We start from the raw sequence: 51516 nt of genomic DNA, 5'->3' as shown, positions 1-51516 counted from the left end.
CATTCTTCCAATCATGAGCTGCGCTGCCCCAGTTCGCAGTGATATTGCGTAAGCCCAGCCAGATCAACTTTGTCGCTGCTTCGTCCGTCGGGAAGTGGCCTCGGGTCTTAATGATCTTTCGCAATTGAGCATTGATACTCTCGATGGCGTTCGTTGTGTAGATCACTTTTCGTATCGCCGGGGGAAACACGAAGAACGGAATGACGCGATCCCAAGCGCGCTTCCAAGCAGCTACCACCGTCGGATATTGCCTGCCCCAAGGCCCTGTTTCGAAGGCCAGAAGCGCTTGTTCGGCCGTGTCCGCGTTAAGCGCTTGATAGATCGGCTTCAGTGCTTTTGCCAGTTCGCGACGCTTATCCCACGGTGCGTACTCAAGGCTGTTACGGATCAGATGAACGATGCAGGTCTGCAATGTCGCGTCAGGAAACACTGCAGCCAGGGCTTCGGGCATGCCTTTCAGACCGTCAGTTACCGCAATCAAGACGTCCTCGACACCCCGGATCTTCAGGTCATTGAAGACTTTCATCCAGAACTTAGCGCCTTCGGTTGTCTCAATCCAAATGCCCAGAATATCTCGCGTGCCGTCTGGTAAAACACCCAGCGCCAAGTAGATAGCCTTGTTACGTACCAAACCTTCATCGCGAATTTTGACGCGTAAGGCATCGAAGAAAATCACTGGGTACATCGGCTCAAGCGGCCGTTGTTGCCAAGCGGTGACTTCCTCCAAAACGGCGTCGGTCACCGAGCTGATGAAGTTGTGCGAGACGTCTGTTCCGTACTGTTCCGACAGAAACGCACGGATCTCACGCACCGTCATGCCTCGGGCGTACATCGCAATGATTTTGTCGTCAAAGCCGGTAAAACGGCGTTCATGCTTGGGGATCAAGATCGGCGCAAAGCTTCCATCGCGATCTCGGGGAATATCCAGGCGAAGTGGGCCGTCATCGGTCAACACTGTCTTACCGCTTTTTCCGTTGCGCTGATTGCTCGACTCCTCAGGGCGCTCCGCGCCCTGAGGATAGCCAAGGTGATGACCCAGTTCGGCACCGAGGGCTCGTTCGATGAGCGCCTTTTTGAACGCCATCGAGGCGTCCTGAATGGCTTCGGCACTCATCGGGCCACTGACGAACTGGTCGATCAGCTCTTTTGGAATCGATGGAAGGTCGCGCTGGGCCTCACGGGCCGGTTTCTTTTTGGTCGGCATACATGCACCTCTTCAACATGTTATGCCCGAACACAAAATTTATGACAGTCCCCCCTAAAATCAAACACCGCGCTCCGTCTGACAGAACGCGGTGTTTTTATTGGGGCTGCTTCGCAACCCAACGCGGGGCAAGCCCGCTCGCCACACCAAGTCCGCTCGCCAGAGGAAGCCCGCTCACTACAGATTTATTCGGTATACGCCCACGTCATGCGAAACGACGCCCCGCCCCACTCCGAGTCCAGTACCTCCACCTGCCCGCCATGCCACTGGCTGACCCGCTGCACCAACGCAAGGCCCAGGCCGAAACCACCGGTGCGGCGGTCACGGCTGGCATCAAGACGCATAAACGGCTCGAAGATCTTTGCCCGACCCTCCAACGGTACGCCCGGGCCATCGTCATTGACCCGCACTTCGTAGCCGCTGCCGAACTTGACCAACGACACCTCCACACGACGCTCGGCATAGCGAATCGCATTGCGCAACAGATTGATCACCGCCCGCGCCATAAAACGCGGCTCGATCTGGATGAAATCCACCTCACAGGTGCGTAACGACAGTTGCACACCGGCCGCCTCGGCTTCCAGGGCCACACTGCCGATCACGCTATCAAGCCAACTGTGGGCCTCGATATTTTCCCGGGTAACCTGGGTCGCACCACGCTCCAGGCTGGCGTAGGTGAGTAGTTCGGAAACCATTTCTTCCAGCTCGCCGAGGTCGGCGTACATATCGGCGATCAGTTCGCGGCTCTGGCGCGGGTCGGCCTGTTGCTTGAGTTGGTCAAGTTCGAACGACAACCGTGCAATCGGTGTGCGCAGCTCGTGGGAGACGGCGTTGGTCAGTTCGCGCTGGTTGGCAATCAGGCTTTCGATACGCTCGGCCATCTGGTTGAAGTGCCCGGCCAGCTCACGCACCGTGGAGCGACGTGGCAGCAGGATGCGCGAAGCGAGGTCGTTGTCACCGAAACGTTGCGCGGCCAGGCGAATATGCTCCAGATCACGCCAGTGCGGGCGCACCCAAAAATACAACACGATCGCCAGGCTCACACCCAGGAAACCATACGCCCACAGGTACAACCATTTGGGCTCTTCCGGCAGTTTGATTTCCAGCAGTTGCGGGCCACCATCGATACTGGTGATGAACTCCATAAAGTCCCCGCGCACCACCAACTGGCCATTGGCGAGCAGCTTTTGTTCGCGCTCCTCCAGTGCCAGGGTATCGCGCTGCACCAGCTTCAGGCGCAAGCCGTAATGGGGTTGCAACTCGGCCAAACGAGCCTGGCGAGCCTCCCCTTGCAGCGATCGCAGTTGCTCCACCAAGCCATAGGCAGGGCCACGCAGGGCTTCGCGGTTATAGATTTCGTTGGCTTCGGGGAGTAACTCGTCAAAGGTGTAGTTGACCAGCCAGATCGCCCCCGCCAAACCAAGCGCCAAAATCACGTACAGGCGCAGAAACAGCCGCAGCATCTAAACCTCCCACGCAAACGGATTAAACAGATAGCCCTTGCCCCAGATAGTCTTGATGCACACCGGTTCCCGTGGGTTGTCGTTGAGCTTGCTGCGCAGCTTGCTGATGTAGACATCTACGCTGCGGTTAAGGCCGTCGAAAGCGATACCGCGCATGCGATTGAGGATGTCATCGCGGGAGAGGATTTTTCCTGAATTGCTGGCCAACAACCACAGCAACTCGAACTCCATGGTAGTGAGGTCGATTTTCTCACCGCCCAGGTTGACCACCCGGCAACTGCGATCAATCGACAACCTGCCGAACTCCACGGAGCCGCGCACCGTGGGCTCAGGCACTTGGCGGCGTTGCAAGGCACGCAAACGTGCCAGCAGCACCGGTGGCTTGATAGGTTTGATTACATAGTCGTCGGCACCGGACTCGAGGCCGAGGATGTGGTCAAGGTCGTCTTCCTTGGCGGTGAGGATCACAATGGGCGTGTCGGACACATTACGAATCTCGCGGCACACATGCAGGCCACTTTGGCCCGGCAACATCAGATCAAGCACGACGATCTTCGGCTTGAAGTCGAGAAACGCGGCCAAGGCTTCATCGCCCCGGTGCACTACCCGCACCTCGAAACCGTGTTGCGCCAGAAAATGCGCGATCAGCCCTGCCAGTTTTTCATCGTCCTCAACGAGCAGGACTTTGCCCAAACCCAGGTTTTCCATAAGTTCTCAGTGTGCATGCACGAATTGAAGTGTGAATATTATAGGTGGCAAGCTAGCCAACAGATGCAACTGGCCATTACGGCCCGACGAAGCTTCATGCTTTTAAGAGTTTTTAACAAATAGCCCGCAATCTTTAACGCCACTCACAGGGAGTTGTATGCGCAAGGATTACCTGGCGTTCTTTGTTTCGCTGTTCCTGTCGCGCCTGGCAGACCAGATTCTGTTGTTTATCGTGCCGTTGATCGTGTTCCAGACCACCCAGAGTGTCTCGTGGGCGGGGCTGGCGTTCTTTGTCGAATCACTGCCGCGCTACCTGGCCTTCCCGGTATGCGGTGCAGTGTGCGACAAGTTCTCGCCGGTGCGCATCCTGCATATCAGCCAGGTTTACCGGGCGCTGGCCTGTGTGGTGGCCGTGGCGCTGTACAGGGTGTTCGACGGTATCTATTGGATCGTCCTGCTTTCAGCGCTGTGCGGGGTGTTGACCACTCAGGGCATCATGGCCCGTGAAGTGCTGTTGCCGCATATTTTCAAGCAGTATACCTACGCCAAGACGCTCTCCTATTCACAGATCGCCGATCAGAGTGGCCTGGTACTCGGCCCACTGTTGGCGGCGTTGATGCTGGAAATCTGGGCCTGGCATTGGGTGCTGCTGGGGATTGCCGGGTTATTTGTGCTGGCGGACCTGGCGATGCGGTTTTGGCAGCGCACGAGTACCGTGAAGCTGGAAATCTTTGAGCAGCATCGGGATATCTGGTTACAACCGTTGCGCATCGCGTTCAGGCATATCCGCAACCTGGCGGAATTGAAGCGCATCATCACGTTGGCGGTGGGTGTGAACCTGATCATCGGCGTCACATTGGCCACGTCTGCCGCCATGGTCACGGGCCACTATGCGGCCGGCAAAGATGCTTATGCCTTACTGCAAGCGGCTGGCGCATTGGTGACCATTGGAATTCTGTTTTACCTGGCGCGCGCCGAATTATCGTTGAAAGTGCTGGGCGGGCTGTCGTATTCGGTGATTGCCGTGGGCGCATTGATCATGGCCATCAGTCCTGACCTGTGGGCTTACACCGTAGGTTTTTTACTGGTCACAGGTTTCGACAAGATGTTCAACGTGTACCTGCGCAGCACCCGCCAGCGGGTAATTCCGGCGCAGGACTTCGGCAAGACAGTCGGCGTGATCACCTTGCTCAACAACCTGTCCCAACCGTTGGCGGGCCTGCTGATCGCCGTGTTGGCTGCACCGCTGGGTACGCAAACAGTGATCCTGCTGTTGGCCGGGATCACTGCACTGCTCGGCGTGGCCGTCGCCTCAGGCTGGCACGCCACTGTGAAAGCGGAACTCGACGTCGGGTGATTCGATCAGTTCCTGCTCGGCCGCCCTCACCCGCTCGATCACCTGGGCGATGTCCTTGGCGTCACCATACTGGTATGCCAACTTCAGATACCCCTGGTAGTGCCGTGCTTCGCTTTTCAGCAAGCCGAAATAAAACTTGCCGAGTTCTTCGTCCAAATGCGGCACCAGCGCTTCGAAACGCTCGCAACTGCGTGCTTCGATAAACGCCCCGACCACCAGCGTGTCTACCAACTTGACCGGCTCATGGCTGCGCACCACTTTGCGCAAAGCCGAGGCATAACGGCCGGCATGCAGTTGGCGCAGCTCGACCTTGCGTTTTTTCATCAGGCGCATGACTTGCTCGTGATGCACCAGCTCTTCGCGGGCCAAGCGCGACATCATATTAATCAGGTCAACATGACCGTGGTACTTGGCGATCAGGCTCAGGGCGGTGCTGGCGGCTTTGAATTCGCAGTTCCTGTGGTCGATCAGCAGGGTTTCCTGATCGGCCAATGCGGCCTGGACCCAGGCGTCGGGGGTACGGCAGCCGAGGAATTCGTTGATTTCGGGCAGGTTCATCAGGCTCACGGGCAAAAGGATCACAAAAGGGTGCCGATTATACCGACCGCACCGCAGACCACCAGCCACCGGCCTTGATGTGCATCAACATGACGTCTGGCGGGCAGCAACTATAGTTGTTCCAAGCCCCCCTTCTTTGCGTTTCTGGAGATCCGTCCATGCAAGCCATCCGCAGCATCCTGGTGGTCATCGAGCCCGAGCATTCTGAAAGCCTGGCCCTCAAGCGCGCCAAGCTGATCGCCGGCGTCACCGGCGCCCATCTGCACTTGCTGGTCTGCGACAAGAAACACGAGCACTCGGCACTGCTGAGCTTGCTTAAGTCGGGCTTGCAAGAGGACGGTTATAGCGTGACCACCGAGCAGGCGTGGAATGACAACCTGCATGAAACCATCATCGACGTGCAGCAGGCCGAAGGGTGTGGGTTGGTGATCAAACAGCACTTTCCCGACAGCCCGCTGAAAAAGGCCCTGCTGACGCCTGCGGACTGGAAGCTGCTGCGCTATTGCCCTACGCCGGTATTGCTGGTCAAGACTGCCACCCCTTGGGCCGGCGGGGTGATCCTGGCGGCCATCGACGTGGGTAACAGCGACGGCGAACACCGCTCCCTGCACAACGCCATCATCGACCATGGCTTCGACATTGCCAGCCTGGCCAAGGCGCAGCTACATGTGATCAGCGCGCATCCGTCGCCGATGTTGTCGGCGGCAGACCCGACCTTCCAGCTCAAAGAAACCATCGAGGCGCGTTATCGCGAGCAATGCCAGGCGTTCCAGGCCGAGTTTGATGTCGATGACTCACACCTGCACATCATGGAAGGCCCAGCGGATGTGTTGATCCCCCATACCGTGCACAAGTTACAGGCGGCGGTGACCATCATCGGCACTGTGGCGCGCACAGGGATTTCCGGGGCGTTGATCGGGAATACCGCCGAAGTGGTACTGGATGCGGTGGAAAGCGATGTGCTGGTGCTCAAGCCACAGGAACTCATGGATCACTTGGAAGAATTGGCCACCAAGCCCTGACCCGGTCCAGGCGCCAATAAAAAAGATCAAATGTGGGACCTGGCAGGCCCGCGGGGTCCATATCCGTTGTTTAGGTAACGGATATGGACCCAGCCCCAACAATCGCCCTACGCAAAACCAACGCCAACTCCGCCGCCTGCTCAGCCGTAGCCACATTAGTAAACCCCATCAACACCCCCTGCTCGCCTCCCGGCTCGAGCGTCCACCCCGACAACGCCTGAACTGCCAAACCTGCCCCGTCAGCAGCCTCTGCCACCACGGCATCAGGCACCTCAACCAACAACCGAGCGAGCAAATTAATCCCCCCCGCTTGCTCATCAACCCGTAAAAACTCCCCGCAATGCACCCGTAAAGCCTCAACCAACAACCCACGTCGCAGCCCATACAACTGCCGCATTTTCTTCAAATGCCGCGTGAAATGCCCCTGCTCCAGAAAATCCGCCGCCGTGAGCTGCAACAACTGCGCACTGCGCTGCTGCAACGCCTGGGCACCCCGTTCAAACGCGCCGGATAACTGCGCTGGCACCACCAGATACCCCAACCGCAACCCCGGAAACAGCATCTTGCTGAAGCTCCCGGCATAAATCACCCGGTCATCCACATCCTGGCTCTTGAGCGCCGCCAACGGCTGGCCCTGATAGCGAAACTCACTGTCGTAATCATCCTCTACCACCCAACTGCCCTGCGCGCGCGCCCAGGCGAGCAACATTTGCCGCCGCGCCGGGCTCAGCGCCACACCCAATGGGCTCTGATGCGCTGGCGTCACGATGGCCAATCGCGCATTCACATCACGCTGCATGCCCTGCGCGACATCCAGCCCATCACGATCCACCGGCACCGGCACCACTTCAACACCTTGATGCATCAACAACTGCCGCGCATGCAGATACCCCGGGTCTTCAAACCAGCAGCGCTGCCCCGCCATCTCCAGCGCATCGCACAACAGCGTCAGGCACCCTGCATACCCCGAACACACAAATACCTGCTGCGGCGTACATTCCACACCCCGGTACAGTGCAAGGTAGTTGGCAATCGCCACGCGCAAAGCCTGGGCACCGCGTACGTCGCCCATCGCCAGGCTGTCGGCATCGGTCCGGCGCACCTGCTGGGTGACCAGCCGCGCCCACAACTTTCGCGGGAACGCATCCAGCGCCGGCAAGCCCATTTGCAATGGACGAGGCCCCGGCACAACCGGCGCGACGACCGGCAGCGGCTTGACTGAAACCTGCGGCGCAGAACCGGCAATCACCGTCCCCGCCTGCCCACGCGCCTCAAAAAAACCTTCGCTGACCAGCAACTGATACGCCGCCTCTACCGTCCCGCGTGCCACCTTGAGTTCCAACGCCAGGCTGCGCACGGACGGCACCCGGTCACCCGGTCACCCGGTCACCCGGGCCAAGCTGGCCCTGGTCAATGGCCAGGCGAAAGCGCCGGTAGATTTCCTGGTATTTGGGCAGAGATGGCATCGCAGGTGGGCTCGGCGGGAAGACAGTGCGAAGTCTGATCATGTCCCAACCCACTTGTCCAATCATGCCCCTGTTGACCAGCCTTCATGCCGCCGAAAATGGCGCATCTGCTCACACACAAGGATCGCCCATGCAACACCGTCTCGATTACGCCCAGGCCTCGCCTGCGGGTTACAAGGCCCTGGGCTCGGTGCACAGCTATATCCACGGCTGCGGCCTGGAAAAAGAGCTGATTGACCTGATATACCTGCGCGTCTCCCAGCTCAACGGCTGCGCCTATTGCCTGGACTCCCACTCCCGCGACCTGCTCAAGCAAGGTGTTAGCCTGGAAAAAATCATGCTGCTGGCCGCCTGGCGCGAGGGGTTGCCTCTGTATACGCCACGAGAACAAGCGGCTTTGGCCTGGGCTGAAGTGGTCACCGATGTGGCGAATACCGAAGTACCGGACGAAGATTACGCCGCCGTCGCAGCGATGTTCAGCGAGAAAGAAGTCGCCGACCTGACCCTGGCTATTTCGCTGATGAACGCCTTGAACCGTGTCGCCATCAGCTTTCGCAAGGTACCTGCGGCGATCAAGGCCCATCTGGAGAACCTCAACTATGAATGAACACGTCGAATTCGTGCCCATGGAAACCGAGGCCGATTGCGTCGCCAGCTTCGCGGTGATGCAGCAACTGCGCCCGCACCTGACCGACGCTGCCACCTTCGCCGAGCAGATCCAGCGCCAACGGGAAAACGGCTACCACCTGCTGGCTGCACGTGAACACGGCAAGGTGCTCGGCCTGGCCGGTTACCGGTTGACGGAGAACACCCTCTACGGCCGCTTCGTCTACGTCGATGACCTGGTGGTAGATGCATCCTTGCAACGTCGACGCCTGGGTGAGCAGTTGCTTGACCGAGTGCGCCAGGAAACCCGCGCGCGCGGCTATCGCTATCTGGTACTGGACACCGGCATGCACATGGCCTTGGCCCAGCGCTTCTATTTCCGCCAAGGCCTGCTGCCGCTGGGCATGCACTTTTCCCAGGATTTGAGCCAATGACCCGCGCCCTGTTGCTCAGTTTCAGTCCCCACGGCAAGGCCGCGCAGACTTTCAAGCTGGCCCGCGCGCTGCTCCGGGACCTGGTGCCGAACGCCCAGATCACCGAGCGCGACTACGGCGGCCAGGCGCTACCGCCGCTGACCCGCGAATACGCCAATGCACTGACCACCCCTGGCGGGTTGAGTGGCAGCGCCACGGCACTCTCCGAAGCATTGATTGGCGAACTGGAGGCCTGCGACCTGCTGATCCTCTGCACCCCGGTGCACAACTTCACCGTACCAGCTGCGCTTAAAGGCTGGATCGACCATGTAGTGCGCATTCAACGCAGCTTCACGGTCAATGCGCAATTTGAAAAAGTCGGCCTGCTCAATGACCGGCGCACCTTTGTGTTGGTCAGCTGCGGCAATGCGCGCAAAGGCCACGAGCCGGACTTTCTCACGCCCTATCTGACCGCCATCCTGTCTACGGTGGGCATCCACACGGTGGATTTCATCTACTTGGGCGCGATGGTGCGCGGTGAAGAAGCCGTCAATCGCGCAGTGGAACAGGCATACCGACAGCTGTCTGAGGCAATCAGCTCTGGCCTATAAAATTAATGGCGCTAGAATCGGCGCCATTCTTTGCCTGCCTTCCAGACACGAGCCCCCCATGAGCTTTGATTTCGACACGATCCACCCCCGCCTCGGCACCGGCAGCACCAAGTGGAACCGCTACCCGCAAGACGTTTTGCCGATGTGGATCGCCGACATGGATATCGCCGCGCCACCCGCCGTGCTGCAAGCCCTGCACGATCGACTCGGTCAGCAAGTCCTCGGCTACAGCGTGGCGGGCCCGGACGTGCGCGAAGCGATCGTCGCCGACCTGTGGGCCAAGTACGCCTGGCGCGTACAGCCTGAAGACTTGTTGTTCCTGCCCGGCGTCGAGCCCGGCTTCAATATGGCGCTGCACGCGTTTGTGCAGCCAGGCCAGCCGGTGGTATTGCAAACCCCCAACTACCGCCCGATTCGCCTGGCACCGGGTCACTGGAACCTGCCGCGCATCGAAGTGCCCTTCGAGTTGATCAACGGTGAATACCTCACACCGCTGCCAGCCATGCACCAGGCGCTGACCGGCGCCGGCGCGCTGCTGCTGAGCAACCCGCACAACCCCGTGGGCAAAGTCTTCCCCCGCGAAGAGCTGCTGGCTGTGGCCAACGCCTGCCTGGAACACGGCACGCTGATCATCAGCGATGAAATCCACGCCGAGCTGTGCTTCGACGGCCGCCGTCATATCCCTACCGCCAGCCTGAGCCCCGAGATCGCCCAGCGCACCATCACGCTGATGTCGGCGAGCAAGGCCTACAACGTGGCCGGTTTGAAGACCTGTTTTGCCGTGGTGCAAAACGCCGACATACGCGAGCGCTTCAATAACGCCCGCTGCGGCATGGTCGACAGCGTCAGCCCGCTGGGCCTGGAAGCCACCCGCGCCGCCTACAGCCAGTGCGGCGAATGGTTGGACGCGCTGGTGCAGTACCTGCAAGCCAACCGTGACTACCTGCTCAATGCCGTGCAAACCCGGTTACCCGGCGTGGTAATGCATGCACCTCAAGGCACCTACCTGGCATGGCTGGATTGCAGTGCGCTGGGCCTGGACGACCCGCAGCAATTTTTCCTGGAACAGGCCAAGGTCGGTTTGAGCGCGGGGATCGAGTTCGGTGATGACAGCCAGCAGTTCGTGCGCCTGAATTTCGGCTGCCCACGGGCGATGCTGGAAGAAGGGTTGCAACGCATGGAGCGCGCACTGCGCCAGCGTTAAATGAACAGGGTTGAGAGGCGCCAGCCGAAAGATGGCGGCGCGAAGATCAACTGAGGTGTCGAATGCCCCCGCCCGTGTGCGGGGGCACTCATTTACAGCTTGGCGATGGAGACTTCGGTCGACTTCACAAAGGCAATCACTTCGCTGCCTACCTTCAATTCCAAGTCACGCACCGAGCGGGTGGTGATGACCGAAGTCACGATGCCGGACGCGGTTTGCACGTCAATTTCGGACACCACTTCCCCCAGCAGAATTTCCTTGATCACGCCCTTGAACTGGTTGCGCACGTTGATCGCTTTGATGGTCATGTCGGCTTTCCTTTAGGCTGTTGGGTCAATCCGCACGAATGCGCAGGCCCTCAAAATGCGCTATCCGAGAGACCATTAAAAGGAATATATAACTCTTTATTTATTCCATAAAAACATATACAGCTGTTCACCTACCAACAGATGATCAACAGATTGCACAATTTCTCCACCCCCCCGTAGCAGCTGTCGAGCCCCAGCGAGGCTGCGTCGACGGTCTGTCAGGCACACCGCATACGCAACCTCGCCGAGGCTCGACAGCGGCTACGGCGAACATGACAGACCACAACCCGGCAGATGGCACAGAGACTGCATATTCCTATAAAGCATGATGGAACATGCCAACTCAATTTTCCGAATATAAGAAAAGCCTTCTCTCAACGCCTTGTCCGGAGCTGTTCCATGAAACCCTTCACCCAATGCTTACTGGGCGCCTGCGCCCTTGCCTTGTGCCTGCAACCGCTGGCCCATGCCGCCGAAACCGATCCCGCGCAAGTCAATCTGGATTACGCCTATTACTCACCCGTCAGCCTGGTGCTCAAGCATTTCGGCTGGCTGGAACAGGCCCTGCCGCAAACCAAAGTCGGTTGGGTACTGAGCCAAGGCAGCAACCGCTCCCTGGAATACCTCAACAGCGGTGGTGTCGACTTCGCCTCGTCCGCCAGCCTGTCGGCCGTGCTGAGCCGAGCCAATGGCAGCCCGATCAAATCGGTCTACGTCTACAGCCGTGCCGAGTGGACCGCACTGATCGTTCGCAAAGACTCGCCGTTCAAGAGCGTCACGGACCTGAAAGGCAAGAAAATCGCCGCCACCAAAGGCACAGACCCGTACCTGTTCACCCTGCGCAGCCTGCAAAAAGCCGGGCTGAAAAAAGACGACGTTGAACTGGTGCACTTGCAACACCCGGACGGCCGCACCGCCCTGGAAAAAGGTGATGTGGACGCCTGGGCCGGTCTCGACCCGCACATGGCCGCCAGTCAAATCCAGGCCGGTTCGCGCCTGCTGTACCGCAACAAGGATTTCAACAGCTACGGCGTGGTCAGCGTCACCGAGAAGTACGCCAAGGAGCATCCACAAACCATCACCAAGGTGCTCGGCGCCTATGAAAAAGCCCGTGACTGGGCCGTGAAACACCCGGATGAATTCGCCAAGTTGCTGGCCGATGAATCCGGCTTGCCGCTGGAAGTGGCCAAGCTGCAACTGTCGCGTACCGACTTGAGCAGCCCGCTGCTGACCGCCAAGGACGTGGAGTCGTCCAAGGCCGCCGCGCCGATTCTGGTGTCCGAGGAACTGGTACGCCGAGGGGTGAATGTGGACCAAGTGATCGACCAATTGATCGATACCTCGTTTGGCCAGTCACTGCCCAAGCAGTAAGGGGCGCGTGATGACCAGTAAAAGCCAAGCCTTGCCCGTCGAACTGCCGACGCCAACGGTCATCCATCGCAGTGCCTGGCCGCGGCGACTCAAGGGCTTGGTATTGCCGGTGCTGATCCTGTTGGTGCTGGAGGTGGTCGTGCGGATCGGCTGGCTGCCGTCCTACCAGATGCCGGCGCCCAGTGAGATCGCCGTCACCCTCACTGACCTCGCCGAAGGGGCCTTGTGGAAACACATCAGCGCCAGCCTGTTGCGGGTGCTGCTGGGTTTTGCGATTGGCGCCGGCCTGGCCTTGGTGTTCGCCGCCTGGGTTGGCCTTAGTCGCGAAGCCGAGGCCTACCTGGAACCGACCTTCGCCGGGCTGCGTTCGATCCCGAGCCTGGCCTGGGTGCCGCTGTTGCTGCTGTGGCTGGGCATCGATGAAACCTCCAAGATCGTGCTGATCGCGATTGGCGCGTTCTTCCCGGTGTACCTCAATGGCGTCGCAGCGATTCGCGACATCGACCGCAAGCTGGTGGAAGTCGGGCAAATGTACGGCTTCAGCCGTAGGCGCCTGGTGCGGCGAGTTCTATTGCCCGCCGCCCTGCCCGGCCTGTTTACCGGCTTGCGCAGTGGCTTGAGCCTGGCATGGATGTTCCTGGTAGCGGCCGAACTGATCGCGGCCACAAAGGGGCTGGGATACCTACTCAGTGATGGGCGGGAAACCTCGCGGCCGGACATCGTGTTGGCGGCGATTATCGTATTGGCACTGCTGGGCAAAATCAGTGATGGTTTGCTCGCAGCGCTGGAGAAGCGCTGCCTGGCGTGGCGTGACACGTTCAATGGCCAAGGCGCGGAGCAATAAACATGAGCCAATCTTTACTGGAAATTCGTGTGGCGCATAAAAGCTTCGCCAGCACCACGGTACTTAAAGATGTTCACCTGGCCCTGCAACCGAGGGAAGCCGTCAGCCTGCTAGGCCCCAGTGGCTGCGGTAAAAGCACATTGCTGCGGATTGTCGCGGGGCTGGAAAAGGACTTCCAGGGTGAGTTAAGCAGCCCGGAGGGCGAAGTCGCCTTTGTGTTCCAGGAGCCACGGCTGATGCCCTGGCTCACGGTGGAACAGAACATCGGTTTCAGCGATGACGACCACTACGACAAAGCCTGGGTCACACAGTTGATCGAGGAAGTCGGCCTCAAGGGTTTTGCCCAGGCGCTGCCCAAGGCGTTGTCCGGTGGAATGGCGCAACGCGTGGCCATCGCTCGCGGTCTGTATTCGCGGCCACAGGTGTTACTGTTGGATGAGCCGTTCAGCGCAGTGGATGCCTTTACCCGCATGAAGCTGCAGGACTTGCTGCTGCAACTGGCCGAGCACCATGCCATTGCGTTGTTGTTGGTGACTCATGATGTGGACGAGGCGCTGTACCTCAGCGACCGGGTGTTGGTGATGGACAACCGGCCGAGCAGTATTCGCCAGGAATTAGCGGTGGACCTGCCGCACCCAAGGGATCGACGTGACCCGTTGCTGGCGCAACTCAAGGTGCTGTCCTTGACCGAACTGCAGCGAGCGCATGTGATCTAGGCTAGCGCGCCCCTATACCTCAGCATCAAACACCTGCCCCCGCCCAACCACACTCCCAGTCACCAACACCGCCCCCGGCGCCAACACCGCATTCGCCCCGATCCGACACTGATCCCCAAGCAACGCGCCAAACTTATCGCAGCCCGTACGCAACAAGACCCCATCCACCCGCACCAACACCTCCTTGTCATCCCGCTCATTGCGGTAGTTGGCGACGATGCTCCCCGCCTCCAGGTTGATCCCGTGACCCAACACCGAATCCCCGACAAAGTTGAAGTGCGCCAGCTTACTGCCGCCGAACACAAACGAGGTTTTCAACTCGGCGCCAGGGCCAATGATGCAGTGCTCATCCAGCCAGCACCCACCCCGCAACAACGAACCACTGGCGATAAAACACTGCGCGCCAATAATCAACGGCCCCTTGAGCAACGCGCCTGGCTCGACGATAGCGGTGCGGTGGATGGCGACTTCATCCTGAATGACGTAATCGTCAACCGACAGATCTGCCAGCAAGCGGCGGACAACCGCTGGTGCCTGGGCAGCCAATGCCCAGGGCGTCAGGTCAGCCCAAGGAGCCAAAGGGGACTGGGAAAAGTGGGCGATATAGTCGGTGAGTCGAATCAACGTCGAACCTTCCAGATGTCAGAGAAGCTCGAAACGCTAACATGTCAGAGGGGATAAACGGAGCTTTACTATTTGTCTTAATATAGATATTTTATCCAGACAAATACACGAGGTCCGCCCCATGCAACCCTCCACCTACCAAGACGTCATCGCCGCCGCCCAACGCCTGGAAGGCTTCGCCCATCGCACGCCGGTGTTCACCTCCCGCACCCTGGATGCCGAGACCGGCGCCCAAGTCTTTATCAAGTGCGACAACCTGCAACGCACCGGCTCGTTCAAGTTTCGCGGCGCGTTCAATGCCCTGTCACGCTTTGACGAGCAACAGCGCAAAGCCGGAGTGGTGGCGTTTTCCTCTGGCAATCATGCCCAGGGGATTGCCTTGGCGGCGCGCCTGCTGAAGATACCCGCGACCATCGTCATGCCCACCGACGCACCGGCGGCCAAGGTTGCAGCGACCCGTGAATACGGCGCCAGTGTGGTGTTTTACGACCGTGTCACTGAAGACCGTGAGCTGATCGGCCGTACCTTGGCAGACGAACACGGTATGACCCTGATCCCGTCTTACGACCACCCCGACGTACTCGCCGGGCAAGGCACTGCCGCCAAGGAGCTATTTGAATTCACGGGGCCGCTGGATGCATTGTTCGTCGGCCTGGGTGGCGGCGGCATGCTCTCGGGCACCGCATTGTCGACGCGTGCGCTGTCGCCGGATTGCCAGTTGTTCGGCGTCGAGCCCGAGGCAGGTAATGACGGCCAGCGCTCGTTCCAGAGCGGCAGCATCGTACACATCGACACCCCGGCGACCATTGCCGACGGCGCGCAAACCCAGCACTTGGGCAACTACACCTTCCCGATTATCCGTGACCACGTGAACGACATTCTCACCGTCTGCGACGCGCAACTGGTGGACGGCATGCGCTTCTTCATGCAGCGCATGAAGATGGTCGTGGAGCCTACCGGCTGCCTGGGCCTCGCCGCGCTGCGCAACGCCAACGGCCAATTCAAGGGCCAGCGCGTTGGGATTATCGTCACCGGCGGCAACGTCGATATCCAGAAGTACGCGAGCCTGCTACAGGGCTGATCCGCGCCCGCACACACCTGAACCGCTGTCGCAAAGCGCTCGCCAGAAGCGCTGACGGCCTCGCTTTGCCTGCTCAAAACTGCCGCCGATAAAAAACGCCCGGGCCTGACCCGGGCATCAACAACAAGAGGTGCTTATGAAAAATCGTTACCTGGCCCGGGCCATCGTGATTGCGATCCTCCTGGGTGTACTCGTGGGGGCCGTGCTGCACGCCCACCTTGACGCCGCCACCGCCAAGGCGATCGCCGGTTACTTCAACCTGGTGACCGACGTGTTCCTGCGCTTGATCAAGATGGTGATCGCGCCGCTGGTGCTGGCCACACTGATCAGCGGTGTCGCCAGCATGGCTGACAGCGGTGCGATTGGCCGCGTAGGGCTCAAGGCGATGAGCTGGTTTTTGCTGGCATCGGTGGTGTCGCTGCTGATCGGGCTGGTGCTGGCCAATCTGTTCCAGCCCGGTGTGGGGCTTAATCTGAATACCGCTGCCGGTGGCGCGAGTGGTTTGAATACCGCCGGCTTCAACCTGTCGGGCTTTCTATCCCATGTGTTCCCGCGCAGCATCGTCGAGGCGATGGGCAATAACGAAGTGCTGCAGATTGTGGTGTTCTCGTTGTTCTTTGGTGCGGGCCTGGCGTTTGTCAAAGGCCGCGGTAAATCGACCATCCTGGACATGTTGGAAGAACTGACCCAGGTGATGTTCCGCATTACCGAATACGTAATGCTGGTCGCGCCGCTCGCTGTGTTTGCAGCGATTGCCGCCACCATCAGCCTCTACGGACTGGGCATGCTGGTGAGCTTCGGCAAGTTGATCGTGCAGTTCTACCTCGGCCTGGCGCTGCTTTGGCTGGTGATCGGCGGTGTGGGTTATCTAGCCCTCGGCGCACGCTTCAAGCGCCTGCTGCAACTGCTGCGCAGCCCAGTGCTGCTGGCGTTCTCCACGGCCAGCAGCGAGGCGGCCTACCCCAAGACCATTGCCGCCCTCGACAGCTTTGGCTCGCCCAAACGCGTGACCAGTTTTGTGTTGCCCCTGGGTTACTCGTTCAACCTGGACGGCTCGATGATGTACCAAGCGTTTATCGTGATGTTTATCGCCCAGGCCTATGGCATCGACATGAGCTTCGGCCACCAAGTGATGGTTCTGCTGACGCTGCTGGTGATCAGCAAAGGCACCGCCGGCGTGGCCCGTGGTTCGCTGGTGGTGCTCGCCGCCGGCTTGCCGATGGTGGGCTTGCCGGAGGCCGGTTTGCTGCTGATCCTGGCGGTGGACCCGATTCTCGATATGGGCCGCACCGCTACCAATGTGTTCGGCTGTGGCGTGGCCACGGCGGTGATTGGCAACACCACGCCGGACGAACAGCCCCAACCGGCTCCCCTTCCCGCCCTTGCTTGAGAACGTTATGAATATCCATCACACCCCAAATGCCTCGCCACCGGCCGGCCATTACTCCCAAGCCATCAGTCACAACGGCACGCTGTATATCTCTGGGCAATTACCGGTCAGCCCGGACGGGCGCCATAACCTGTCGGCGTCGTTTGCCGAGCAGGCCCAGGTGGCACTGAATAATCTGCTGGCGATTTTGAAGGCGGCGGGCGGCTCGCCCGAAGACCTGGTGAAGGTCACGGTCTACGTTGCAGGGGTCCAGCACTGGCCGGCGTTCGACCGCGTGTATGCCGCTGCGCTGGGCGAACATCGACCGGCACGGGCGGTGGTGCCGGTGCCGGAGTTGCATCACGGGTACCTGATCGAGATCGAAGCGGTTGCGCGTTACTTGGCGTAGGTGTAGACCGCCGCGCGCGATACGCCCAGATGCGATGCCACGGTTTCCATGGCCCGGCGAATATCCATGCAACCCGAGTCTTTAAGCTCCTGCATGAGCACCCGCCGGTCCGCCGCCTTGAGCGCGCGCGGCGTGGTGGCCAGGCGTGCGGCGAACTGGTCGATGCGTGCACGAATGGCGTCGGCACCGGTCGGGTCGAGAGACTCGTTGGGCTTGTCGCCACTGATCGAACCGAACTGCTCCAGCATGCCCTGCAAGCCGCGGAACAATGAAAGATCGACGTTCATGCACAAGGCCGCAACGTACTTGCCGCTGGAGTCCTTGATGCCGATCGAGGTGCTCTTGACCTGGCGCCCATCGCTGAACTGGTTCTGGTAGTTGGCGATGACTTGCGGGTACTCGGGGTCGGCAATCCGCGCCAGGCCAAGCTCAGTGGCCGGGTCGCCGGGTGCACGGCCCGAGAGGTTGTTATGGATGGCCAGGATCGCGTGCTGCGGGTCACGCAAATCATGCAGCACCACTTCGCAGAACGGGCTGAAGGTTTTGCTCAAGCCTTCGGCAATCTGCTCTAGCTGGGCGATCAGGGTGGTTTCTTCAAGAGAGGTCGTTTTCATGCAAGACAACATATCCAGTCCTGGACAGGGCGTCAATTTCAGCACTGTCCCTCATTGTGGAGCTTCAACCATGGACACCCCTGCCGCATTGATTGACACCACGAAGATGCAACGCAATTACAACGCACTGCTGGAAAATGGAGACACGCAGGTGTGGGAGCGGTTGCGGGGCTGGTAGCTGCATACCCACACAGTATCAAACCATACTTGCTTGATATTAGACGAAAGCAAAACCAAGGAAGGAAACTAGCGACAATTATAAAAATACCTAAAGAGTATCAAGATGCAGACCCACTCCTCCTGGATCGTCCTGTCCATCACCGGCCTGTACATGCTCAGCCTTGCGCTGATCAGCTACGGGGTACGTCGGCACTCGCGCAGTGCCACCAACTACACCACCGGCGGTGGGCATTTCCCGGCGTTCCTGATTGGCTTTCTGATGCTCTCGGAATTCATCGGCACGGCAGTGAGCATCGGCACTGCCCAGACCGGGTTCAAGGTCGGCCTCTCCGCCGCCTGGAATCTGTTCGCCCTGGCCCTTGGATTTGTGTTGTTCGCCTGGCTACTGGCGCGTAAATACAAGGAGCTGGGCGACAACACCATCTCCGGCGTGCTCTCGCGCAACTACGGCCAGCGCACGCGCTTTGCCACGTCCATCATCACCATCTTTGCCCTGGAGATCGTCGCCGTGTCGATCTACGCCAGCGGTGGTGCGGTATTGGCCAGCGTGATGCAGGTGGACCGCACTCTGGCCATCGTGATCGTCGGCGTAGTCTCGGTGGTGTACGTGAGCATCGGCGGCATGCGTTCAGTGATCTACACCAACTTCGTGCATGCGGCACTCAAATACCTGGGGGTTGGCCTGGCGCTGTGGTTCGGCCTCAAGCAGGTCGGCGGCATTGGCCAGTTGCAGGCGCAACTGCCCGCCAGCATGTTCAACTGGACCACCGTCGGCTGGGGCCAGATCATCGCGTGGATGATTGCCGGCATCGGTTCGATCTTTTCTACCCAATACGTGATCCAGGCGGTGAACACCGTCAGTCACGCCGGCAAGGCCCAGCGTGCGTGCTTCTATGTGGCGGTGCTGATGGTGCCGTTTGGCATCGCAGCAGCGTTGATCGGCATGTGCAGCGCCGTGTTATTTCCCCAGGTGGATTCGCTGCAAGCCTTCCCCAGCTTGATCGCCAGCATGGATCAATTGACCGCCGGGCTGGTCGTCGCCGGCTTGGCGGGCTCACTGTTCGGCACTATCTCGGCGGTGAGCATGGGCTGCGCGACGTTGCTGCTGCGGGATTTTTACGAGCCGTGGTTCAACCCGGAAAAAAGCGACGCCAAGAACCTGCGCTTTGTGCGCCTGGCGACCATTGCCGTTGGCCTGCTGCCTATCGCTTTAGCGCTGACGTCGGACAAAGTGCTGATGATCGCCTTCCTCGGCAAGGCCCTGCGTGCGTCGTTGGCGGTGCTGGTGCTGCTGGTGTTTTATGCGCCGCGGTTCGGCACTGCGACCGGGGCATTCTTGAGCATCATTGCGTCGTTGGTGGCGACGGTGGGTTGGTTCCTGGCGGGTAATCCGTGGGGGGTTGATAATGCGTATGTGGCGTTGTTTACGCCGTTGGTGATTATGGGGATCAGCCATGTCACTCGGCGCGAGACACCACGGCTGCAGCCGATTTCTCAGGTGCAGTAGATTCAGTGGGGGGTGGTTTTTGGGGCCGCTGAGTACATATCCGTTGTTTGGGTCACGGCTGAAATCGGTTCCGCCCTTACGGCGGGTCACTTTGCAAAAGCGGCAAAGTAACCAAAACGCTCTTGCCCCACCACTCGGCACCTCGCCTAGGCTCGGTGTGCCCGAACGAAGGCACGGCTGCGCGGGTCGCCGCGATGGGCCATCCCTGGCCCAGCGCGGCTAAACCGGCATCCTTGCCGGTTTACCCGCTCCACCGTGCCTACTTGCGGCCAGCGTGGTTTAACGGGGCGCCTAAGATCAAGATCAAAAGCAGAGCACGGCGGCCTGAAAGCCGACCTGAGTGGTGTAGATCAAAAGCGGTCGAATGTGGGAGGGTGCAAGTCGAATCATCGCCCCCCTCCCACATTTGGATCTCCATACATCAGGGAAACTGCAATCTGCCCTGCTTCCGATCTGGCTTTTGCTCCACACCACTCAGGTCGGCTTTCAGGCCGCCGTGCTCTGCTTTTGATCTGCTTGTGATCTTGATCTCAGGCGCCCCATTAACCACGCTGGCCGCACGCAGGCTTGAATCCGTGGGTAACCCGGCAGGACGCCGGGTTAGCCGCGCTGGGCCAAGGATGGCCCATCGCGGCGGCCCACGGATTCAAGCCTGCGTGCGGGCACACCGAGCCTAGGCGAGGTGCCGAGTGGTGGGGCAAGAGCCCTTTGCTTACTTTGGGCTGGGCCGGCATTCCGGCTTTTCCAAAGTGAGTCGCTGTAAAAGCGAAACCAATAGCAGCCGTTACCGCAGCAACGGATATGTACCCAACCTACCTTCAGCCATGTTCTCAGCCATCAGCCAAAATCAAATCCGCGCCCTTCTCCGCCACCATCAACACCGCCGCATGGGTATTCCCCGACGTCACATTAGGAAAGATCGACGCATCGACAATGCGCAACCCGTCCAACCCATGCACCTTCAAGCGCTTGTCCACCACCGACACCTGCGGGTCCGACCCCATGGCGCAGGAGCCGCACAGGTGGTAAATCGAGCCGCTGTTTTCGCGGAAGTATTGCAGCATCTGCTCATCAGTTTGCACCGCCGCACCAGGTAAAACCTCGGCCACCGTGATGCCCTTAAGCGCCGGTGCCTGCATGATCTTGCGCATCAACCGACTGCCCTGAATCACCTCGTCAATGTCCTTCTGGGTGCTCAGGTAATTGGGGTCGATCAAGGCCGCGTCCCGTGGGTTTTTCGAGGCAATGCGGATGGTGCCGCGACTGGTCGGCCGGCACGGGTTGAAGCACAACAAGAAGCCGGAATACGGCTCAGGCTTGAGGCTGGCCTTGTTGTTCTTCGGGATCTGATACGACAGCGGGTTGAAGTACAACTGCAGGTTCGGGTCCTTCTGCTCGTCGTTGCCACGAAAGAAACCACCCGCCTGGTTAACGCTCATGGCCAGCGCACCCTTGCGAGTCAGCAGGTACTTGAGGCCGAGTTTGAATTGACCGAACAGCGAGCTGAGTTCGTCGTTCAGGGTCGGGATATTAGCCTTGTAGTAATAGCTGGCGCACAGATGGTCTTGCAGGTTTTCACCCACCGCCGGCAGGTGCTTGACCAGCGGGATATTGTGCTCGGCCAACAACTGCTGATCAGCCACACCGGACAGCTGCAGGATCTTCGGCGTGTCCACCGCACCGGCGCACAGGATCACTTCCTTGCGCGCAGTGAAGGTACGCGCCACACCGTGTTGGGTCACCGCAATCCCGGTTGCACGCTGTTGATCGTCGAACAGCACACGGTCGACCAAAGCATGCAGTTCGACGCTCAGGTTCGTACGGCTCAGCGCCGGATGCAGGTGCGCAAAGCTGCTGGAGCTGCGTTCGCCATTGCGGGTGTTGACGTCATACAGCCCGGCGCCCTCAAAGTTGGGGCCATTGAAGTCGTCACTATGGGCATAACCCAGCTGTTCGCAGCCCTTGAGGAACACATCGCAGATCGGGTGAGTCTGGCCCTTCATCGGCGTGATGCTGATAGGGCCGCTGCCGCCGTGGTACTCAGTGTCGCCCAGCGGGTGGTTTTCCAGTTTGCGAAAGTACGGCAGTACATCCTTGAAGCCCCAGCCGTCGTTGCCGTTAGCGGCCCAGTCATTGAAGTCATGGGCCTGGCCGCGTACGTAGATCATCGCGTTGATCGAGCCCGAGCCACCCTGCACCTTGCCGCGTGGGGCATAGATAGCACGGTCGGCGAGCTGCTTTTGCGGCTGGCTGTAGTACATCCAGTTGAAGGTCGGGTTGTAATACATCTTGGCGAAACCGACCGGGATCTTGAACCACCAGGAACTGTCCTTGCCACCGGCTTCCAGCAGCAACACGGAGTGTTCGCCCGAGGCGGACAAGCGGTTGGCGAGGACGCAGCCGGCGGCGCCGGCACCGGCGATGATGTAGTCATATGTCATGCAGATTTACCGCGTTATTCGTAGTGAAGTGCCTGGCTCAGCCCTTGGCGGGCGAGGTGTCTTTGACGTCGGCAGGTGTGGGTGCCATTTGCAGGTGCAGGCGCTCGCCGGTGTACGGCGTGTGTTTGCGCACCACGTCCATGTTCAGCTCCACCCCCAGGCCCGGCTCGGTGGACGGGATGATGTAGCCGTCCTCCCATTGCAGCGGTTTGGTCAGTACTTGGGCATGGAAGCCGCCCCAGGTCATGATGCTTTCCTGGATCAGGAAGTTCGGTGTACAGGTCGCCAGCTGGAAGCTCGCCGCCGCACCAATCGGCCCGTTGTACAGGTGGGGCGCGATCTGTGCGTAGTAGGCTTCGGCCATGCTCGCGATTTTCTTTGCCTCCAGCAGCCCGCCGCAACGCGCCACGTTCATCTGCAGGATCGACGCGCCACCGGCTTGCAGCAGCTTGAAAAACTCATACTTGGTGGTCAGCCGCTCGCCAGTGGCAATCGGGATCGTGGTCTTGGCTGCGACCTGTGCCATAGCGTCTTCCTGCCCCGGTGGCACCGGTTCTTCGAACCACAGCGGGTCGTATTTTTCCAGACGCTTGGCCAGGCGAATCGCCGACGACGGCACCATCTGCCCGTGGGTCCCGAACAGCAGGTCGCACTTGTCGCCCACCGCTTCGCGGATCTTTCGGCAGAAGGTCTCGCAGCGCTCCAGCACTTCCAGGGAGATCTGGTGACCGGAATACGCGGTGTACGGGCCTGCCGGGTCGAACTTCACCGCAGTGAAGCCTTTGTTCATGTTCTCGATGGCGCACTCGGCTGCCAGGTCCGGGTCGTCGTAGTCGTACTCGCCTTTGCTGTTGACCGGGTACAGGTAGGTGTAGGAACGCAGGCGTTCGTTGACCTTGCCACCGAGCAACTCATAGACCGGCTTGTTGGCGGCCTTGCCGATAATGTCCCAGCAAGCCATTTCCAAACCGCTGACCACGCCCATCATGGTCAGGTCCGGGCGCTGGGTGAAGCCGCTCGAATAGGCCTGGCGGAAGAAACGCTCGATATGGTGCGGGTCGTGGTTAAGCAGGTAGCGCTCGAACACGTCTTCGATGATCGGCAGCATGGCCTTGGGGCCGAAGGTGGCGGCGTAGATCTCGCCGACGCCTTCGATGCCGCAATCGGTCTTGAGTTTGACAAACAGCCAGTACATGCCACCGATATGCGGCGGTGGGACGGCAACGATATGGGTTTCAAGGGCGACGATTTTCATCTCAGGCACCGGTCTGGTTGAATTTTTTACGGTTGATTCGAGCGCGCAAAGTCAGGGCCGCGAGGGTCCCGAGCACACCGACAAAGGCGATGTAGCCGAAGTACAGGTTGTAACCGACCTTGCCTGGGTAGGTGTCGGTCAGGTAGCCGTTGATCAGCGGGATAAACGTGTCGGGCAAGTAACCCACCACCGAGACGATGCCGATCGCCAAACCGGTGATGCGCAGCGGAATGTCGCAGCTGTCGAGGATCGCCCAATACAGGCCGCGAATCGCGTAGGTCATCAGGCCGATAAAAATCACCGTGCCGATCAGCAAGCCCAGGCTATTGAAGCCGGGAAATACAATCAGCCCGAGCATGCCCAGCGTCACCAGAATCAGCGCGACGATCAGCACCGAGATGTTCGAGAACTTGTCCCCCAGCCAGCCGCCACCGATACCGCCGATGGGGCGCATCCACAACTTGATGGTGGTGATGGTGCCCGCCATCACGGCGGTCATGCCGCTGCCTTGCAGGTAGTCAGAGAAGCTGTAGGTGGCCCAGAACATGTGATAACCGCAGAACACGATGGCGGTCACCAGCCACAGTTCAGGGATTTTCATCAGCGTGGTCAGGTCGGCGAGCAGGTTGAACTTACCCTTCTCCACCGCTGCCGTTTCGGCCATGGATTTCGGGTCCTTGAGCAGCACCAGCACGCAGCCGATGGCGATACACACGAACGAATACAGGTAGACCACGTGTTTGAAACCCTCGGCTGCCGACTGGCTGCGGGTTTCGGTGGCATAGGCGAACAGGCCCAGGGCCACGGTCGCCAACAACGCCTCAACCAGCCCGCGACCACCGTCGAGAATGCCGAAGAAACGACCTTGCTCGCTGTGGTGAGCGATCATCTTCACGCGCTTGAGCACCGAGGCCCAGAACGTCAGGCCGGTGGTCAAACCCCAGCAGCCGAAGATGATCATCAAGCCGGTCATCGACGGCACCGTCGAATACCACAGGCCCAGCGCGCCGGTGGCGACCAGCGAGAAGAAAATCAGGAAGCGTGGCGGCAGGCGATCGGCCAACCAGCCACTGGGCAAGTAGCTGAGCAAAAAGATCGTGCCGAGCATCGAGTAGAGGTAGCCCAATTCGCTGTGGTTAATGTGAAAAACCTCCAGCATGGTGGTCTGGTAGACCTGGCGCAGGTAGAGGATCGGGTAGATCGCCCCGGCGGCCAGCACCAGCAACATCAATTGGAAATAGCGACTGGCTTTGTCGCTGTTTGCCGCGGGCACGGCGATTGAAACCTGGGCAATGGGTGCAGGCTTGGACATCATGTGGACCTCAGGCACCCGATGCGCGGGTGCCCTGATAATTGTTTTTATTAAAGGTGCAGCAGGTGTTCGTGGATCAGTACTTCATGACCACCAAGCGGGTCTGGGTGAACTCAAGCATCCCGTGCTTACCGTCATCGCCGCCCAGCCCTGAGCGTTTCCAACCGGCATGGAAACCCTGATACGGGTCCGCCGGGGTTCGATTGACGTACAGCTCACCGGCTTCAATGGCATTCGCCACTTTCATCGCCGTGCGGTAGTTCTCGGTGTAGAGCACCGACGACAGGCCGAACTGATGGTCGTTGGCCATGGCCAGGGCTTCGTCGATATCGCGGTACTTGAGCACCGGCAACACCGGGCCGAAGATTTCTTCCTGGATGATTTCCATGTCCTGGCGGCAACCACTGAGCAGGGTCGGCGGGTAGAAATGACCAGGGCCGACCGGCAGCACGCCGCCTGTTTCCAGTACAGCACCGTCGGCGACGGCGCGCTCGACCATGGCGTGGATATTCTTTTGCGAGCTGGCGTTGACCAACGGGCCCATCAGGCTTGCGTCATTGGCGCGGTCGCCGAACTTCACAGCGCTGATTTTGGTTTTCAGCAACGCGAGGAATTGATCGTAGACGCGCTCATGCACATAGACACGCTCCACCGCCGTACACAGTTGCCCGCAGTGCGTGGTCTTGGACGCGACAATGGCGCTCGCGGCCTGCTCCAGGTCGGCATCGGCCTCGATGATTGCCGGGGTCTTGCCGCCGAGCTCCAGGGACGGTTTGGCGATATTGGCCTTGCAGTAATCCAGCACAATGCGCCCGGCATTGACGCTGCCGGTGAGCGTGATCAAACCGACGGCCTTGTGGGTGCAGACACTGGCGGCGGTGGCGTGGTCCATGGTCAGGATGTTGATCACACCGGCCGGAATCCCAGCGGTGACCACGGCCTTGGCGATTTCAAACGCTGACAGCGGCGTGTTGTTGCTTGGGCGTACCACCACGGTATTGCCGGCAATCAACGCCGGGGCGATTTTGCGCAGCAAGGTGTAGACCGGGTAATTGAACGGGATCAGGCAAGCCACGACGCCAATCGGCTCGCGTTGCAGGAACAGGTTTTCGTCTGGGGTATCGCTGGGGATGATTTCGCCTTCGATGCGGCGTGCCCATTCGGCGTGGTAGCGGGTGATCTGTGCGGCGTAACGGGCTTCGTTGCTGGCGTCGCTGACGCTCTTGCCGGACTCGCTGGCCAGGGCTGTGCCGATGGCTTCGGCGTGGGTGTCCAGGGCGTCGGCAAAGGTGCGAAGGTGTTCGGCGCGTTCGATGCTGGTGAGTTTGCCCCAGGTTTTCTGGGCTGCTGCTGCAGAGTCGACGGCGGCGATGGCTTCGTCTGCCGTGGCGGCGCTGACGTGGCCGACCAGGGTTTCAGTGGCAGGGTTGTAGACGGCGATCAAGGCGTCGCTGGCAGGTTCGGCGAATTGGCCGTTGTAGAAATTGCGCTCGGGTTGCATGTGGTTTGCCCAACGTTGTTGTTTTGCGAGTGACATGCAGTTTTGTATTTGCTTGGGGGGTGTGCAAACGACTTATTGGGTGGGGTAACTTGCTTAAAATGAAGGTTAGTGGGGTTTTGGTTGGGTACATATCCGTTTCTTGGGTAACGGCCGCTATTGGTTCCGCTCTTACGGCGACTTACTTTGGGGCTTTTCCAAAGTGAGTCGCCGTAAGGGCGAAACCATAAGCCGCCGTTACCGCAAAAACGGATATGCCCCCCAAAAACCTATCTGCGCCCCACCTGTTTCAACGCTCACAATTACCTGCAATCGCCTCCCCAGCGAATGCGCGGCGGACAAAGCTAGTCGAGTCACCCAGCGAGCCGTTAACAGCCCCTGAGTGATCCAGCTCAGGGTAAAAATGCCATTCAACCCGATCACCCGCCTTGCAAGCGTCCCTTACCAAGGCTTTCTGCCCAGGCACAAACACGTCGCGGTCCTTGCCACCCGTGCCGAGAAAGATCGGAATAGCGGTGTTCAACGTGGGATAAGCCGACTCACGATTGACCAAGTCCAAGGCCGCCTTGGGCGAACGTTTGAAGCTGTTGTTGAAACTCAGACCATCAGCGACCACACGCTGCTCGATCGCATGCAGGCACTCATCCTGACTGGCCTTGAACGCCGGCATAGCCTGCTCAGTCAAGTAATCCGCGGGGACAAATGCAGGGTCCAGCAAGGTAACGGTGCTCAACCGCAACAGGTTATAGGCAAAGGTCGGCACCACCGAACGACGGGCATCTTCCAGCTCAGCACTTTTGCCTTGCCCATGGGCAGAGGCATAAGGCGTACCCGTGCCAACCACACCGACAATATCGACCTCAGGCGCATAAGCCTTGGCATACACCGCCGTGGCAAACGCCGCCCGGCCGCCCTGGGATTGACCAAACACCACGACCTTTTTCGACAACTTGAAGTCAGCGCCACTGACGGCACGGATACTGTCCAACACGCCATAGGCCAGCGGACGCGTAAGCCCGTAAGGGTGCAAACCCGGCGTGCCCAGCCCCTGATAGTCGGTGGCAACAATCGCGTAACCCTGATCGAGCCAATAATTGAGGTAGCGCGTATCCCGTGGGCTGCGCTCAGTCAACGACGGCGCGCAACGGTCAGCGCTGCCGACCGTACCATGTGCCCAGGCCATCAGCGGCCAGCCACCGGTCGGCGGCTCGCCTTTAGGCACAAACAGCGCACCCGACACCGTGATGGGCGTGCGGTTGTCGAGCCCATCGGTGGAGCTATAGAGAATCCGCAGGTTCTGCGCAGCGTCAGCCAGGCTCTGCTGGGACGTCAGTGCTTCGCTGCGCAATAACTGACCCGGACGGGTTGGTACGGGGCCCGACCAGGTATAGAACACCTCGGCAGCGCTGCTACTGCCCGCAATCAGTACACACAGCAATCCACACCAACGCATCACCGGTCACCACCCTTCTTTCAGCATGCGCAATTCCAGATGCTGCAACAGCATGATGGTCTTGCCGTCAGCAATTTCACCGCTTTGCACCATCGCCAGCGCCTGTTCAAAGCCCAGTTCCAGCACCTCGATGTCTTCTCCCTCCTCTTCCAGCCCTCCGCCCAGGCCGACCCGATCCGCCGGTTGGTACTCGCCGATAAAAAAGTGAATACGTTCGGTCACCGAGCCCGGGCTCATGAAGGCCGCATAGATCTTTTCTACATGACCGACGCGGTAGCCAGTCTCTTCTTCGGCTTCCAGGCGAATGCGCGCTTCGGGGCTGGCGTTGTCCAGCAGGCCGGCAGCGGTCTCGATCAGGTAGCCGTGGTAATCGTTGACGAAGGTGGGCATGCGGAACTGGCGGATCAGCAGCACCGTGCGCTGCTCACGGTTGTACAACAGAATGGTCGCGCCATTGCCCCGGTCGTATACCTCACGAGTCTGGGATTGCCAGCGGCCATCCTGGCGGCGCAAGTCGAAGCTGTATTTTTTCAGGAGGTACCAGCTGTCCGAGAGGGTTTCTTCGGCGGTGATACGAACGGGGCTGTTATCCATGACCGGGCCTTTGCTCAAAGGAGCAGGAGCATGTCGCGGTGGCAATGTCAGCGTCAAGCGGATCACTTACCGCTACAATCGCGCTCCACAAAGGACTCCTCTCCAGGTTCAAGGAAATGATGCTGCACATCCCGACGCTTCTGATAGTCGCCGTGTTCGTGTTTTGCCTGATGGGCCTGCTGACGGTCCACGCCTGGAGCCGTGGCCGCGAGCCGACCCTGGGCTATCTCGGCATCATGTTGCTGCTCGCCTCGTTGGGCACCGGGCTGATCGTGGTGCGCGGCATGGGCATGGACTATGTCGCGTTGATCATCGGCAATGTGGTGCTGTTACTCAGCGCCTCGATGAACTGGACCGCCATGCGCGCCTTCGTGCAGTGCAAGCCCAACGTGCCAGGCATCTTTGCAGGCGCAGGCCTGTGGCTGTTGATGTGCCTGGTACCGCAGTTCTACGGTTCGGTGTCGGCGCGGGTCACGCTGTATTCGCTGTTGGCCGCAGGCTATGGCGTGCTGTCGGCCCTGGAGTTATGGCGCAAGCGCGACACCCTGGAGGTGGCCTATGTACCTGCCCTGGCACTGACCCTGTGGCACACCGGTTTCTATGGCATCCGCGCCTTTACCGACCCCGGCCTGCCGATCAAAAACGCCCAGGCCTCCGGCGGTGAAGGCGTGCCCTTTTTCTCGTTCATGCTGTTTGAGTCGATGCTGTATGCCATCGGCATCGCCTACGTCACCCTGGCGATGGTCAAGGAACGCGCCGAACTGCGCTTCAAAGCCGCCGCATTCAGCGACGCGCTGACCGGCATCGGCAACCGTCGCGCCTTTATGCTCAAGGGTGAAAAACTGATGGCGGACAGCGCCCGGCGCCAGCAAAACGTGGCTCTGTTGCTGTGCGACCTGGACCACTTCAAGCGCCTGAACGACAGCTTCGGCCACCCCATGGGCGACCAGGCGTTGATCGCCTTCAGCCAGGTGACCCAGGGCACCTTGCGCAAAGGTGATGTATTTGCACGAATTGGCGGCGAAGAGTTTGCTTGCCTGCTGGCCGACAGTGATGACGCCTGTGCCTTTCAAGTCGCCGAGCGAATTCGTCAAGCGTTTTCCCGGCTGGAGTTATTGGCGCCTGGTTTCCTCAGCGTGAGCATCGGCATCACCACGACCGATAAAGCAGGCTACGACCTGTCGCACCTGCTCTCTCAAGCTGACCAAGCGCTGTACCTGGCCAAAGCGCGAGGGCGCAATCGGGTTCAGGTAGAGGCTGCCGCAGACCCCATTCCTGCGCTGTAATACTTTGCAAGTAATCCCCATCGACGGCTGTCGAATTAATTCCTGCCCTCGTAAGCCATCTGGTAAAACCCGTGCTTCGCTTTTGATCTGGAACCTTCATGTCTTCTCGTTTTCTGTCTCGCCTGGGCCTGCGCCGGTTTTCCCTGCTGTTCATGGCCGTTCTGATCGTCGGCCTGCCGGTGGGTTGCGCCGTGCTGCAACACAAGGAGCGCGAGCTGGTGTTTCGCATCGAACCGGGGACTGCCAGCTGGTACAGCGGCTTGCCCAAGACGGTGCAAGAGTTCGAACTCAAGCCCGCCAGTTTCAAATCGGGGCAGAACATTCATGGCTGGTGGTACCCGGCAGACAAGAAGGACGCGCCGGCGATCCTCTACCTGCACGGCGTGCGCTGGAACCTCACCGGGCAGCTGTTTCGCATTGAGCAATTGCACGCGTTGGGCTACTCGGTGCTGGCCATCGATTATCGCGGTTTCGGCCAGAGCCACGGTGATTTGCCATCGGAAACCACGGTATATGAAGACGCGCGCATCGCCTGGGAACGCTTCCAGACCTTGCAGCCAGACCCCAACAAACGCCTGATCTACGGTCACTCCCTGGGCGGCGCGGTGGCTATCGACCTGGCAGCGCAGTTGAGCAAACAAACGCCTGTGCCCGTGCGCGGGCTGGTGATCGAATCCACGTTCACCTCCCTGGCCGATGTCGCCACCGCCGTGGCCAATACCTCGTTGCCGGTGCGCTGGTTGCTGTCGCAGAAATTCGATTCCATCGACAAGATTGCCGACGTCCATATACCGCTGCTGGTGGTCCACGGTCTCGCCGATCAGTTCGTGCCACCACGTTTCAGCCAGCAATTATTTGAAGCCGCCCAGGAACCCAAACGGCTGTTACTGGTGCCCGGTGCCAGCCATAACAACAGCATGAGCCTGGCCGGTCGCAGTTATGGCCAGGCGCTGGAAAACCTGATGCGCGCGAAGGTGCCCGCACAGGTCGTCACGCACTCCACAGGGCTTAACGGCGACTCATAAATGCGCTTTTCGGCACTGGCTTCGCGCTTGGCTGTCAAGCGCAAACCCTGCCCATACTGGCCCCCGCCAGAAGTTGATCAAATATTAACCGAGGGTTAAATCGCCAACCCTGCCGGGTCTTCGCAAAGTTATCCACAGAGATACCCACGGTTTTCGTGGACAACTCTTTTTACTTTTTTACGTTTTTTTTGCTCAGTCAGCGCCTTCCGGAAACGTGCCCGGCAGCAAAATCTCGCGGTTCACATCGCGTATATCGTTATAGCCACACAACGCCATCGACACGTCCAACTCGCGGGCGATGATCTCCAGCGCCTTGGTCACGCCCGCTTCACCCAGCGCACCCAAACCGTACAAATGCGGGCGACCGATCATGGTGCCTTTTGCGCCCAGCGCCATCGCCTTGAGTACGTCCTGGCCGGAGCGAATACCGCCATCGAGCCACACTTCAATCTGATCGCCCACGGCCTCAACAATCGCCGGTAATTGGCTGATGCTCGAGGGTGCGCCATCCAACTGACGGCCACCGTGGTTGCTCACTACTAGCGCATCGGCGCCGGAGTTCGCCGCCAGGCGCGCATCTTCCACATCGAGAATGCCCTTGATAATCAGCTTGCCGCCCCAGCACTTCTTGATCCACTCCACATCGTCCCAGCTCAAGCGCGGGTCAAATTGCTGGGCGGTCCACGACGACAGCGAACTCATGTCCGCCACGCCTTTTACATGGCCGACGATATTGCCGAAGCTACGGCGTTGGGTGCCAAGCATGCCCATCACCCAGCGTGGCTTGGTGGCCATGTTGAGGATATTCGGCAGGGTCAGTTTGGGCGGCGCCGACAAGCCGTTGATCAAGTCCTTTTGACGTTGCCCAAGGATTTGCAGGTCCAGGGGCAACACCAGCGCATCAACGCCGGCGGCCTTGGCGCGCTCGATCAACTGTTCGACAAACGCGCGGTCGCGCATCACATACAGTTGGAACCAGAATGGCTGGCCGACGTGTTCGGCAATGTCTTCCAGGGAGCAGATGCTCATGGTCGACAAGGTGTAGCGCAGGCCAAAAGCGGCAGCGGCACGGGCGGTCAGAATCTCGCCGTCGGCATGTTGCATACCCGCCAGGCCGGTGGGTGCAAGCGCGACCGGCATCGCCATTTCCTGGCCGATCATGGTGGCGCGGATTGAGCGTTCATCAATGTTGCGCGCCACGCGCTGGCGGAATTTGATGCGGGCAAAATCACTTTCATTTGCCCGGTAGGTGCTTTCAGTCCAGGAGCCGGAATCGGCGTAATCGTAAAACATCCTTGGGACACGTTTCTGCGCCAGCTTGCGTAAGTCTTCGATGGTTGTGATCAACGACATCGGGGGTCACCTCTCCCTGAACTGAACACAGAGAGTAACCGCCCATCGGCTGCGCAACCAGCCATTGCGTTTATATGGGCGGGCGACTAATCTCGCATAAACCCGCAAAAAGATGCACAACCATGCATAACACTCACCAAGCCATTGACCTGCCTTCTTTGCGTAAACAGAAGATCTTGTTGCTGTTGGAACGCGACGGCAAAGTAACCGCCTCGGAATTGGTCGAGCATTTTGCGGTGTCCCAGGACACCATCCGCCGCGACCTCGGTGAACTGGCGGCTGCCGGTTTACTGCAACGTGTGCATGGCGGTGCCCTGCCCCGGCCCAAGGACACCGGCAAAGACTTCTTCACCCGCGTCGGCGAGACCAACGACGCCAAGCGCCACCTCGCGCAACTGGCGGCTGACCGCGTGGAAGACGGCCAGATCGTGCTGTTCGACTCCGGTTCCACCACCCTGAAAATCGCCCAATCATTGCCGCGCTCGATCCGCCTGACCGTTGTTACGCCGTCACCGATGATCGCCATCGCCCTGGCGGACCATCCCAATGTGAAAGTGATTTTAGCGGGCGGCCAGCTCAACCCGGCCACCCTGTCCACCAGCGGCCACGAAGCCGTGCGCCTGATCCAGAGCGTCAAGGCGGACCTGCTGTTTACCGGCGTGTGTGCATTGCATCCGCAAGTCGGCATCACTTCACTGCACTTCGATGAAGTAGCGGTCAAGCAAGCCCTGCTCGACAGTGCATCCCACGTGGTTGCGGTGACCATGGCGGACAAACTCGGTGCAGTGGAGCCTTTTGTGGTAGCGCCGTGCGACCGTATCCACACGCTGATAACCGAGTGGCATGTGCCGAGTGTCGAGGCGTATCAGCAACTGGGGCTGGAAGTGTTGCGGATAGAGGTCTAACCCGCGTTCAAGACAATACAGGCGAGAAACCACCCGGCAGGCTCGAAACATTCTCTGTTTTGTGCGATGAATAAGGCTGCCCACCGTTCCCCGCCCCCAGTCTTCAACATAGAGCCTAGATACATGAGGAAAGCCACCCAGGAATTGATGCTCCGCGAAATCGCCGACTGGCAGCACCGGGGGCTGATCGACAAACAAACCCAGGAGCGTCTGGGCGCGCCCTATCGGCGCCCTGGTCAACTGCTGTCGACGGTATTGCAATGGCTGGGCATCGGCGCGGTGTTGCTGATTGGCGCGGCCATCCTGGGCGGCGTGAGCGTGCTCAGTGAGTCGGTCACCCTGGGTACTGTGCTGTTTTTTATTGCCGGCGGCGGGTTGTGGTGGGTCGGGGTCCGTCTGGCGCGGGATCCGGCCGGGCGCATGCCGGTGACCGGTGTTGCCCTCTTGACCATAGGCCTGATGCTTATCGGTGGCAGCTTGTTGCTCGGCGGCTTTGTCGACGAAGGCGTCGCGCTTGATCGGGTGCCTTTGGCGCTGCTGATCACCGCCTTACTGAGTATCGCCACGGCGTATCGTTATCGCCTGCGCTGGCCATTGTTGCTGGGATTGCTGTGCGCCTTTCATGGCCTGGGCTCTTGGGAGCGTTATGCCGGCGGTGGTTCTTATGTGTTCGACATCCAGGACCCGCGCGCCATGCTGGTGATTGCCGGGATAGCAGCGTTGTTGGGGCTGTGGCACCAACAGGCGGAGCAAGGTCCGCTGCGCCACTTCAGCGGCTTCGGGCGCCTGTACGTGATTTTCGGGCTGCTCTACTTCAACTGTTCGCTGTGGTTCCTGAGCCTTGAAACCTACTACACATCCCAATCAGCGTTCTGGATAGCGTTGTTTACCCTTGGGGCCATCAGCCAGTTGGTGATCGGTGCACGCTTCAAACACCCAAGCTTTACCGGCTTCGGTGTGGTGTTTCTTGGCATAGACCTCTACACACGCTTCTACGAATACTCATGGGACCGTCTGAGTGTCGCGGCTTTTTTCGTTGCGGCCGGGGTCATTGGCGTGTTGCTGGGCGCGGTGTTTGAACGCGCGGCGCTACGCGCAAGGAAGGAACGCTCATGAGCCCGGATCAGCGTAATCAACAGGTTCACGATGCCCTGGATCAATGGCTGCGCGAGGGGCAGATTGAGCCCGACGCACACAGCCGCATCGGCGAACTGTACCCCCTGACCCGATGGGACTGGCGCTCGCTGGGGCGCTGGTTTCTGACGTTCGGCGCCATCAGCCTGGCGGCCGGCCTGCTGCTGTTTTTGCGTGAACACCTGACATTCACCCTGCCCAAACTGGCAATCAGCTTGTCAGTGGTGACCTTGGGCCTGTTTGTCGTCGGGCGTTGGCTGCCCGTCAAGGGCTTCAAAATGCTCGGCAGCACGGCCGAACTGCTGGGCGGTTTTGCCCTGATCGGCGTGAGCTTTGTGGTGGGCATGATCTACTCGGACGGCTCCGGTAACTGGCCGGCATTGTTGCTGGTCGACCTGCTGGTGTTGCTGGTGCTCAGCTATGCCTTGGGCAATGTGTTGCTGTTGACGCTGTGCAGCGTCGTGTTTTTTGTCTGGTTTGGTGGCCGCACCGGCTATGTATCCGGCTGGGGCGCCTACTGGTTCGGCATGAACTACCCACTGCGTTTTCTTGGGGCAGCAACACTGCTGCTGGCTGCAGGGATCGTGCACCTGCGTTGTGAGGCTGGGCTGCTGCGCCGCTACAGTGGGTTTGCCAAGGTCTGGATCTCGTGTGGCTTGTTTGTCGGTGAAATGTCCTTGTGGCTGCTGTCGCTGTTTGGCAGCTACGACTTGATCGATGGGCCGTGGCACTTTGCCGAGGCCGGAGAACTGCTGGGGTTCAACCTGTTGTGGGCGTTGGTCAGCCTTGGCGTTTTGGCAGTGGGCCTACGCTTGAGGTTCGGCATGTTGGTGGGGTATGGCGTGACGTTTTTGATCATCCAGTTGTACACCCTGTTTTTCACCCAACTGGCCGAAACCCTGGGTTGGCTGATGAGCTTGCTGATGGCGGGTGGCAGTCTGCTGGCCCTGGCGACCTGGCTGGAGTCGCAGCGTCAGAGTCGGCGCGCGACCACCACCGATGCGTGAGCCTGCACGGTTGAAGGTGGCCTGAGCCTATCGGTCACCGCCGAAATCACCGATAAAATCCAGGCGTTTGGCCAGCCACTGCCGGACAATCTCCCGCGCTGCGACCTGCGCATCATCGACCGAGAACCCCCGCTCACGCTGCAGCCAGGCTGCCGTTGCCTGCCGCGCGGGGTCGATGGCAGCCAAGGCCTGCCGACGCGCTGTCTTCGGCCATAGTGCTTCATCGCTCCAACTGCGTATCGCCGGTTCGGGATCCTCTGCGTGCTCCTGAGCCTTGAGAAAATCCCGGGGTGACACGGTGGCGCGCAAACTCAACACATTCCAGTCGGCATAGCTGGCGAACCGGATCGTGCCGGTATTGCCGCTGGCGATCGAAATGGCTGGGGCAAAGCCTGCGTCCAATTGCTGCCACGCCGGCTGCTTGAACAGGTCGCCCTGCGGCGCGCATACGGGCGCAAAGGTGTCGCGGGTCGAGCCATACAACGGCCCAAATGCCGCGTAGGCGTCTTCACCGTGGCGGCTGAAAACAAAACAATGCACATACGCACGCTGGTCAGCGAAAAATTCGTACTGCGCGCGCTCAATCATCATGCGCAGCAGCGTTAACGTGACCCGGTCACGGCTGACGTTGGAGTCTGCCTCCAGGTCTTGAAAGATGTCCCAGGGAAAACTGTCGGTCTTGAGCACGGCGAGCACCCTGCGCCGGTTTTCTTCAGCCTCTTGCGCCGTCACCCCGCTCGCGGGTTCAAACCGTTGCAGGTACACCAGCCAAGCCGCCGCAAGCTCACTCATCGGGTAACGCCGCAACCCTTGAGCGGCGTCCGCCGGGCGGTTGGGAATGCTCGCAATAATCGTATCCAGCTCTGCGGTGTCCGGCTGGGTGAGCTTGGCCACTTCAACCAGCCGCTGGCTCAGTACCGGTTGCAGGCAATTGATGTCGCTGCCGCAGGCATTACGAATTTTCAGCCAGGCGCGCTGGTCATTGCGCAACGCCTCACGCGGCGCGCCCTGGAGCTTGCCTAAGGCGCGTCGGTAATGTTCATCCAACAGGGTGTCGAGACGGCTCAACTCGGCGTTGCCGCAGAGGGTTTGCTCCACGGGTGTCGTGGCTTTTTTGCAGTCAAAGGACGCCGCCCAGGCGGGTGAGCCGATGCTCAATAACACACCGACTATCCCGATCAGCGAGGAACGTTTTTTCACGAAGCAATCCATGGCAATCCCTGTGGCAAGTTCTTTGAAGGCGCCTAGTGTGCCGCCTCACGCGCTGATCACAAAGCCATGACATTACGGCACCGGTAACCAGCCGCTGAATTCACCTTGGGCACCCAGCGGGCACCAGGCAAAATCCCAAGGAGAAGTCGGCAGCGCCTGGTGCTCAGCTGCACTAAGCCTTACACCTTTCCAATCGAATACCGTCGAACCTTGCCAGGCCAGGACCACACCCAGGGCTTGGCTGTCATCCGTGTTTATCCAACACGCAGCCGCCGCCGCCATAAAGGCTTCGATGGGCTCATCGTCGATCTGCGTGCGGTACGGCGAGGCCAGCAGCCAGCGGCAGACATTCAGGTGATAAGTCCAATCCAACGGCGGCTGATTGCGATAGGCCCACGTCATAAAGCTGCGGAACAGGTTCAACCCCTCGGGCGGGTCAAGCTTGAGCAGCGCCGGGCAGATATCGAACAAGGTATGCCAATGCGGTAACAGGCGCGCATCCAGGTGCACGAAGCAGCGCGAATTGCTCGGGTATTCAGGCAGCGCCGGTTCCGCGCGCAGGCGACGGGATGCCTTGCTGACCAGGCGGCTGGCGCCTGCAGGCAATAGGTGGTTCATGAAACGCACTCACAGTCGTGACGATAGAACGCCCCCTGGTGATAGGAGGCCCAAGGCACACGTCAGAATGCGGGGGAAGCGCGGGGGTTGGCCGAGGGCCAGGAGTATCGCGGCGGCGCCTTGTTGCGCCGCTCATGGGCCGGGCGTGGGGTTTGCCCGAGGCCCAACAGCCACGCCAGACCGATCAGGAACACGATGGCGACGGTCACCGCGTTGCACACCGGGCAGGCAAAGTAGTTCGAGATGTTGCTGGAAGACGGGTTACCCAACCCTTTGTCGGAAAGTGGCACCTGGCTGCCTTCCACCGAACAGAACTGGCCACCGATGCCATTGAGCTGCAAGCCCATCATTTCGCCATGCCCCAAACCGCAGACGAACACGTTCATCAGCACGCAGAAGTACAGGGTCCAGGCGACTAGCGAACGGTCGGGGAGGCTCAATTTCATGGCGGCGACTCTACCACCGAAGCCGCACTGGAATGAAGCACCACGCCCCCTGTGACAGAACGTCGCACATTACGTGGGCTGGCCAGGGTTGGTAGACTGTGCCCCCTCCTCTTTACTCCTTTTCAAAGCCTGATGTGTAGATCCAGAGCAATGCAGGCGTTTCACAGGATGCACAGTTGATGAGTACGTTATTCACCCGCCGCAAAGTGCTGACCGGCATGGGCCTGTTGGGCCTGGGCAGTCTGCTGGGCGGCTGTGACTACAGCCCCAAGCTGAACTTCAAGTACGGCAAGGACCTCAGTGACAAGATCATGGGCCGCACCTTCAAACTCAAGAACACCGACGGTGAAACCGTCACCCTGAGCTCGTTCCGTGGCCTGATGCCGGTAGTGTTCTTTGGTTTCACCCAGTGCCCGGCGGTCTGTCCGACCACCCTGGCGCGCGCCGCCCAGGCCAAGAAGCTGATGGGCCGCGACGGTGAGATCATGCAAGTGGTGTTTATCACCCTCGACCCCGAGCGCGACACGCCCGAGATTCTCGACAAGTACGTCAAGGCCTTCGATCCAAGCTTCGAAGCGCTGTATGGCACCCCGGAAGAAATCGCCGTGGCCGCCAAAGAGTTCGGGATCTTTTATGAAAAGATCCCCGCCGGTGACACCTACACCCTGTCCCACACGGCCACCAGTTTTGTTTTCGACACCCGCGGCAACCTGCGCCTGGGCCTGTCGGCATCCCTTACCGCTAAAGAGTGCGCAGAAGACCTGCTCACCGTCATGGAGGTCTGCTAATGACTGCCGTTCAACACCTCAAGCGCATCACACTCGGCCTCACCTTGCTGGGCCTGGCCGCACACGCCAGCGCCCAGGTTCAAGTGACCGACGCGTGGGTACGCGCCACCGTGCCGGGCCAGCCATCCAGCGGCGCGTTCATGACCGTCACTGCCGACAGTGACAGCAAACTGCTCAAAGTAGCGTCGCCTGTCGCCAAAGACGTGCAGATCCATGAAATGAGCATGAAAGACGACGTGATGCGCATGGGCCCGGTAGACTCGGTGGCCCTGCCCGCCGGCAAAGCCGTCACCCTCGACCCGAACGGCTATCACGTGATGCTGATGGGCCTCACCGGCCAGATCAAGGAAGGCGACCAAGTGCCGCTGACCCTGACCGTGGAAAACGCCAAGGGCGAGAAGCAGTCGATTGAAATCAAAGCCCCGGCCCGTGCCCTGGATGGCATGGACCACAGCAAGATGCACTGATCCGCTTGATTACGCCGGCGCCTCTGAGCACCGGCGTATCCCTCATACAACCCGCAACGCCATACATAAAACCTCTCACCTCTACACTTTGTATATATTTTCAATCTGCACCCTACCTCGCTAGCCTACGTGAGCCGGGCGCGCCCCTCTTTCGCCGTCCAGCCCAACAACTCTAAAAGCAAGCAACAGACAAACGGCGTGCGTATGAAAACTCAAAAAAGCCTGCTTCACCTGGCTGTGGCCTTCGCTCTCTTCAATAGTTTTGGCGCGCATGCGGCCAACACCGGCGAACTGCCCTGCACCACCACCGAACAATGCGCGGCTCAGGCGGCGAAAGTCGGCGCCACACCCGACAGCTCACAAACCGCACGCCAGGCCAAGGGCGACCCAGTGGTACGCGCCCCAGCAATGTGCTGCAGCTGGAAAAAATCATGACCGACAAAATCGGTCCCGAAGCCTCGCTGATCCACACCGGCCGCAGTTGCGTAGCCAGGTGCTAGCCTACAGCCAGCCCTCAATCCCACACCTCTGCGCCTGCTCAATAAGGATCCCGCCACGGCCATGCCACTTACGCCCCTTAAGAACGAAGGCCTCATCCTCGTACGCAGCCCCGGCGCGCCGGGCATGTACGCCAACCTTATCAAGGCCCGCCAGAACACCGGCTTCGAGCCAAAAATCGCCTTTGAAGTGGACCGTATACTGACCAACATCAGCCTGGTGGCGGGTGGCGAAGGCATCTCGGTGGTACCGGCATCAATGCGTAATGTGCACCGCGAAAGCGTGGTGTATTGCCGAATCAAGGACGCCCGCCCCAAGCTGCTGGCGCCGATTACGTTGGTGCGACGCACGTTCATTCCGTCAGCGCCGTTGCAGAATTCTGTTAAATCGGCGTGGTAGTTGGATGGGGTGTATCGAAAGGAGTGACCTCATCACCAATGCTTGGTGAACCTCGACATAACACACATACTCATGCCATTATTACGGCATCACTCATACTATAAACATGATAAAGCTATCTAGACTATATCGCTGCCCCTACAGAAATACGTCCAATTTTCTCTCTCACAAATAATTTTAGATTGGTCCGAAATGACAGACTATGAGCTAAGACCACTAATCGGCGAGCCTTTAGACTTTCCAGACAAACACGAACAAAAAACCTTCATAAAAAATGAAACAACTTTTTGGAAAAATTTCCTAAAGAACACTCATCCCTCTGAGATAAAAAACAGCCGAGCACATAACAACATACTTAAATCGATTCAACGATTGAGTTCTATCGCAGAAGACCATAGCGACTTCTCCTTTGAATATGAAGACGATGAAAAGCTTTCTGACATCTGGATCTATAGCAATTCCCCCGAAGCCATAAAGTGGGTAGAGCTGAATTTCACAAATCCATCTGTTGCCGAAGGCTTTTACGACGCCATTTTTTTCAATAAAAGTGATAATTTAACCACCTTCTCAGAATTATCAGGATATCTGGCTGCTTACGAATTTAGGATTACCTCTCAAACGTCCTTCACAAGCAGAGCAGCTTCTGAAAGAGAAGCACTTTGTAGAAATCATGCGACTTCATCCAAGACAAAATTCCGACTAGTCAAACAAGCCAGAAAAAAAATTAATGACTTTTCAGAATGGCAATATGAGCAACAAGCAGCTTGGACCCAAAGACTGGAAACACTTGAATTTACTTATCAAGAAAAGCTACGCCTAGAAGGCCCCGCTAAATATTGGGCAAAAAAAGCCGGCGAACATGAAGTACGTGGATACGTGTGGGCATCTATCCTTGGGGCCGTACTATTTTTTTCGATTGTCGCGCTATGGGTCTCGTTCAACCTTTGGTTAAGTGGTGATCATAAAAAAATAAATCTCAGCCACGTAGAAGGAGCGCTTATTTTCGTCGCCTTGCTTTCTACACTGGCATTTACCGTTAGATCGCTATCAAAACTTGCGTTTAGCGCATTTCATCTTCAGCGGGATGCCGAAGAGCGGGAACAGCTTACACACCTGTACCTCACGCTCAGCAAAGATACCCAAGTTGACGACGAGTCTAGGAAGATCATTTTACAATCATTGTTTAGTCGATCAGAAACGGGACTAATTTCCAACGAGTCAGGACCGACCATGCCGGGTTTGACTGATTTACTATCTGCGATAAAAAAGTAAACTCTCGTCGATAAGCTCAATCCACAATAAACAGCTTCGCCCCAACGCCCGTCGACGAACGATGCCCTTCCATGTCATTGCCCACCTGGTAACTCATCCCGGCCGTCAGCGTGAACTGGCGGCCGTCCTCCAGTTCCGTGTGCAACTCCCCTTCCAGGCACAGCAGAATGTGCCCCCGCCAACACCAGTGATCCGCCAGGTAGCCGGGGGTGTACTCCACCATTCGCACACGGGTGGTACCGAAATGGCAAGTGCGCCACAAGGCATTACCGGTTTCGCCGGGATGGACCACGGCGTCGAGAGTGGACCAGTCGGTGGTGCCGAACGGGACAGCGGTGAGATCCATGGCGTGCTCAGTCGTCAGTTAACGTGGCTTGAGCCTATCCAGCCGATGCCGTGCGCGACAGACACAGATCATCTGCATTTGTGGGATACAGGCACCCGTGCTTGGTATCCTGCCCGCCCCGCTCTCATGGACGCGTGCTTATGCAGATCGACCCCGCTTTCATCCTTCACGAAACCGAGCACTGGCGGCTGAACCACCACCTGGCCTCGGCATTGCCGGGCTACCTGATGCTGGGTGCCAAAGCGCCTATTCATTCCCTCGCCGACATGCCGGAAGCGGCGCTGACAGAGTTAGGCGGATTGCTGGCCAAGGTGCAGCGGGTGATGGAGGCGCAGCTCAACCCCAAATGGCTGTACATCAGCCGCTACGGGCACATGCCGGGCTTCCCGCTGCACTTTCATTTCATCCCGGTGTATGACTGGGTGGAACACGCGTTTTGGCAGGATGAGCGTTATCGAGTGCTGCAACGTTTTGGCGTGCAGGATCAAGGGCAGGCGCTGACGGATGGGGCTGAGCTGACGCTGTTTGTGTGGCGCGAGTTTGGGGAGAACCCTGTGCCGCCGGCAATTCAAGGGGATTCGGTTAATCAGGTCATCGAGCGGCTGCGCACACATTTCCAGACCTGATAAAAATCCATCGTAGGAGCTGTCGAGCCTTGGCGAGGCTCGACAGCTCCCACAGGGGTTTCTCTGTGTTATTTAAATCGTGAATAGTCGCTTTTTCATTGGGATGCACGCCAGCTCCAACCCCGACGGCGAGTGATAGACCGCCTGCTCATCGCCCACATACCCAGACGCCCTGTAGAAACTCGCCGCGTTCAACGTCGCGTCCAGCACCACTTCCTCGATCGCCAATTCCCGCGCAACATTTTCCAGGTGATCCAGCATCGCCTTGCCATACCCGCGCCCAGTGAACTCAGGCAATACAAACAGCGCCCCCACCTCATTGTTATCGAGGTCAAGCATGCCGGTGGCGACCGGCTCGCCGTTCACCCAACCCAGGTAAAACGGTTTATCCATTAACGCGTTGTAGCCGTCGTCAGCGCTGCCGCGTGTCCAGAGCGCCATTTGTTCGGCCGTGTAGGCACCGATGCATTGGCTGCGAATGGCTTCGCGGCGGATGTCAAAAGCGGCGTTGGCGTCGTGGGATGTGGCCCGTTTGATGTCGAGCATTGAGTCCTCCTTTTCATGTGTTTTCATTGCCCTCGCAGGTGAATGAATAACGGTCGCGCACTTATGAATACACGACCGGACGATAGCTGAATTACCGCAGCTGAAACCAGGTGGTTTTCAACTGCGTGTACTTGTCAAAAGCATGCAGCGACAGATCACGACCAAACCCGGACTGCTTGCCGCCACCAAAGGGAACCGAAACATCCAGAGCGTCGATGGTGTTGACCGAAACCGTACCGGCATTCAGGGCACGGGCAACACGGTGCGCACGATTGAGGTCATCACTCCATACCGACGCCGCCAGGCCGTAGATACTGTCATTGGCTTGCTGTATCGCCTCCTCTTCAGTGTCAAAGGCGCTGACGGCGAGCACTGGGCCGAACACTTCATCACGTAAGAGAGCCATGTCGTGGGCCACACCGCCAAAGATGGTCGGTTGAATGAAGTTTGATGAGCCATTGATGATCAACTGTTCACCACCGGACAACAAGCTGGCGCCCTCACCTTGTGCCTGACTGATGGCTTTCATGATACGAGCGGTTTGCTCATTGTCGACGATTGCACCGGCAGCGCTGCCGGGGTTCAGAGGATCGCCCGGCATCCAGGCCCGGGACTTGGCAATCAGGCGCTCAACAAAATCATCATGGATGGAGCGCTGCACGTACAAACGGGAGTTGGCCGAGCACACCTCGCCCTGGTTGAAAAAAATGCCGAAGGCCGCCTTCTCAGCGGCGAGGTCCAGGTCAAGACAGTCGTCGAACACCAGGTTCGGGCTCTTGCCACCACACTCCAGCCACACCTGCTTCAAATTGGACTGAGCGGAATACTGCATAAAGTACTTGCCGACCTGAGTGGAACCGGTGAACACCAGGCAATCCACGTCCGGGTGCAGCCCCAGGGCCTTGCCGGCACTTTCGCCCAGGCCAGGCACCACATTCAACACGCCTTCCGGGATGCCCGCTTCCAGGGCAAGCTGAGCCAGGCGCAGGGCAGAAAACGGCGATTGCTCGGCGGGTTTCAACACCACGCTGTTACCGGCAGCCAACGCCGGCGCCAGCTTCCAGGCGGCCATATCGAGTGGGAAGTTCCACGGCACCACCGCTGCAATCACACCCAGTGCTTCGCGGGTGATGGTCGCCAGCGCATTGTGAGCAGTGGGCGCAACTTGATCATAGAGCTTGTCCAGGGCTTCGCCGTACCAGGCAAAAACATGGGCTGCGCCGGGCACATCAACGTTGTAGGCATCCATCACCGGCTTGCCCATGTTCAACGAATCGAGCAGCGCCAGTTCTTCGCGGTGGGTCATCAGTAACTCGGAGAGCCTGATCAGGATTTTCTTGCGCTCCACTGGCGACATCCGCCGCCAAGGGCCGGTGTCGAAGGCCTGGCGTGCACTGCGCACCGCCAGGTCAACCTCGTGTTCACCACAGGCCGCAACACGCGCAAGCAGCTGATTCGTGGCGGGGTTGATGGCATCGAAGGTGGCCCCGGACACCGCGCTCACAGACCGGCCACCGATCAAGGCGGTGTCAATGAACGTCTGGCGGGCAACACGCTGTTGCCAATAGTTAAGATCGAACACGGTGTACTCCCAATGAATGTCGATGGATAAGCCGGTGTTTCATTCCGCTATCTGTAATTCAGGCATCTTCACGCTCAACCCGCGCGTAATGCCCAGCAAACAAATGAGCCCAAGCCCCATCCAACACAGACCGATCGTGAAGGACAGGCCCGACAGGCTGGTCCACAGCCAGATCGTGCTGAGAAACCCCAGGGCCGGCAACGCGGCGTACAGCAGGTAGTTGCGGGGGCCACGCAACTTCTGGTCAACCAGGTAATGCTTGATCACCGCCAGGTTCACTGCCGAGAACGCGAACAGCGCACCGAAGCTGATCATGTTGGCCACGGTATCCAGGCTGATAAACAGGGCAATCAGCGAAAACAGACTGACCAGCACGATCGCCGTGGCCGGCACGCGTTTCTTGGTCACCAGCTTGCCGAGTACCCGGGGCAGCGCACCGTCACGGCCCATCGCAAACAGCACCCGCGACACACTGGCTTGGGAGACCATCGCCGAGGCGAAACAACCCGCTACGTAAGTCGCGGTAAAGGCCGTCACCAGTAGCTCGCCGCCCACGCGACGCATGACGTCTACCGACGCGGAGTCCGGGTCGGCAAAGCTGTTCCATTCAGGGAAAACCATTTGCGCGAAATACGAAACGAGCAAGAACAGCAGGCCGCCGGACAGCGACACCACCATGATGGCAAGCGGGATGGTCCGTCGCGGGTTGGGCGTTTCCTCGGCCATGGTCGACACGGCATCGAAGCCCAGAAAGGACAAACACAGTACCGCGGCACCCGCCATGATCAACGGCGTGCTGAAACCTTCATGGTGAAAGGGCGCAAACAGCGACACAGGCGTGGACTGCTCGCTGAGGTTGTGCACCGATAACGCCACGAACACCACAATGAACACCAACTGGGCCACGATGAGTATCCAGTTGACCCGAGTGATGGACTCGATGCCGACCAGGTTAAGCGTAGTCACCAGGGCAATGGAGCCGAGTACCCACACGGCGGTCGGCACTGCCGGGAAATATTCGGACAGGTAGATACCGATCAGCAAATAACTGAGCAGCGGCAAAAAGATGTAGTCGAGCAACAAGGTCCATCCGGCGATAAAACCGAAATACGCGCCAAACGCCTTGCGGGTATAGGAGTAAACCGAACCGGAAAAGGGATGTGCCTGGACCATGCGCCCATAGCTGTAGGCGGTCAGCAACATTGCGGCAAGGGTCAGCAGGTAGGCGGTCGGCAAGTGGCCCTTGGTCATTTGGGTCACCAGCCCATAGGTGGTAAACACCGCCAGCGGCACCATGTACGCCAGGCCGAACAGCACCAGCCCGACAAGGCCCAGCGGCTGGCGAAAGCGGCGGGATGAAGCGGTTTTGGAGGCGCAATGATGGGAGGGACTATCGGCCACGTTTGTTATTGTATTCATGGGTGACTCCTGGAAATCGGCATGCAGGGCGTCGCGGCATTCGAGGCTATCGATGCCGTGCAAGCGCTGCCTGAGGGAGGTTGCTCGCCACCCCCGGGTTCAGGGTGGCGAGCAGGTCACGTCACAGTTTTCCCGCGATCCGTGCGGTGCGATCGACCGCGATGCGGGTCTTCTCAACCAGCTCGTCGAGTTCCGCACGCGTGGCCACCAGCGCCGGCGCCATGATCATGCGGCCCAGCGTCGAGCGAATGATCACGCCCTCTTCAAAGCCGAAGGTGCGGCACTGCCAGGCCAGATCGCTTTCATTGTCGAAGCGTTTGCGCGTGGCCTTGTCCTCGACAAACTGCATGGCCGCGAGCAGGCCCGTGCCCTGGATCTCGCCGATCATCGGGTGATTGCCAAATACCTCCCGCAGGATTTTCTGCAAATACGGTCCGGTGTCGTCCTTCACCTGGCGCACGATACCTTCATCGCGCAGCGCCTTGAGGTTGGCCAGCGCCACCGCCGCCGCGACCGGGTGGCCGGAATAGGTCAACCCGTGGGCGAACACGCCACCGCGTTCCACCAACGCATCGGCCATGCGCTTGCTCAACACCAGGCCGCCCATCGGCAGATAACCGGACGTCAGCCCCTTGGCGATCGACAGGGTATCCGGCTGGAAACCGAAGTGCTGATGGGCGAACCATTCGCCGGTACGGCCAAAGCCACCAATCACCTCATCGGCGCACAACAGCACGTCGTATTGGCGGCAAATGCGCTGGATTTCAGGCCAGTAACTTTCCGGCGGGAAAATCATGCCGCCAGCGCCCTGGAACGGCTCGGCGATAAAGCCCGCTACGTTTTCAGCGCCCAGTTCAAGAATTTTTTCTTCCAACTGCTGGGCGCAGCGACGACCGAATTCGGCAGGCGTCAGCTCACCGCCATGGGCGTACCAATAGGGCTCATCAATGTGCGCAACGTCAGGAATCAGGCCGCCCATCTCGTGCATGAACTTCATGCCACCCAACGCAGAAGCCGCCAGGGTGGAGCCGTGATAGCCGTTCCAGCGGCCGATCATGATCTTCTTCTGCGGCTGGCCGACCACTTGCCAGTAGCGGCGAACGGTACGGATCAACACCTCGTTCGCCTCGGAGCCGGAGTTGGTGTAGATCACGTGACTGTAGTGACCCGGCAACAGACTGAACAGCAGCTCCGACAGCTCGATCACCGCCGGATGGGTGGTGTGAAAGAACATGTTGTAGTACGCCAACTGATCCATCTGCGCCGCAGCGGCGGCGGTCAAATCCTTGCGGCCATACCCCAGTTGGGTGCACCACAGGCCCGACATGCCGTCCAGGTAACGCTTGCCTTCGCTGTCCCACAGGTACAGGCCGTTACCGCGCACCATCACACGCGGACCTTCGGCATTCAGCGCCTTTTGATCCACAAACGCATGGATGTGGTGCGCCGCATCAGACGCCTGATAATCCTCGGTGCGACGGTTCAGCTGGGCGGGTAAATTCATGGTTTTTCTCTCTTATTAGTCGTGACGCAAGGGCGAGCAACGCCGCTCAGCGGTTCTTGCTCATGTAACTTTCAAGGGGGTCTTTACTCAGCACACCCTGGGCTTCGGCCAGCGAGTCGATAAACAAGGCAAACAGTTCCGATTGCGCGCCGATATCGAGCTTGGTGTAGATGTGCTTGCGGTGGGACTTGATCGTGTCTTCCGACACGTCAAGGCGCTCGGCCAACGAGCGGGTGGAATGGCCACGCAGGATCAATTGGGCGATCCGGCATTCACGCTCGGTCAATATCGATGAGCCGAAGTTGTTGAGCGCCAAGTGAATGCGCTGTTCCAGCACGTTTTCAAAGCGCGCACCGTGGGCATCCAGGCCAACGAAATGCTTGCCCAGCACCGCCAGCACCCAAGGCGCTATGCACTTGAATTGCTGGGTGGTGGCAACATCGAGCTTTTGCGTAAAGGCCAGTGACACCGCCAGGCTCGACCCGTTGCCCGACTGCAGGATGTAGTTCAGTTCATCCTCCAGGTGGGAGTGCCGGTAGAACGACTGGAAGTACTCGCTGAGTTCGAAGTGATCGGGGGCCACGTCTGCCAGGTCGTAACATCCTGAACTGACGCCCTCCACACACGCGCCGTAAAAGGGGTCGAGCACATAGAAGCCGGACAAGTACTGGCGCACATTGCCTTGTGGCAGCCACGGCCCATCCAACTCGAACAACGCACTGGGCATGCCGCCGCGCGGGTACCAATACAGCGTCGTAGCCTGAATCGGCTGGATATGGCCGAGGGCCTCGAACAAGGTGGCAGCGAAACCCGCTTGCCCGAGACTCTCGGTTACCCGGGCCATCTGTTCGAACCATTGCGCAGAAGAAAGCCGGTCGTTTTCCACTTCAAAGACTCGCTGAAAGAACTGCAGGGATGGTCACACACCTGCCCCTTCATCGAAATCACCCGATAGGGTGAGCTTGCATTCGATATTTATGCTCACTTCCCAACTTAATAATATTTTATTAAAAACCGCCCTCCCCCTAGCCTTGAAGTCATGCCCAAGCTGAATCCAACTGCATTACGCAAGGATAGAGACATGACTGAAGCAATAACAAAAATAGACACGCTGGTGGTGGGTGCCGGTCAGGCTGGCGTGGCCATGAGTGAACACCTGAGCAAACAAGGCGTGCCGCATTTGGTGCTGGAGCGCAGCCGTATCGCCGAGCGCTGGCGCACCGGGCGTTGGGATTCGCTGGTCGCCAATGGCCCGGCCTGGCATGACCGCTTTCCTGGCCTGGAATTCAATGACGTGGCTGCCGATGGCTTCGCGCCCAAAGAGCGCGTCGCGGATTACTTCGAAGCCTATGCGCGCAAATTCAATGCGCCGATTCGTACCGGCGTGGACGTCACCTCCGTGGTGCGCAACGTCGGCCGCCCAGGCTTCACCGTACACACCAGCGAAGGCGTGATCGAAGCCAACCGCGTAGTGGCGGCGACCGGACCATTCCAGAAGCCGGTGATTCCAGCAATTGCGCCGAAAGACACCGCGCTGCATCAGATCCACTCCGCCGACTACCGCAACCCCGCGCAACTGCCGGCTGGCGCCGTGCTGGTAGTCGGTGCCGGTTCTTCCGGCGTACAGATTGCCGATGAACTGCAACGCTCCGGTCGCCAGGTGTACCTGTCGGTCGGCGCCCATGACCGCCCGCCGCGTGCCTATCGCAACCGCGACTTCTGCTGGTGGTTGGGGGTGTTGGGCGAGTGGGACCAAGCGGCGATGAAGCCCGGCCGTGAGCACGTGACCATTGCGGTGAGCGGTGCCCATGGCGGCAAAACCATCGATTTCCGTGAGCTGGCCCAACAAGGCATGACCCTGGTGGGTTTGACTCAAGCCTTCAACGGCAGCGTCGCCAGCTTCCAACCGAACCTGGTGGAAAACCTCGCGCGTGGCGATGAGAACTACCTGGCCCTGCTGGATGCGGCAGACGCCTATATCGAACGCAACGGTGTGGACCTGCCCCTGGAGCCCGAAGCCCGTCGCGTGTTCCCGGACGCTGACTGCGTGAAAAACCCGATCCTGGAACTGGACCTGGCAGCCGCCGGCATCACCTCGATCATCTGGGCCACCGGCTTTGCCGTGGACTACAGCTGGATGAAGGTCGATGCGTTCGACGCCGCCGGCAAGCCGCAGCACCAGCGTGGCGTGGCCAGCGAAGCCGGGATCTACTTCCTCGGTTTGCCGTGGCAGTCGCGCCGTGGCTCGTCGTTTATCTGGGGTGTGTGGCACGACGCCAAATACGTGGCCGACCATATCGCCATCCAGCGCCAATACCTCGAATACCGCGAAGCCGCCCCGGTAACTCGCCCATCCCCTGTCAGCGCCTGATCACTTTTTCGGAGTTTTTTTGATGCCTACTCACACTCGCATCCGCATGTTCAACACCAAAGAAACCTACCCCAACCAGAGCCTGGACAACGACCTGTGCCAGGCCGTGCGTGCCGGTAATACCGTGTATGTACGCGGCCAAGTAGGTACAGATTTCGACGGCAAGCTGATTGGCCTCGGCGACCCGCGCGCCCAGGCCGAGCAGGCGATGAAAAACGTCAAGCAACTGCTTGAGGAAGCCGGTTCCGACCTGTCGCACATCGTCAAAACCACCACCTACCTGATCGACCCGCGCTACCGCGAGCCGGTGTACCAGGAAGTCGGCAAGTGGCTCAAAGGTGTGTTCCCGATCTCCACCGGGCTGGTGGTGTCGGCCCTGGGCCAGCCGCAGTGGCTGATGGAAATTGATGTGATCGCGGTAATCCCGGAATAAGGAGCCACCCATGACCTTTTCAATCGTCGCCCGTTGCGCGGACACCGGCCAGTTGGGCATCGCCATCAGCTCATCGAGCATCGCGGTGGGCGCCCGTTGCCCGTGGCTACGGCCTGGTGTGGGCGCGGTCTCGACCCAGAACATCACGCTGCCGGCCTTGGGGCCGGACGTACTCGACTGGCTGGAACAAGGCCTCGCCCCTGCCGCCGCCGTCGACAAGGCCCTGACGAGCAACGGCTACAGCCAATACCGGCAACTGACGGCGATTGATCACCTGGGCCGCACCGTGCATTTCAGCGGCAGCGAAACCCTCGGCACCCATAACGCCGTGTCGGGCGAACAGTGCGTGGCCGCGGGCAATATGCTCGCCGACCGCGCGGTAATCGAGGCAATGGTCACGGCGTTCGAACAGGGCGAAGGCCAGTTGGCGGATCGACTGTTGGCCGCCATGCACGCCGCCATCGCCGCCGGTGGCGAAGCGGGCCCGGTGCACTCTGCCGCCATGGTGGTGGTCGGCGAACTGACCTGGCCGATCATCAACCTGCGGGTGGATTGGGCCGATGAGAACCCGATCGGCGAGTTGCAAACACTCTGGGACGCCTACCGCCCACAAGTGCAGGACTACATCGACCGCGCCCTCGCCCCCGACCGCTCCCCCGGCTACGGCGTGGCCGGAGACGACCGATGAGCCACAGCCGCGAATTGCTGCAAACGCTGGTGGGGTTTGACACCACCAGCCGCGAGTCCAACCTGCAGTTGATCGAGTTTGTGCGCGATTACCTGGCGGATTTCGGCGTGACCAGCGAGCTGGTCTACAACGAAGAACGCAGCAAGGCCAACCTGTTTGCCAGCATCGGCCCGGTGGAGTTGCCGGGCATTGCGCTGTCGGGGCATACCGACGTGGTGCCGGTGGATGGACAGCCGTGGACGGTGCCGCCGTTTGAATTGACCGAGCGCGACGGCAAGCTGTTTGGCCGGGGCACTGCCGACATGAAGGGCTACATAGCCTGCGTGCTGGCGTTGGTGCCGGCGCTGGTCAAGGCACCGTTACGGATACCGGTGCACATCGCTTTGTCTTACGACGAGGAAGTCGGTTGCCTGGGCGTGCGTTCGTTGCTCGAGGTGCTGGAACAGCGGCCGGTGAAGCCAATGTTGTGCATCATTGGCGAGCCAACCGAACTCAAGCCAGTGCTCGGTCACAAGGGCAAGCTGGCGATGCGCTGTGACGTGCATGGCGAGGCATGCCATTCGGCGTACGCGCCGTATGGGGTGAATGCCATCGAACATGCGGCGGAGTTGATTGGTGAGTTGGGCCGGATTGGGCAACGGCTAAAGGAGAAGCAAGACCCCCGGTTTGATCCGCCGTTCAGTACCGTGCAAACCGGTGTCATTACCGGCGGCAAGGCGCTGAACATCGTGCCCGCCGATTGCCGATTTGATTTTGAAATTCGCGCATTACCGTCGCAAGACCCGGGTGAAGTGGCAGAGGAATTACAAGCCTATGCCATGCAACAAGTGCTGCCGCGCATGCAGGCCGTCAGTCGTCAGAGCGCGATTCGGTTTACCGAGTTGTCGGCGTATCCGGGGTTGGTTACCGATGAGCGCAGCCAGGCGGCGGAGCTGATTGCCGCGTTTTCCGGCTCGCGGGAATTTGGCACGGTGGCGTTTGGTACCGAGGGTGGGTTGTTTGATGCGGTGGGCATTCCCACGGTGGTGTGCGGGCCTGGGAGTATGGACCAGGGGCACAAGCCGGATGAGTTTGTGAGGGTTGAGCAGCTCAAAGGCTGTGATCAAATGCTGCAGCGCATGCTGGACTCAATCCGCCGCTGATGATCGTTCCCACGCTCTGCGTGGGAATGCCGCCTGGGACGCTCCGCGTCCCGAAAATGCCAAGAAACTTCAGCCGTGCGCACGTGTGACGCAGAGCGTCACGGAATGCATTCCCACGCGGGAGCGTGGGAACGATCAGTGGTTAGCCAAGGAGTCGTGCGAGCTCTTCGCGGCAGTAGTCGACGAACAACTGCACCGGCTTGGTCAGCGGCGCCCGCCGCAACCAGACCGCCGACAAACCCGAACCCGTGACCGTTTCCG

General features: G+C 59.5%; 51 protein-coding genes and 2 pseudogenes (1 of these 53 cut by a window edge). 28 read left to right on the top strand and 25 right to left on the bottom strand.

The window, feature by feature from the left end:
- From BFL40_RS10385 to BFL40_RS10375, 3 genes are all read right to left on the bottom strand, one after another.
- Positions 1–1204 (bottom strand): IS256 family transposase (locus BFL40_RS10385; protein WP_071483370.1); only part of this gene is annotated, 1204 nt, incomplete at its 3' end.
- 185 nt (positions 1205–1389) lie between these two features.
- Positions 1390–2667, bottom strand: coding sequence for an ATP-binding protein (locus BFL40_RS10380; protein ID WP_071483893.1), 1278 nt, complete (start codon positions 2665–2667; stop codon positions 1390–1392).
- Positions 2668–3375 carry a winged helix-turn-helix domain-containing protein gene (locus BFL40_RS10375; RefSeq protein WP_071483892.1) on the bottom strand — a complete coding sequence of 236 codons (708 nt, stop codon included), beginning with the start codon at positions 3373–3375 and terminating at the stop codon, positions 2668–2670.
- 157 nt (positions 3376–3532) lie between these two features.
- Between BFL40_RS10375 and BFL40_RS10370 the strand changes: the two genes are divergently transcribed.
- A complete protein-coding gene (locus BFL40_RS10370; RefSeq protein ID WP_071483891.1) occupies positions 3533–4732 on the top strand; it encodes an MFS transporter in 1200 nt (399 codons plus the stop codon).
- Here BFL40_RS10370 and BFL40_RS10365 read toward each other — a convergent pair.
- Positions 4688–5290: a MiaE family protein gene (locus BFL40_RS10365; RefSeq protein ID WP_071483890.1), complete on the bottom strand. Its 603-nt coding sequence runs from the start codon at positions 5288–5290 to the stop codon at positions 4688–4690. The genes BFL40_RS10370 and BFL40_RS10365 overlap by 45 nt on opposite strands.
- Positions 5291–5448: 158 nt before the next feature.
- Here BFL40_RS10365 and uspL point away from each other — a divergent pair, with 158 nt between their 5' ends.
- Complete coding sequence (uspL, locus tag BFL40_RS10360) at positions 5449–6312, top strand: universal stress protein UspL (protein WP_071483889.1); 864 nt, start codon at positions 5449–5451, stop codon at positions 6310–6312.
- Positions 6313–6382: 70 nt separating this feature from the next.
- On the opposite strand, the pseudogene pdxR reads toward uspL, so the two are convergent.
- Positions 6383–7778: pseudogene (gene pdxR, locus BFL40_RS10355) on the bottom strand (MocR-like pyridoxine biosynthesis transcription factor PdxR).
- A gap of 130 nt (positions 7779–7908) precedes the next feature.
- On the opposite strand from pdxR, the gene BFL40_RS10350 reads away from it, so the two are divergent.
- Genes BFL40_RS10350 through BFL40_RS10335 form a run of 4 tightly spaced genes read left to right on the top strand, consistent with a single transcriptional unit; the run spans position 7909 to position 10612 of the window.
- Positions 7909–8385 (top strand): carboxymuconolactone decarboxylase family protein, encoded by a 477-nt coding sequence (locus tag BFL40_RS10350; RefSeq protein ID WP_071483888.1) that lies wholly within the window; start codon positions 7909–7911, stop codon positions 8383–8385.
- Positions 8378–8818 (top strand): GNAT family N-acetyltransferase, encoded by a 441-nt coding sequence (locus BFL40_RS10345; protein ID WP_071483887.1) that lies wholly within the window; start codon positions 8378–8380, stop codon positions 8816–8818. The genes BFL40_RS10350 and BFL40_RS10345 overlap by 8 nt, the downstream gene beginning before the upstream one ends.
- Entirely contained in the window at positions 8815–9408 is a 594-nt protein-coding gene (locus BFL40_RS10340) for an FMN-dependent NADH-azoreductase (RefSeq protein ID WP_071483886.1), read from the top strand. The genes BFL40_RS10345 and BFL40_RS10340 overlap by 4 nt, the downstream gene beginning before the upstream one ends.
- Positions 9409–9466: 58 nt before the next feature.
- Positions 9467–10612, top strand: coding sequence for a MalY/PatB family protein (locus tag BFL40_RS10335; protein WP_071483885.1), 1146 nt, complete (start codon positions 9467–9469; stop codon positions 10610–10612).
- Between the two features lie 92 nt (positions 10613–10704).
- Here the strand turns inward: BFL40_RS10335 and BFL40_RS10330 are convergent, their stop codons facing one another.
- Positions 10705–10920: a TOBE domain-containing protein gene (locus BFL40_RS10330; RefSeq protein WP_003173733.1), complete on the bottom strand. Its 216-nt coding sequence runs from the start codon at positions 10918–10920 to the stop codon at positions 10705–10707.
- Between the two features lie 399 nt (positions 10921–11319).
- On the opposite strand from BFL40_RS10330, the gene BFL40_RS10325 reads away from it, so the two are divergent.
- From BFL40_RS10325 to BFL40_RS10315, 3 genes are read left to right on the top strand one after another with little or no spacing between them, the layout of a single operon-like run.
- On the top strand, positions 11320–12291 hold the full coding sequence (locus BFL40_RS10325; protein WP_071483884.1) for an aliphatic sulfonate ABC transporter substrate-binding protein: 972 nt from the start codon (positions 11320–11322) through the stop codon (positions 12289–12291).
- 10 nt (positions 12292–12301) lie between these two features.
- On the top strand, positions 12302–13135 hold the full coding sequence (locus BFL40_RS10320; RefSeq protein ID WP_071483883.1) for an ABC transporter permease: 834 nt from the start codon (positions 12302–12304) through the stop codon (positions 13133–13135).
- A 2-nt stretch (positions 13136–13137) separates the two neighbouring features.
- Positions 13138–13851 carry an ABC transporter ATP-binding protein gene (locus tag BFL40_RS10315; RefSeq protein ID WP_071483882.1) on the top strand — a complete coding sequence of 238 codons (714 nt, stop codon included), beginning with the start codon at positions 13138–13140 and terminating at the stop codon, positions 13849–13851.
- A gap of 12 nt (positions 13852–13863) precedes the next feature.
- Here BFL40_RS10315 and BFL40_RS10310 read toward each other — a convergent pair whose 3' ends face one another.
- Complete coding sequence (locus BFL40_RS10310; RefSeq protein WP_071483881.1) at positions 13864–14475, bottom strand: LbetaH domain-containing protein; 612 nt, start codon at positions 14473–14475, stop codon at positions 13864–13866.
- A gap of 121 nt (positions 14476–14596) precedes the next feature.
- Here BFL40_RS10310 and BFL40_RS10305 point away from each other — a divergent pair, with 121 nt between their 5' ends.
- From BFL40_RS10305 to BFL40_RS10295, 3 genes are all read left to right on the top strand, one after another.
- Entirely contained in the window at positions 14597–15556 is a 960-nt protein-coding gene (locus BFL40_RS10305) for a threo-3-hydroxy-L-aspartate ammonia-lyase (protein ID WP_071483880.1), read from the top strand.
- Positions 15557–15692: 136 nt separating this feature from the next.
- Complete coding sequence (locus BFL40_RS10300) at positions 15693–16946, top strand: dicarboxylate/amino acid:cation symporter (RefSeq protein ID WP_071483879.1); 1254 nt, start codon at positions 15693–15695, stop codon at positions 16944–16946.
- A gap of 7 nt (positions 16947–16953) precedes the next feature.
- Positions 16954–17334 (top strand): RidA family protein, encoded by a 381-nt coding sequence (locus tag BFL40_RS10295; protein ID WP_071483878.1) that lies wholly within the window; start codon positions 16954–16956, stop codon positions 17332–17334.
- On the opposite strand, the gene BFL40_RS10290 is transcribed toward BFL40_RS10295, so the two are convergent.
- Entirely contained in the window at positions 17322–17948 is a 627-nt protein-coding gene (locus tag BFL40_RS10290; RefSeq protein ID WP_071483877.1) for a helix-turn-helix transcriptional regulator, read from the bottom strand. The two genes, BFL40_RS10295 and BFL40_RS10290, sit on opposite strands and share 13 nt — an antisense overlap.
- A 283-nt stretch (positions 17949–18231) precedes the next feature.
- Between BFL40_RS10290 and BFL40_RS10285 the strand changes: the two genes are divergently transcribed.
- Complete coding sequence (locus BFL40_RS10285; RefSeq protein WP_071483876.1) at positions 18232–19635, top strand: sodium:solute symporter family protein; 1404 nt, start codon at positions 18232–18234, stop codon at positions 19633–19635.
- 830 nt (positions 19636–20465) lie between these two features.
- Here the strand turns inward: BFL40_RS10285 and BFL40_RS10280 are convergent.
- The 6 genes from BFL40_RS10280 to BFL40_RS10255 all read right to left on the bottom strand — a co-directional run bounded on the left by BFL40_RS10280 (position 20466) and on the right by BFL40_RS10255 (position 28188).
- On the bottom strand, positions 20466–22076 hold the full coding sequence (locus BFL40_RS10280) for a GMC family oxidoreductase (RefSeq protein ID WP_071483875.1): 1611 nt from the start codon (positions 22074–22076) through the stop codon (positions 20466–20468).
- A gap of 37 nt (positions 22077–22113) precedes the next feature.
- The gene (locus tag BFL40_RS10275; protein WP_071483874.1) at positions 22114–23331 is read right to left on the bottom strand and encodes a mandelate racemase/muconate lactonizing enzyme family protein; all 1218 of its coding nucleotides are present in this window, start codon (positions 23329–23331) and stop codon (positions 22114–22116) included.
- Position 23332: 1 nt separating this feature from the next.
- Complete coding sequence (locus tag BFL40_RS10270; protein ID WP_071483895.1) at positions 23333–24643, bottom strand: MFS transporter; 1311 nt, start codon at positions 24641–24643, stop codon at positions 23333–23335.
- Between the two features lie 76 nt (positions 24644–24719).
- A complete protein-coding gene (gene aldA / locus BFL40_RS10265; RefSeq protein ID WP_071483873.1) occupies positions 24720–26144 on the bottom strand; it encodes an aldehyde dehydrogenase in 1425 nt (474 codons plus the stop codon).
- A gap of 286 nt (positions 26145–26430) precedes the next feature.
- Positions 26431–27594, bottom strand: coding sequence for a lipase family protein (locus BFL40_RS10260; protein WP_071483872.1), 1164 nt, complete (start codon positions 27592–27594; stop codon positions 26431–26433).
- A gap of 6 nt (positions 27595–27600) precedes the next feature.
- Positions 27601–28188, bottom strand: a complete 588-nt coding sequence (locus tag BFL40_RS10255) for an NUDIX domain-containing protein (protein WP_071483871.1) — start codon at positions 28186–28188, stop codon at positions 27601–27603.
- A 116-nt stretch (positions 28189–28304) separates the two neighbouring features.
- Between BFL40_RS10255 and BFL40_RS10250 the strand changes: the two genes are divergently transcribed.
- On the top strand, positions 28305–29474 hold the full coding sequence (locus BFL40_RS10250) for a GGDEF domain-containing protein (RefSeq protein WP_071483870.1): 1170 nt from the start codon (positions 28305–28307) through the stop codon (positions 29472–29474).
- 98 nt (positions 29475–29572) lie between these two features.
- Entirely contained in the window at positions 29573–30499 is a 927-nt protein-coding gene (locus BFL40_RS10245; RefSeq protein WP_071483869.1) for an alpha/beta hydrolase, read from the top strand.
- A gap of 192 nt (positions 30500–30691) precedes the next feature.
- Here the strand turns inward: BFL40_RS10245 and BFL40_RS10240 are convergent, their stop codons facing one another.
- The gene (locus BFL40_RS10240; RefSeq protein WP_071483868.1) at positions 30692–31852 is read right to left on the bottom strand and encodes an alpha-hydroxy acid oxidase; all 1161 of its coding nucleotides are present in this window, start codon (positions 31850–31852) and stop codon (positions 30692–30694) included.
- Between the two features lie 122 nt (positions 31853–31974).
- Between BFL40_RS10240 and BFL40_RS10235 the strand changes: the two genes are divergently transcribed.
- The 3 genes from BFL40_RS10235 to BFL40_RS10225 all read left to right on the top strand — a co-directional run bounded on the left by BFL40_RS10235 (position 31975) and on the right by BFL40_RS10225 (position 34898).
- Positions 31975–32757: a DeoR/GlpR family DNA-binding transcription regulator gene (locus BFL40_RS10235; protein ID WP_071483867.1), complete on the top strand. Its 783-nt coding sequence runs from the start codon at positions 31975–31977 to the stop codon at positions 32755–32757.
- Between the two features lie 123 nt (positions 32758–32880).
- A complete protein-coding gene (locus BFL40_RS10230; RefSeq protein ID WP_071483866.1) occupies positions 32881–33873 on the top strand; it encodes a DUF2157 domain-containing protein in 993 nt (330 codons plus the stop codon).
- On the top strand, positions 33870–34898 hold the full coding sequence (locus BFL40_RS10225) for a DUF2157 domain-containing protein (protein WP_071483865.1): 1029 nt from the start codon (positions 33870–33872) through the stop codon (positions 34896–34898). Before BFL40_RS10230 ends, BFL40_RS10225 begins: the two co-directional genes overlap by 4 nt.
- Before the next feature lie 27 nt (positions 34899–34925).
- Here BFL40_RS10225 and BFL40_RS10220 read toward each other — a convergent pair whose 3' ends face one another.
- The 3 genes from BFL40_RS10220 to BFL40_RS10210 form a co-directional block, all read right to left on the bottom strand.
- Entirely contained in the window at positions 34926–36098 is a 1173-nt protein-coding gene (locus tag BFL40_RS10220) for a lysozyme inhibitor LprI family protein (protein WP_235864672.1), read from the bottom strand.
- An 84-nt stretch (positions 36099–36182) separates the two neighbouring features.
- On the bottom strand, positions 36183–36728 hold the full coding sequence (locus tag BFL40_RS10215) for a putative natural product biosynthesis protein (protein WP_071483863.1): 546 nt from the start codon (positions 36726–36728) through the stop codon (positions 36183–36185).
- Between the two features lie 62 nt (positions 36729–36790).
- Positions 36791–37174 carry a DUF2946 domain-containing protein gene (locus tag BFL40_RS10210; protein ID WP_071483862.1) on the bottom strand — a complete coding sequence of 128 codons (384 nt, stop codon included), beginning with the start codon at positions 37172–37174 and terminating at the stop codon, positions 36791–36793.
- Positions 37175–37353: 179 nt separating this feature from the next.
- Here BFL40_RS10210 and BFL40_RS10205 point away from each other — a divergent pair, with 179 nt between their 5' ends.
- From BFL40_RS10205 to BFL40_RS10185, 5 genes and pseudogenes are all read left to right on the top strand, one after another.
- Positions 37354–37962, top strand: a complete 609-nt coding sequence (locus BFL40_RS10205) for an SCO family protein (RefSeq protein ID WP_016969077.1) — start codon at positions 37354–37356, stop codon at positions 37960–37962.
- Positions 37962–38429 (top strand): copper chaperone PCu(A)C, encoded by a 468-nt coding sequence (locus BFL40_RS10200; protein WP_071483861.1) that lies wholly within the window; start codon positions 37962–37964, stop codon positions 38427–38429. Before BFL40_RS10205 ends, BFL40_RS10200 begins: the two co-directional genes overlap by 1 nt.
- A 204-nt stretch (positions 38430–38633) precedes the next feature.
- Positions 38634–38864, top strand: coding sequence for a hypothetical protein (locus tag BFL40_RS10195; protein ID WP_071483860.1), 231 nt, complete (start codon positions 38634–38636; stop codon positions 38862–38864).
- A 96-nt stretch (positions 38865–38960) separates the two neighbouring features.
- Positions 38961–39326 (top strand): annotated as a pseudogene (locus BFL40_RS10190) (LysR substrate-binding domain-containing protein); the annotation flags it as partial.
- A gap of 192 nt (positions 39327–39518) precedes the next feature.
- The gene (locus BFL40_RS10185) at positions 39519–40598 is read left to right on the top strand and encodes a DUF6161 domain-containing protein (protein ID WP_071483859.1); all 1080 of its coding nucleotides are present in this window, start codon (positions 39519–39521) and stop codon (positions 40596–40598) included.
- Positions 40599–40614: 16 nt separating this feature from the next.
- Here BFL40_RS10185 and BFL40_RS10180 read toward each other — a convergent pair whose 3' ends face one another.
- Positions 40615–40944, bottom strand: a complete 330-nt coding sequence (locus BFL40_RS10180) for a DHCW motif cupin fold protein (RefSeq protein ID WP_071483858.1) — start codon at positions 40942–40944, stop codon at positions 40615–40617.
- A gap of 140 nt (positions 40945–41084) precedes the next feature.
- Here BFL40_RS10180 and BFL40_RS10175 point away from each other — a divergent pair, with 140 nt between their 5' ends.
- The gene (locus BFL40_RS10175) at positions 41085–41570 is read left to right on the top strand and encodes an HIT family protein (protein WP_071483857.1); all 486 of its coding nucleotides are present in this window, start codon (positions 41085–41087) and stop codon (positions 41568–41570) included.
- Positions 41571–41642: 72 nt separating this feature from the next.
- On the opposite strand, the gene BFL40_RS10170 is transcribed toward BFL40_RS10175, so the two are convergent.
- The 5 genes from BFL40_RS10170 to BFL40_RS10150 form a co-directional block, all read right to left on the bottom strand.
- On the bottom strand, positions 41643–42116 hold the full coding sequence (locus tag BFL40_RS10170; protein WP_071483856.1) for a GNAT family N-acetyltransferase: 474 nt from the start codon (positions 42114–42116) through the stop codon (positions 41643–41645).
- 91 nt (positions 42117–42207) lie between these two features.
- On the bottom strand, positions 42208–43698 hold the full coding sequence (locus BFL40_RS10165) for an aldehyde dehydrogenase (protein ID WP_071483855.1): 1491 nt from the start codon (positions 43696–43698) through the stop codon (positions 42208–42210).
- A 39-nt stretch (positions 43699–43737) separates the two neighbouring features.
- Entirely contained in the window at positions 43738–45117 is a 1380-nt protein-coding gene (locus BFL40_RS10160; protein WP_071483854.1) for an APC family permease, read from the bottom strand.
- Between the two features lie 121 nt (positions 45118–45238).
- Positions 45239–46621 carry an aspartate aminotransferase family protein gene (locus BFL40_RS10155; protein WP_071483853.1) on the bottom strand — a complete coding sequence of 461 codons (1383 nt, stop codon included), beginning with the start codon at positions 46619–46621 and terminating at the stop codon, positions 45239–45241.
- 46 nt (positions 46622–46667) lie between these two features.
- Positions 46668–47465, bottom strand: coding sequence for a helix-turn-helix domain-containing protein (locus BFL40_RS10150; RefSeq protein ID WP_071483852.1), 798 nt, complete (start codon positions 47463–47465; stop codon positions 46668–46670).
- A 195-nt stretch (positions 47466–47660) separates the two neighbouring features.
- On the opposite strand from BFL40_RS10150, the gene BFL40_RS10145 reads away from it, so the two are divergent.
- The 4 genes from BFL40_RS10145 to argE are packed head-to-tail and all read left to right on the top strand — an operon-like array spanning position 47661 to position 51255.
- Positions 47661–48992 carry a flavin-containing monooxygenase gene (locus BFL40_RS10145; RefSeq protein ID WP_408003954.1) on the top strand — a complete coding sequence of 444 codons (1332 nt, stop codon included), beginning with the start codon at positions 47661–47663 and terminating at the stop codon, positions 48990–48992.
- A 22-nt stretch (positions 48993–49014) separates the two neighbouring features.
- On the top strand, positions 49015–49425 hold the full coding sequence (locus BFL40_RS10140; RefSeq protein ID WP_058421954.1) for a RidA family protein: 411 nt from the start codon (positions 49015–49017) through the stop codon (positions 49423–49425).
- Between the two features lie 10 nt (positions 49426–49435).
- Positions 49436–50113: a DUF1028 domain-containing protein gene (locus BFL40_RS10135; RefSeq protein WP_071483850.1), complete on the top strand. Its 678-nt coding sequence runs from the start codon at positions 49436–49438 to the stop codon at positions 50111–50113.
- Complete coding sequence (argE, locus tag BFL40_RS10130; RefSeq protein ID WP_071483849.1) at positions 50110–51255, top strand: acetylornithine deacetylase; 1146 nt, start codon at positions 50110–50112, stop codon at positions 51253–51255. Before BFL40_RS10135 ends, argE begins: the two co-directional genes overlap by 4 nt.
- 142 nt (positions 51256–51397) lie before the next feature.
- On the opposite strand, the gene BFL40_RS10125 is transcribed toward argE, so the two are convergent.
- On the bottom strand, positions 51398–51516 hold the final stretch of the coding sequence (locus tag BFL40_RS10125) for a LysR substrate-binding domain-containing protein (protein WP_071483848.1). The gene runs 793 nt beyond the window's last position; 119 of the gene's 912 nt are visible here — the last part of the coding sequence; its start codon lies beyond the right edge, outside the window; its stop codon occupies positions 51398–51400.

It is taken from the genome of Pseudomonas costantinii, from assembly GCF_001870435.1.
In the GTDB taxonomy this organism is placed as follows: Bacteria; Pseudomonadota; Gammaproteobacteria; order Pseudomonadales; family Pseudomonadaceae; genus Aquipseudomonas; species Aquipseudomonas costantinii.
Note: the sequence above shows the minus strand (reverse complement) of the source record. Positions and strands in the feature narration are given on the sequence as shown.

Excerpts from the sequence above, each read along its gene's own strand:
- BFL40_RS10380 (WP_071483893.1), bottom strand. The coding sequence starts at position 2,667 with ATGCTGCGGCTGTTTCTGCGCCTGTACGTGATTTTGGCGCTTGGTTTG.
- BFL40_RS10375 (WP_071483892.1), bottom strand. The coding sequence starts at position 3,375 with ATGGAAAACCTGGGTTTGGGCAAAGTCCTGCTCGTTGAGGACGATGAA.
- BFL40_RS10370 (WP_071483891.1), top strand. The coding sequence starts at position 3,533 with ATGCGCAAGGATTACCTGGCGTTCTTTGTTTCGCTGTTCCTGTCGCGC.
- BFL40_RS10365 (WP_071483890.1), bottom strand. The coding sequence starts at position 5,290 with ATGAACCTGCCCGAAATCAACGAATTCCTCGGCTGCCGTACCCCCGAC.
- uspL (WP_071483889.1), top strand. The coding sequence starts at position 5,449 with ATGCAAGCCATCCGCAGCATCCTGGTGGTCATCGAGCCCGAGCATTCT.
- BFL40_RS10350 (WP_071483888.1), top strand. The coding sequence starts at position 7,909 with ATGCAACACCGTCTCGATTACGCCCAGGCCTCGCCTGCGGGTTACAAG.
- BFL40_RS10345 (WP_071483887.1), top strand. The coding sequence starts at position 8,378 with ATGAATGAACACGTCGAATTCGTGCCCATGGAAACCGAGGCCGATTGC.
- BFL40_RS10340 (WP_071483886.1), top strand. The coding sequence starts at position 8,815 with ATGACCCGCGCCCTGTTGCTCAGTTTCAGTCCCCACGGCAAGGCCGCG.
- BFL40_RS10335 (WP_071483885.1), top strand. The coding sequence starts at position 9,467 with ATGAGCTTTGATTTCGACACGATCCACCCCCGCCTCGGCACCGGCAGC.
- BFL40_RS10330 (WP_003173733.1), bottom strand. The coding sequence starts at position 10,920 with ATGACCATCAAAGCGATCAACGTGCGCAACCAGTTCAAGGGCGTGATC.
- BFL40_RS10325 (WP_071483884.1), top strand. The coding sequence starts at position 11,320 with ATGAAACCCTTCACCCAATGCTTACTGGGCGCCTGCGCCCTTGCCTTG.
- BFL40_RS10320 (WP_071483883.1), top strand. The coding sequence starts at position 12,302 with ATGACCAGTAAAAGCCAAGCCTTGCCCGTCGAACTGCCGACGCCAACG.
- BFL40_RS10315 (WP_071483882.1), top strand. The coding sequence starts at position 13,138 with ATGAGCCAATCTTTACTGGAAATTCGTGTGGCGCATAAAAGCTTCGCC.
- BFL40_RS10305 (WP_071483880.1), top strand. The coding sequence starts at position 14,597 with ATGCAACCCTCCACCTACCAAGACGTCATCGCCGCCGCCCAACGCCTG.
- BFL40_RS10300 (WP_071483879.1), top strand. The coding sequence starts at position 15,693 with ATGAAAAATCGTTACCTGGCCCGGGCCATCGTGATTGCGATCCTCCTG.
- BFL40_RS10295 (WP_071483878.1), top strand. The coding sequence starts at position 16,954 with ATGAATATCCATCACACCCCAAATGCCTCGCCACCGGCCGGCCATTAC.
- BFL40_RS10290 (WP_071483877.1), bottom strand. The coding sequence starts at position 17,948 with ATGAAAACGACCTCTCTTGAAGAAACCACCCTGATCGCCCAGCTAGAG.
- BFL40_RS10285 (WP_071483876.1), top strand. The coding sequence starts at position 18,232 with ATGCAGACCCACTCCTCCTGGATCGTCCTGTCCATCACCGGCCTGTAC.
- BFL40_RS10280 (WP_071483875.1), bottom strand. The coding sequence starts at position 22,076 with ATGACATATGACTACATCATCGCCGGTGCCGGCGCCGCCGGCTGCGTC.
- BFL40_RS10275 (WP_071483874.1), bottom strand. The coding sequence starts at position 23,331 with ATGAAAATCGTCGCCCTTGAAACCCATATCGTTGCCGTCCCACCGCCG.
- BFL40_RS10270 (WP_071483895.1), bottom strand. The coding sequence starts at position 24,643 with ATGTCCAAGCCTGCACCCATTGCCCAGGTTTCAATCGCCGTGCCCGCG.
- aldA (WP_071483873.1), bottom strand. The coding sequence starts at position 26,144 with ATGCAACCCGAGCGCAATTTCTACAACGGCCAATTCGCCGAACCTGCC.
- BFL40_RS10260 (WP_071483872.1), bottom strand. The coding sequence starts at position 27,594 with ATGCGTTGGTGTGGATTGCTGTGTGTACTGATTGCGGGCAGTAGCAGC.
- BFL40_RS10255 (WP_071483871.1), bottom strand. The coding sequence starts at position 28,188 with ATGGATAACAGCCCCGTTCGTATCACCGCCGAAGAAACCCTCTCGGAC.
- BFL40_RS10250 (WP_071483870.1), top strand. The coding sequence starts at position 28,305 with ATGATGCTGCACATCCCGACGCTTCTGATAGTCGCCGTGTTCGTGTTT.
- BFL40_RS10245 (WP_071483869.1), top strand. The coding sequence starts at position 29,573 with ATGTCTTCTCGTTTTCTGTCTCGCCTGGGCCTGCGCCGGTTTTCCCTG.
- BFL40_RS10240 (WP_071483868.1), bottom strand. The coding sequence starts at position 31,852 with ATGTCGTTGATCACAACCATCGAAGACTTACGCAAGCTGGCGCAGAAA.
- BFL40_RS10235 (WP_071483867.1), top strand. The coding sequence starts at position 31,975 with ATGCATAACACTCACCAAGCCATTGACCTGCCTTCTTTGCGTAAACAG.
- BFL40_RS10230 (WP_071483866.1), top strand. The coding sequence starts at position 32,881 with ATGAGGAAAGCCACCCAGGAATTGATGCTCCGCGAAATCGCCGACTGG.
- BFL40_RS10225 (WP_071483865.1), top strand. The coding sequence starts at position 33,870 with ATGAGCCCGGATCAGCGTAATCAACAGGTTCACGATGCCCTGGATCAA.
- BFL40_RS10215 (WP_071483863.1), bottom strand. The coding sequence starts at position 36,728 with ATGAACCACCTATTGCCTGCAGGCGCCAGCCGCCTGGTCAGCAAGGCA.
- BFL40_RS10210 (WP_071483862.1), bottom strand. The coding sequence starts at position 37,174 with ATGAAATTGAGCCTCCCCGACCGTTCGCTAGTCGCCTGGACCCTGTAC.
- BFL40_RS10205 (WP_016969077.1), top strand. The coding sequence starts at position 37,354 with ATGAGTACGTTATTCACCCGCCGCAAAGTGCTGACCGGCATGGGCCTG.
- BFL40_RS10200 (WP_071483861.1), top strand. The coding sequence starts at position 37,962 with ATGACTGCCGTTCAACACCTCAAGCGCATCACACTCGGCCTCACCTTG.
- BFL40_RS10195 (WP_071483860.1), top strand. The coding sequence starts at position 38,634 with ATGAAAACTCAAAAAAGCCTGCTTCACCTGGCTGTGGCCTTCGCTCTC.
- BFL40_RS10185 (WP_071483859.1), top strand. The coding sequence starts at position 39,519 with ATGACAGACTATGAGCTAAGACCACTAATCGGCGAGCCTTTAGACTTT.
- BFL40_RS10180 (WP_071483858.1), bottom strand. The coding sequence starts at position 40,944 with ATGGATCTCACCGCTGTCCCGTTCGGCACCACCGACTGGTCCACTCTC.
- BFL40_RS10175 (WP_071483857.1), top strand. The coding sequence starts at position 41,085 with ATGCAGATCGACCCCGCTTTCATCCTTCACGAAACCGAGCACTGGCGG.
- BFL40_RS10170 (WP_071483856.1), bottom strand. The coding sequence starts at position 42,116 with ATGCTCGACATCAAACGGGCCACATCCCACGACGCCAACGCCGCTTTT.
- BFL40_RS10160 (WP_071483854.1), bottom strand. The coding sequence starts at position 45,117 with ATGAATACAATAACAAACGTGGCCGATAGTCCCTCCCATCATTGCGCC.
- BFL40_RS10155 (WP_071483853.1), bottom strand. The coding sequence starts at position 46,621 with ATGAATTTACCCGCCCAGCTGAACCGTCGCACCGAGGATTATCAGGCG.
- BFL40_RS10150 (WP_071483852.1), bottom strand. The coding sequence starts at position 47,465 with ATGGCCCGGGTAACCGAGAGTCTCGGGCAAGCGGGTTTCGCTGCCACC.
- BFL40_RS10145 (WP_408003954.1), top strand. The coding sequence starts at position 47,661 with ATGCCCAAGCTGAATCCAACTGCATTACGCAAGGATAGAGACATGACT.
- BFL40_RS10140 (WP_058421954.1), top strand. The coding sequence starts at position 49,015 with ATGCCTACTCACACTCGCATCCGCATGTTCAACACCAAAGAAACCTAC.
- BFL40_RS10135 (WP_071483850.1), top strand. The coding sequence starts at position 49,436 with ATGACCTTTTCAATCGTCGCCCGTTGCGCGGACACCGGCCAGTTGGGC.
- argE (WP_071483849.1), top strand. The coding sequence starts at position 50,110 with ATGAGCCACAGCCGCGAATTGCTGCAAACGCTGGTGGGGTTTGACACC.